A 42,913-nucleotide genomic window follows, 5' to 3' on the forward strand; every position below is an offset into this window, starting at 1 on the left:
CCCCATCTCCCCATCTCCTTGTCCCCTTCGATTCACGCAGTCTGCAACATACCTGGAAAATTCCAATCATGTTGCTCAAATCCTAAGAATTTATAAAATTGATGGTTACATTCTTTTTTTAAATTAGAAGACAACATTAATTTATAACATCCAGCTTCTTGACTCAGCTGCATTGCAGCTTTGATCATTTGCTGACCAATTCCGCGATCGCGAAGTTTGTGAGTCACACTCACGGCATCTAATACTGCATATTTATGATATTCTTGCTGCATCATTTTTGGTACGTGAAGCAGACTAAATGTACCTACAGGTTGATGATTTTCGTAAACAATATAAATGTGATAGTTAGGTATTTTGACAATCGCAGCGAAAATTTCTTCGGCTAAAACATTTGGTAAGGGAGACTCACCATCCATTCCTGCACATAATTCGATCAGCAGGGGTACGTCTTCAAGGTTCGCGGTTCTAATATTGAGAGTCATAGGTAGATTCCTGGTTTGGAAAAGGTTAAAAACATTTCTGAGCGAGCGCTGTCTTGCTTAATTCGTAATTACCAACCAAATGCACCATTATTAATAAGTCAAAAAAAACCGGGTTTGTTTACGAAAAATATAGTTAAAGATATAGTTAGAGATCAAAAGTAACCGTTCGCGGCAACCCCATAACCTGAGTCTCAGTAAATAAAAATACATCAATTCCTTGAGGATAAGCTTGATGATTTGCTTTCCAACAATCCCAAAAACGAGCGGGTAATTTCGGCGAAATTTGCTGATTTGCTAAAATTCCCGGTCCAATTAATTTTATAGATTGTCCTCCTTCCCAATTCTCAACTGGTATTAACAGCGTTGTTGAGGTTTCGGGGCGTTCTGCTGTACCCCAATTAAAATTTGATAGTTCCGGTATTGTTTCTACATCATTAATCAGCGCAAAATTAGCTAAATTCGGCTGACTGACAAAACTACAACCCGTATGAAACAGCAACCAAGCTTTAAATTCGTTGGTAAATCCCGGCTGTAACCACACCTGAGTTTCTAAATCTAATAACGTTAAACAAGTTGCTGCATAAGCTGCTTTAACTTGTAAAAAGGTATCTTTGAGAACTTCTAGATCAAAAACTTTACCGGGTTGCGCCATGGCTGCAAGTAAAGCTCGAAAAGTATCCTGGGCATCATGTACTGGATTTTTCAATCCTGGTAACTGCGTAATTCTCATTGACCTTCTCCTCTAACTAGAGTAAAAAAATCTACTTTTGTCGCCGATGTTTGACGCTGTTCTAGTTCATGAGTACGCTGTATTGCTGCATTCAGTGGCTGTATCACCTCAGTTTCAATTCGTTTATACCAGGAAGGACATTGCAACAGTCCATCGCATACCGCAGCTAGTTCTGCATGACGACGCGATCGCCCTTTTACATATCCAAATCCTGCAATGCACCCTTGATCGGCTTCTATCTGTATGACACAGCGAGTTATAGTAATTTCACCTAAGTTAAAATCACTACCACTTCCCTCAATAGGACTCCTGACCATTGCACTACCAATTTCTGGCGATCGCAAAAAGTTATATTCGGGTAACAACCCTAACTGGTCAACTAATTCCTCCAGTTGCTTTAACTCAGCTTTTGCTAAAGTAGCCATACAGGCTTGTCTTTGTGTCTGGGATACCATAAATCAAAATAATAGGTATCAAATCCTTATCATTATCATTAATGATTTAATCAGGATTTAATAATAATTTTATTCCCCGCATAAGAAACACAGGATAATTAGAGATAAAACAAAAAAACTAAACCTATGACAGATAATTCGTAATTAAATTTACTTAATTAGTTTGCTGAAATTTCATATATCGCAACCGCTGAAAATCAACAAAACTAATCTTAATTAGACTTGTTTTCAATTAACAGACATCACGAAAATACAAAAATTGAACCAACACTAATATTAATTACAAAATCTACTTCAACACCCTAATGTAATATATATTTTCAAAATTTCGGTCACTTGTCTAGACATCTAGACAATCACAGATATGTTAACTTAATTACGACGATTTGACAACAAGAATTTATGACTAAATTATGAAGCGCGAAACCTTGCCGATATATATTCAGATAGCAGCCCAAATCCGAGAAAGTATTAATGAGGGAATTTACAAAAAAGGTGAGAAACTGCCTTCAGAAGCTCAATTTTCTCAACAATTTGCCGTAAATCGCCATACTATTAGACAAGCAATTGCGTTATTAAAAATTGAAGGATTGTTAAGAGTTGATCGAGGAAGGGGTATGTTTGTAGCAGAGAAAACAATTCGCTACCCCATTGGTAAAAGAGTACGCTATAACCAAGCATTAAAAGCGCAAGGTCGTCAAGGTCGTTACGAACTAATACGCACGATAGAAGTGAATGCCGATTCTTCAGTTGCAGAAAATTTACAAATAAACCAAGGTGAACCAGTAGCGTTGATAGAACGTCTTGGTTTTGCAGACTCCGATCCAATTGTTGTTGCTACAAGTTATTTTCCCCTCAAGTTATTCCCAGACTTGTTAGCGACAAAAAACATTGAATTATTGCAAGAAATAAAATCAATATCCAAATTAATGCAGCATCTGTACAATTGTGACCATATCCGCCGCAGTACCAGCGTTTCCTCCCGTTTAATTCAGCCCCAAGATGCTAGATTACTGCAAGTAGCTCTTAACCAACCAATCCTATTAGTAGAATCCGTAAATCTCAACCAATCAGGAGATATAATCGAATACGGCGTAACCAGATTTCGCGGAGACAAAGTACAGTTAGATTTTGAAAATCCAGTTTGAAGAATTGGTAATGGGCAGAAAAGCACCAGAGATAGTTAGTAGTTAGTAGTTGGTAGTTGATAGTGGATGGTTGGTAGTGGATAGTTGACAGTTGGTAGTGGTTGGGAGTTTTTCACCTTAGACCTTTCACCTTAAACCTTTAACCTTTGACCTTAAACCTTTAACCTTTGACCTCTAATAGTTGTTCTTGTAAACTTAACGGTGCATAACCCAATTTAAAAGCTTTGGAACTGTCTAAAGAAACATCCTGTGGTCTGGGTGCTGCCATTTTAACATCTTGTTGTTTACTAGCTTTAATTTTGGCTGTGGAAATTTCAAATGTTTCTACTAATAAGCGACCAAAATCATAACGTGAAACTCTTTCTTTTCCTCCTAAATGAATAATTCCTTGAACTTTCTCTACCGCTAATAATAATCCTTTAGCGGCTGTTTTGCCATTTACCGGAGTGCGGAATTCATCTATAAATAACTTTAATTCTTTTCCTTCTTGAAGTATTTTAATAAATGATTGTAAAAAACTAGAAGCTGTAGGAGTTGCATTCCCAAACATTAAAGGCATTCTACAAATTGCAGCTTGAGGATAACGTTCTAATATCCCCATTTCCGCCATAACTTTGTGTTCGCCGTAAATATTTACCGGATTTACGCTGTCTGTTTCCTGATAAAAACCCTTCAAACCATCAAACACTAAATCTGTTGAAGTGAATACGTAAGGAATGGAATTATCTGCACATAACCCCGCAATATTCAAGGATGCTGTCACATTAATTAACAAGGATTCTTCGGGATGAATTTGACAATAATTCGGTTGAGATTGTGCAGCAGTATGAATAACCGCTGCTGGTTGTATTTCTTTAAATACTGTTTTGACTTCTGCAAAATTAGTTAAATCAGCTTTTACCAGTTTAATCCCCGGAATTTCTAAGCTATGAGAAAAATATGTCCCGTAAACATCCCATTCCATATTTGCTAATTGACATAAATGCCATCCCAGAAACCCGCTTGCACCAGTAATTAAAAGTTTTTTCATTGGTTGATTATTAATTATCTTGCCCAAATTCTACGTCTTCGTAAATTTCTGCCATTGTAATTTCAACATCAACCGATTGTAATTGTAAAATATTGTCTTGAGTGAAAATTTGCATCAACCAGTTATTTTGATAAATTTTTCGATAAAGTTCTACTTTCATCTCTGATTGATGAACTAAAATATATTCTTGTAAACTTGGTAATTGGCGGTAATTAAATAACTTTTCGTTACGATCTATACGTTCTGTAATTGGTGAAATAACTTCTACAATCAAACAAGGACGAGTTTTGAAATATAATTCTCTATCTTCAGAATCACGAACAACTGATACTTCTGGATAATAAAAAGCATTTATTGGTTCAATTCTTATTTTCATATCAGATGTAAAAACCTGACAATCACTACCGTACAACTGAGTACGCAATCTTGCAAATAGATTCTCAGCAATAATTTTGAGATTATGAGAATCCTTAAGCACCGGATAAACTTGTCCTGCAATATATTCGTGACGTACTATACTTTCTAAATCAAATTGCAAATATTCATCGATAGTTGAATCTATAAATTTTGCTTGAGAATACATAGTTATTTAAATTGCGGTATTTTAACTTATCATACCGAGTTTCACAAGTTATTTTCTATCCCTAATTTAAAGATTCAAAAAATATTTTATTTTTATTTTATACACAATTATTCAAAAAAGGACAAGGAGTTAGTACCACCGGAGTTAGTACCACCGGAGTTAGTACCACCGGAGTTAAGATTTATCTATACCGAAACTTCCCCATCCTCCAAACCCCAATTCCCTAATTAAGTAAATCTCGAAACTGCTCAGTGTTGCGTACTTTAGCAAAATCTGGGTCAGTTTTCGCTAGTTTTTCGTACTTACCTGGAAGCAGTTTCATCGCTTTTTGTAGATTACTAATTGCTGCTGTAGTGTTTTTTTGCAAAGCATAAGTACAAGCTTTGTTGTAATAGGCTTGATGCTTGTTCGGTTCGATCGCAATGGCTTTGTCGTAAGATGCTAAGGCTTGGGAATATTGCTGCAATTTTGTCAGAGCAATGCCTCGATTAATCCAAGCTTCGTATTTTTTGGGTTCGATGGCAATGGCTTTGTCATAAGATGTTATCGCTTCTTGATGTAGCTGCATCGCGGATAGAGTGTTCCCCCGGTTGTACCATGCTTCATGTTTTTGAGGCTGAATCGCGATCGCCCTATCATAAGAATCTAACGCTTGTCCATGTCGCTCTAAAGAGAATAAAGCATTTCCCCTGTTAATCCAAGCTTCTGCGTTATTGGGTGTAGTTGCAATCACCCGATTGTAAATTGCGATCGCGTCTTCGTAACGATTCGCTTCTAATAATTCCGATCCTTGAATAAATAAGTCTTCAGCTTCCTTTATTTCAGAGGCTTGTATCAGCAACTGGGCAACATTGGTTTCTTGCACTACTCTTTTGCTGCCTTGTCTTGTTAATTCTGCCTCATCACTACAACCAAAAATCAAAGAAGTAGTTAAAAAATAGGCAACAAAACGGCTCCAAAATGCCATATCGCATCCATAGAAATCATATTATTTAGAATACAGCTTTTTATTCTATTTAACAAGTATCCATCTTTTTCTTAATTAATTTATTAATTTATTGAATATATTTATATTTTTATCTATTTAGTAGTATAATACTTGCCATTCATTAAATGATTTTTGATTTTCTCTACGACATACTATACAAGCAAGCAGGAATATATCAGCTTTACATTTTTTATTTAATGAATTTATAATACGAGCTTACATTTAATCGGGCTGCTTTTAACAAGATATTAATCGATTGCTTATGGAGTTATATATAGGCGATACAAAGTAAAGTATCTCGATTTAAATATCTCGATTTAAATATCTCGATTTAAAATATGTAACTAACAAACTATTTGAGCGTATAATTTAAATCGTCAACAACAATGTCAATAGTAATTATATATACATCCACTTAAATTATTTAACTCATTAATTAAAGTAAGTTAAAGTTTGCCTAAATATAGTGTTAATAGCTAAAAATAATACATTTATCATTAAGCAAAAAAAAGCTGAACTTAGACGATACAATATGTAAAAAAATATTTTAACTAGTAACAAGTAAATTAAATTACCACCAAACACAAAAATATCCAAGTCTAAATATTCAAAAAAGAATTTGATATAAATGTAAAAAATAGTACCTTTGTGATTACGAATGAGCTCACCCTGGGAAAAATTATTCCCAATGTTCAACCTATAACTGCTGATGCCAAAATATAATCATGTCAATTGAATCTAACTCCCACTCATCGCAACCTCCGAACCTGCAACCCCCATCTGAAGACAAATGGCAACCGGATGACTTTGAAGATGCAGGTGATACAAGCCAGTTATCCAACGGGCTTAGCGTGCAACAACTTAACTCGGCGATAGCTTCAGTGCAGTCTCAAGAAAATATGACAGCTTTACAACAAGCTCGTTCCTCATTTTCAACCAGTACTTCTACCACACTGACGGTGAAGACACGAGCATTATTAATTACTTTATTGTCAATTATTCTGACACTTGTAGGAATAGCCATAAATCTTCCAATACTTGGCATTGCTGGAACCGCAGTCACTTTATCTTTATCCGTAATAATACTATTTCCGTGGCTAAAAACTGTAATTACCGACTTGCTAACACCCCAACAGCGAGCATTGATTATTGGTTTTTTGGGTATAATCGTCGCAGTTGCTGGCTTATTTAAATTCATTCCCGGCACAATTGACTGGAATGTTTCGGGAACTTTAGCAGAGTGGTTTGGCGCTTTAGGACAAATTCTCATCGCCGTCATCGCGGTTTATGTTGCTTGGCGACAATATGTTATCTCCAAAGATTTAACGATTCAGCAAAACCTGCTAACTATTCAGCAAAATAATATTACTCAACAGCAGACAATTGACACATATTTTCAAGGCATTTCCGATTTAGTATTAGATCAACAAGGATTTTTGGAAGATTGGCCCCAAGAAAGATTGCTTGCAGAAGGACGTACTGCTGCAATTTTGAGCAGCGTTGACGCAGTTGGTAAAGCCAAAATTCTCCGCTTTTTATCTCGTTCTAAATTGCTCACACCACTAAAACGAGACGGACATCTCGGTAGAGCAATTCTTGACGGTAGCGGAGGTTATGCAGAAGATTTAGTTTCGGGAGTGCGGGTTATAGACTTGGGTGTAATGCTTGCGGGTGCGAAACTTTCCGGCACAGATTTGCGCTGGACGGATTTGAGTGAAGCCAATTTAGTACGGGTTAATTTCAGTCATTGCGACTTAGTGAAAGCTAATCTTTGCCGCACCATTTTATATGAAGCTGACTTATCTAGTGCTGATTTAAACGGAACTCAATTGTTTTACGGTTCCGTAGAAACAGCATCACCCCGTAGTCGCTTACATCCACCTAATTATAAAACGGGGGAACGTACTGGTGCAGTAGTAGAAAACGCTAATTTTACCAACGTCAAACGAATGTCCCAAGCCAACCGTCATTATTGTTGCAATTGGTGCGGTGAAAAAACCCGAAACACCATTCCCGGTGGTTGTGAAGGGATTGAGAATAAATTAAGAAGGTAATTGGTAATTGGTAATTGGTAATTGGTAATGGGTAATGGAAAATTAATAATATTTTCCGATTATAATAACTAACTAATTAGCGGAACCTGATGTAATTAGTAATTCAAAAATCATTTACAGGTTGGATTGTATTGGACAGTTTATTACTCAATTAATTCATAAAATAAAGCGGCTCTTGTGTAATAGCTATATTTTTGTAATTTTTTCAACCTGTGAACCAGATAAGATGATTTTATTATCTTTAATTTTAGGACTAATATTAGGCTATCTATTTAGCGGCAAAGAAGGTAGCTTAATTAGTATCAAATTTTATATCAATGTCAATTTCAGTAATAATTTAAATCACAACGGTAATCATAATGGAAATAATAATGGAAATAATAACGGAAATAATAACGGAAATGATAATTTAAATAACAATCAAGATAACGGGAATGAGAATGAAGTTAAGAGTTAGGAAAACAGAAATATTGAATTATTCAAAATCAGAAACCACTATTCGATAAACCGCCGTAAAATTCGGCGAATATCACAATACCCTGACTCGGTGCTGAAAAGTTTACTTGATTAACTTTTTCTTTGTTGTACTAATAAAAATTACCACTAAAACCATCGAGTCACTTTTAGCCTTTAGTGGAACTCTATAAGGTCAGAGTTATGCTTGAAATACCTGAGTTTTAACAATCGATAAAAGAATACCACTTGTCGAATTATTTTATCAATAATTTTTCTCCAAATTGCAACTTTTGGGTATTCAATCTCTTTATGCATTTGGAAATAAATCTGTTTATCTGCTAGATTTGATTGTCCCATCTTGACTCTGATTTGCTCTATATTATCCTTGAAAAATGGAAATCTATCCTCAGAATCAAACCTGATGTTTAAACCTGCTTTTGCCGCAGCTAATCCCATAACATTACCTTCTCCCCCATAAATTCCTTGCATTTCAAAATATGTTGAAATGTTCTGCCAAAGTTTTAAAAAAACCTTTTCAGCACCAGCTTGTTTTGTCACAACAAACATGAACTCGTGAAACCATTTTGTTTCCTGAAGATTTATATCTAATCTCTGTGCCACCTGCTTTATTGTTGCGAACTGTACACGCAGCTTTGTGCCTGTATTATGTTTTATAATATTGCATCCAGTCCTTGCAGTAATTCCAGGAAGCCACTTGATATCCTCTGGTACGGGACCAATGATTCGCACGTCAGAGTCTAAAAAGATGCACGTGTCGAAGCTTTCAAATGACTTCTCAATTACAAAGCGTTTATCATGATAACCTTTTACACTTTGAAGTCGATAGTTCATCAATTAATTTGTGATAACATACTTTCATTACTTTTTACATCTCCATTATTATTTTTTTACTATTTTGAAAAGAGTAATCATCAGGATATATAGTAAATATTAAATAGTATCCTTTTAACCAATATAAATTTTACCTATATTTACCATAATTTAGATTATGTAAACTTAGATAAAGTCAGACGAATTGGTTCGATGAAACTTTTTGATTTTGAGGGTTATAAAACGTAAATTTTTTAGGATAGGATTAGATATTTTTTTAATTACCTTACGCCAAAAAGGTAACTTTGAAATTTGTCTTCTTTGGTTATCAAAGTTTAAGACTTGCTTACACAAAGCATCACTGAAATTATCAGTATCATTGTGCATAAGCAACTTGTAAAAAAGCTTATCTTTATAAACATCTTTTATATTATCATTAACCCCATCTTCAGGATACCCGGAATTGTAGTGGTATACTTCCAGAGATGTTTTATATGCAGCTAAACCCATTGCTACACCTTCTCCATCGAAAATTCTATTCGACTCAAAGTAATCCCGAATCTGCTTCCAAATTTTTAAAAATTCTTTTTCCTTGCCATTATCTTTACGAATAGTAAAAATTGCTTCATATACAAATTTACACTCTTGTACAGAAATTTGCAGATGTTTAGCAATCTCATAAACTAGTTCGCGTGTTAACTCCTTTTTTGGCAATAAAACACCCTTTGGACTAATATGTTTTTCTAAATTCCAATGCGTCTTTGCTGTTAAACCGGGTTTCCAATTTCTAGACATTGCCATATTTTCCAGCAATCGACAATCAGCATCAATGAAGATAGAACAATCATAGTTTTCAAAACATTTTTCTATACAACAAAGCTTGTCATGGAATATACCTACAGATTGAACATTATGTTTAATAGCAGTTACGTGTAAATCCTTAGAGAAAAGTTGTGGTCTATCTGTAAGAATCACTATCGGAATATTTGGAGATAGCTTCGCAACATCTTTTGCTAATAGTTGTGCATATTTATTGTATTCATATCCAATAGCTAAAGTCGTATAACAAAGACTTTTTTCATTACTAGTCTTGAGCATATAACATTTACCGAAGAATAAGCGATTGTTTGAATTAGATTTAATCTCAATACTAATCTTACAATAGACTTAAGTACTCCGTATATTCACCTTAATTACTACATGATTGCAGGCGATCGCTATAACACCAAGCACTTCACGAAGTTTTACCTGCTATTCAGCAGCATTGGGCAATTCTCAATTAACTTACAACCAACGAAGTCCTTGAAGAGCAAAATCTAAATCACTGATTGCATCCGGTAGCTTTGTAAACATACACTAAAGAATTCACTACAGCACGGGGGCTGACCTCAAGTTCGAGTTGTTTTACACCGCAAGAGTACCGTACCCGTTAAATTAGTAGACAAACACCACCACCCAATAAATTAAACGAACCTATCCCAACAACCAGACCAAAAGCCAAGGTACACTGATGAAATTGAACTGAAGGATATTCCCCCTTCATCTTTGATAATTCATACTTGACTATGTGCTATGGCTAATTTTTTATTGGAAGTCGGAACGGAAGAGTTACCTGCAAGCTTTTTGAGTGGTGCGATCGCCCAATGGAAACAACGAATTCCCTTATCTCTACAGGAAAATTTCCTTGACAATGATACGGTAGAAGTTTACGGTACTCCTCGTAGGTTGGCTGTGTTAATCAAGGGTTTACCCCAAAAACAAGCCGATAGGGAAGAAGAAATCAAGGGACCTCCTGCAAAAGCTGCTTTTAAGGATGGTACACTAACTAAGGCTGCTGAAGGTTTTGCGAATAGGCAAGGTGTAGATGTTTCGGCTTTGGAAGTTCGTTCTACCGATAAAGGTGATTTTGTTTTTGTGAAGAAAAGTATTGCAGGACGTACTACTGCTGATATTCTTACAGAAATAATTCCGGAGTGGATTTTTAAGTTAGAAGGTAAGCGGTTGATGCGTTGGAGCGACGGGGATTTAAGGTTTTCTCGTCCGATTCGTTGGTTAGTGGCTTTGTTGGATGAGAAAGTTTTACCGATAGAAATTGAGAATAATTCGCAAGTTGTCAAAAGCGGTAATACTTCTAGAGGACACCGCGTATTACATCCGAATGATGTAACTATAACTCAAGCTACTGATTATCTTAGTACTTTGAATTCTGCTTTTGTGGTTGCAGATGTGGAAACGCGAGTTAATATAATTACTCAACAGGTACAAAATGCAGCGCAAAAGTTAAATGGTTATGCTCAAATTTACCCCGATTTATTAGAAGAAGTTACCAATTTAGTAGAATATCCGACGGCAGTTGTGGGTAATTTTGAACCGGAATTTTTGGAGTTACCCCCGGAAGTAATTACTACGGTAATGGTTTCTCACCAAAAGTATTTTCCGGTGTTTAAAGCTGAAAATAGTCAGGAATTATTGCCTTATTTTGTTACGGTTTCTAATGGCGATCCAGAAAAATCAGATATGATTGCGAAAGGTAATGAAAGGGTAATTCGCGCTCGTTTATCTGACGGTAGATATTTCTACGATAAAGATATTAAACAGCCTTTGTACAGCTTTTTACCGCAGTTGGAAACGGTAACTTTTCAAGAAGATTTGGGTTCTTTACGACAAAAAGTTGATCGAATTTGTACTGTTGCTCAAAGAATTTATCAGCAATTAAATTTAGCATCTCCACAACAAGAATATATTCAAAGAGCAGCTTTATTATGTAAAGCAGATTTAGTCACTTCAATGGTCTATGAATTCCCCGAATTGCAAGGAATTATGGGTCAAAAATATGCTTTGAAAAGTCAAGAATCACCTGTTGTAGCCGATGCAATTTTTGAGCATTATTTACCCAGAGGTGCCGATGATATTTTACCCCAAAGTTTAACGGGTCGAGTTGTGGCTTTGGCTGATAGAATCGATACTTTGGTGAGTATTTTCAGTTTGGGAATGATACCCACAGGTTCCTCTGACCCTTTCGCTTTACGTCGAGCCGCAACTGCTATTGTTAATATTACTTGGGATGGCGATTTATCGATTAATTTACAGCAGCTAGTTGCAGAAACAGTAGGGGAATTCGCTAATACCCATCACAAAGATAAAGCCGAATTAATTGCTTGCTTAGAAGACTTCTTCTTACAACGCATCCGCACCTTATTACAAGAAGAGAAACATATCGACTACGACTTAGTTAATGCTGTATTGGGAGAAAACGACCCAGAATATACAGAACGAGCATTACAGGATTTGTTAGACGTTCGCGATCGCGCTTTATTCTTACAAGAAATTCGCAATAATGGCGATTTAGATAAAATTTACGAAACTGTTAACCGTTCGACTCGATTAGCAGCACAAGGTGATTTAGATACCCAACAACTCGATCCGAGCAACTTAGTCCAAAAAGAGTTATTTCAAAAATCATCCGAAGAATCATTTTATCATGCAGTGCTTAATCTAGTACCGCAAACCCAAGCCGCACAACTTACTCGTAACTACCAACAACTGATAGCAGGATTAACAGAAATAGCACCTACCGTCAGCAGCTTCTTCGACGGGGCAGAAAGCGTGTTAGTAATGGATGACAATCCTGATATTAAACGAAATCGCCTGTATCTACTAGGGTTACTTCGTAACCACGCTCGTGTGTTAGCTGATTTTGGTGCAATTGTAAAAAATCTGTAGTGAAAATCAACAAAATATGGTGTAAATTATGCCAATAAACGTTAGTATAAAGTTGCTTAACCAGGGATTTCTGCTTACAGTCTATGCCTAAAGCTCATGTCATAGGATTGGGAAAGTCCGGTGTTGCTGCGGCGAGATTGTTGAATCGAGAAGGTTGGGAGGTGGAAATTGGTGATACTAATACCTCCCCTAACCTCCTCCAACAACAACAAGAGCTTGCTGTCGAGGGAATTACAGTTAAATTAGGGTATTCCCTGGAACTGAACGATACCGAATTACCGAAATTAATCGTAGTTAGTCCCGGTGTACCTTGGGATATTCCAGTATTAATCAAAGCACGGGAAAAAGGAATTGACACTATCGGGGAAATGGAATTTGCATGGCGCAATTTACGTTCTATCCCCTGGGTAGCAGTTACCGGCACTAACGGTAAAACTACTGTTACATCTTTAATAGGAGCAATATTTCAAACTGCGGGTTTTCACGCTCCTACCTGCGGTAATATTGGTCATGCAGCTTGTGAAATTGCGCTTGAGGAAAAACAAGGAGACAAAGAAGAAACTTTCTCCCGTCGTCTAGATTGGATCATTGCCGAACTTAGCAGTTACCAAATTGAATCTTCCACCTCAATTTCTCCTAAAATCGGTATTTGGACGACTTTAACCCCAGACCATTTAGCACGTCATAAAACTGTACAAAACTACTACAATATCAAAGCCCAATTATTACGTAGTTCTCAAATGCAAATTTTCAACGGTGATGATCCATACTTAAGAAAGATGGGTGAAACCGATTGGCAAGATGCTTATTGGACGAGTATTAAGGGTAAAGATAAATTAATCACTGGTAAAGGTTTTTATATCCAAGATGGTTGGGTTGTAGAGACGCAACACATCGCATCTTTGCAAGAAGACCAAAAAATTATGCCAGTTTCCGCTTTACGAATGGTGGGAGAACACAATTTACAAAACCTGTTGTTGTCAATTGCAGCAGCGAGGTTAGCGGGAATTGACAAAGAAGCAATTCATCAAGCTATCAGTGAATTTGCTGGAGTACCCCATCGTTTAGAGCATATTCGTAGTTATGAAGGAATTGATTTTATTAATGATAGTAAAGCCACAAATTACGACGCTGCTGAAGTCGGTTTAGCGTCGGTAAAAAGTCCGGTAATTTTAATTGCTGGGGGTGCTGCAAAAGCGGGTGAAGATAAACCTTGGATAAATAAAATTAAAGAGAAAGCCGCAGCAGTATTATTAATAGGTGATGCAGCACCAATGTTTGCCAAACGTTTGGAAGAGGAAGGGTATTCCAACTACGAAGATGTAGGAACGATGCAAAAAGCTGTTACTCATGGGTTTAAATTAGCAAAGCACCATGATGCAACTGTAGTTTTACTGTCACCAGCTTGTGCCAGTTTTGATCAGTATGCTAATTTTGAAGTACGCGGTGATGATTTTCGTAAGTGGTGTTTGGAATTATAAACTAGGTAATTTTTGAGGATTTATAAGCCCGGTTTTTTTGTAAAAACTGGGTTTTTTGCTATATAAACAGATTCTATAATTGTTCGCGCAAACTTTTCAACATCCTCCGAGTTCCTTGAGTGAAAGCTAGCCCTACCAATTGCGGAATCATCCCAACTATATCTAAATCAGGAAATGTTGGACTAGTAGAAGATAAATCTAATCCTGGATAAATTGCATTGGTAATTTTCAAACAAACATTTAAACATTGATGACGTAATTTGAGTTCTAATTGCGAATATCGGGATATACCGTTTTGCTGATTTTTTGTGTATTGCGTTGATTCTTCTTGGGGTACCTCCATGATGATTAACTACACCTCTATCCTAATAGTTTTAATCCCTTTTTCTACAGAAACTTCAATTACCTGCGGAAGATTTTCTTTGGGTAAAATGCTAATCTCACCGCTACTTTCCAAACGTGCAATTTCAACTTGTGAAGCTTCGGTAATTTTAGCTTGAGAACGCAAAGAAGATTTCAAATCTTTTTCACTAATATGACTCTTTTGCATTGCTTGATAATTAATTTCACCATCTCGAATTAAAACGCGAGATGAACCTTTAATTAAATTTTCTAAAGCTGGGAAATGAAAAGAAATTCCACCAAATAACCAATGCATTCCTACTAATACAAAACCAGCCCCTAGAGTTGGGAAAAAAGGAGCAGAACCATTAATAGTACGACTTAAAGTAGAGCCAAAAATAATACTTAAGACAACATCAAAAGCAGCATATTTACCAATAAAACGCCGGTCTCCGACTATCCTAACCATCATCCATCCAGCAACATAAATCACGGCTGCTCTCAATCCCATTTGCCATAAATTGATTTTTTGAGTATTTAATCCTAAAGCATAATTAAGTCCATTTGCAATTAATTCCAACATAAATTCTCAATCTTTTAACCTCTAACCTTTCACCTAATTAATGTAACTTTACCTCATCAATCATTGTTTCATCATCTAAACTACTAGCTCTATTAGTAGTAATACTAGAAGCAATAGCATCCCAAGTCCAACCATCATTTTTTGCTAATGCTAAAAGCAATCTTCTACGTTTTGTAATAATTTTGATTCTTGCAAAAAATTCTTCATCGCTAACTGTAGGAATACCTTTATTTCGTAGTAATTCTAAAGAAGGTAATTGGGGATTATAGGTCGCTGGATCTAAATAAGCTGATTTCAAAGTTTTCAAAAAAGCTGCACTAGCTCTTCTTACAGGTCCCAAAGCCCCCGGTTCGGGTTTATATTTATCCGGAATTCCATATTCTAATAAGGTCAAAGCTTCATCTAATGCAATTACACTCAAAGCTAAAGACCTAGCTCGTTCTACACTGTGAAAATAATGTAGAATTGGGTATGCTAAATGTTTTTCTCCTTGCTGAGTTAAAGTAGGTGTAAGAGAACTCAAATGTTGAGATAAATCTCCAAAATTATTACCATTCCAAGCCCGAATTAAAATTTCATCGGCTGTTCCTCCTAGTGAAGCTACATAAATTGCAAAAGCGCGTTTTTCAGAAGCTGCTGAAACAATTGGTAACAAGTAAGCAATGCTCAAAGTTACTAAGAAGAAACCACTAGTTGATGCAATTGCCGTTGCTATTTGCCAAATTCTTCCTTGAGCTTGATAGTCTCCCATTCCCAAAGTAGATATTGTATAACCAACAAAATAAATCCGTTCCCAAGTATCTGCCGGTATTTTAGAAGATGCATTAACTACAGCCGAATTGTCAGCACAAAATATCAATGTCCAGCCAACCCAAGTTAAAATATACCAAAGTAAAGCTATTCCGCTTAATAATACTAAACCTGTAATTGATAATAATCGGTGGTTAGATTTTCTATGATGAATTTGTAAAACTATCCACCATATTCCACTAGAAATTCTCGTGGTAATTGGTCCTCCTCCTCCCACAGTTAAAGTAGTTATCAATACATCAAGAGCAACAAGGCTTAGTATTAATAATCCTAAAATAGTTAATAATATTGACATTTTTGCTTTTTAAATTATTTTAAATTCTATTAAATTATATGTTCATCAATAATTTATACCAATATTTTCACATACTACAACTCACAATAAACTACTTTTGAAAGAACTGTACTATACTTTAAATAGCAGTGTTTAAATTACTGATACATCTATCATTGGTGTATATTTTTAAATCTAAAAGTAAGAATTGCTCAAAATAAATAAGTGTTTACTTAAAGCGAATATGTATTTCAATAATTGATAATTAACCTGTTTCTAAAGGGTAAAGGATTGGAAAAAGAAACAATTTTTATTTTTCACCTTCAAAGCAGTCAACATAAAAAGTTTTTTTCATCGCCATAAATGTTAGCGTTTTTCTCACTAGTCACTACTCACTTACAAGTCAGGGTAAATAATTTAAATACAATTGGACGAGTAAGGATGCTCCATATTGGTTACAACCCGCTACTCTTCATCCCATAAGAATAAAAAATACAAATCCGTACTTGGGCGGAATTTTCACCATAATAACAAGAGTTAACATCCATCAGTTATCGGCTCGAAACAGCTACAATACCTAATGACTGTAAGATAAGTCCGAATTTTTAAATTTTATGACTGCTGCTACAACTGTAAAAACTGATTACGAAGCGATAATTGGTCTAGAAACCCATTGTCAACTTGCAACCTTAACTAAGATTTTCTCCGATAGCTCTACAAAATTCGGTGCAGACCCTAATACTAACATTGACCCGGTTTGTATGGGTTTACCTGGAGTTTTGCCGGTACTCAATGAAAAAGTATTAGAATACGCTGTAAAAGCAGGTTTGGCTCTTAATTGTCAAATCGCTAAATACAGCAAGTTTGACCGCAAACAGTATTTTTATCCCGATTTACCCAAAAATTACCAAATTTCTCAATACGATTTACCCATTGCCGAACATGGTTTTATCGAAATTGAGTTAGTCGATCAAGATGGTAATCCAATTCGCAAAAAAATTGGTATTACTCGGCTGCATATGGAAGAAGATGCTGGTAAATTAGTTCATGCGGGTAGCGATCGCCTTTCTGGATCGAGTTATTCTCTGGTAGACTATAATCGAGCCGGTATACCGTTAATTGAAATCGTTTCGGAACCAGATATCCGTTCTGGACAAGAAGCTGCCGAATACGCTCAAGAGTTACGCCGAATTATGCGCTATCTCGGTGTCAGCGACGGTAATATGCAAGAAGGTTCCCTACGTTGTGATGTCAATATTTCCGTGCGTCCAGTGGGACAAAAGGAATTTGGCACAAAAGTCGAAATTAAGAATATGAACTCGTTCAATGCGATTCAAAGAGCCATTGAGTACGAAATTGAACGTCAAATTGAAGCGGTTGAATCTGGTGAAAAAATCGTTCAAGAAACTCGTCTTTGGGAAGAAGGTTCTCAACGTACGATTAGTATGCGAGTTAAGGAAGGTTCTAGCGATTATCGTTATTTTCCTGAACCAGATTTAACTCCAATTGAGGTAACACAAGAGCAATTAAACAAGTGGGAAAGCGAATTACCAGAGTTACCCGCGAAAAAACGCCATTATTATGAAACCGAGTTGGGACTTTCTGCATACGATGCACGAGTTTTAACCGAAGAACGTGCGACAGCTGAGTATTTTGAAGCTACTGTGGAGAAGGGAGCAAATTCCAAATCTGCCGCAAATTGGATTATGGGTGATATTGCTGCTTATCTCAATAAACAAAAACTAAATATTTCTGATATCAAGTTGACACCAAGCAATTTAGCTGATGTGGTGAACCTAATTGACAAAGGTGAGATTAGTAATGCTAAAGCCAAAGAGAAATTACCGGAGTTACTTGAAGGTAGCTCTGCTAAAGATATTTTTGCTGGTGAAAAACTAATTACAGACTCAGCACTACTCGAATCTTTAATCGATGAAGCCATAGCTGGGAACCCCAAAGAAGTCGAAAAATATCGCAGCGGCAAAACCAATGTTAAAGGCTTCTTTGTTGGACAAGTTCTCAAAAAGACTGGAAAACGCGCAGATCCTAAATTAACTAATGAGTTGGTAGATAAAAAACTCCAAGCTTTGCTTGAATAAGCAATTGCTGTAGAGACGTTGCGCCCGGCAACGTCTCCATATTCTCCATATATCAAGTCGAAAGTTACTTTCCGCATTTTTACTTACGAAATAGCACAAATTATCCTATTCCTTATTTATACGCACATTTTATTTATAAAAATTTTATCTAAATTTGTATTGGGGGTATCACCCCTCATACGAAAAGTGCTATATTATGTTAAGTAGATGCACCCTGATGATCTGGAGAGCTACCAAGTGGCTCTCCGTTTTTTTTGGAAATTTATACTGCATCGGGATAATCGCGCCATAACTTCCGTTACACTACTTAAAAAAATATTTTAGATCAAACAATTTTGCAAAGGGGTACAATCCCTCATGTCATAAATGGTATTATGTGATAATCAGATGCACCCTGATGTTTAGAGAGCTATACAGATGGCTCTCTTTTTTATTTTTTCATATTTAATCCCCATTTCTTCGTAAAAATTTCACAAAAATTTAAATAAGGGGTATCGCCCCCTGGGCAATTGATGATATACTATGTTAAGTAGATGCACCCTGATGATCCGGAGAGCTACCTAAATGGCTCTCTTTTTTTTTGCCTTTTTCCTACTTCTAGATAATAATACTGAAACGCAAACAAATTATTTACGAAAACTTAATCAAAACTTAAACAAGGGGGTGTCACCCCCTGGGCAATTAATGATATAGTATGTTAAGTAGATGCACCCTGATGATCCGGAGAGCTACCAAGTGGCTCTCTCTTTTTTTTGGGCATTTATACGGAGTTAGGATGAAGGTTAGAGGTCAAAGGTGTAATAACCATCAACTGTCAAATAACTCCTAACCATTAATAACTAATAAGTTACCATTAAGTGTTGACTAATATATTGATATAATCCCCGTACTATTGCGGCGATCAAAATGTAGGGGAAGAGTAATGAGTGAGTGGCGAGAAATAAGTGGTGGTGTTACAGCACCGAAAGGATATAAAGCATCTGGAATCGCCGCAGGGCTGAAACCTTCAGGTGCGCCAGATTTAGCATTAATCGTCTCAGATGTAGAGGCGATCGCCGCAGGTGTGTTCACGATTTCCCAGGTGAGTGCGGCTTGTGTAGATTATTGTCGTCAGCGGTTGCTTGCAGCCCAAAGCGCTCGTGCGATTCTCTGTAATGCGGGACAAGCTAACGCTTCTACGGGTAATCAAGGTTGGTTGGATGCGCTGGAAAGTGCGATGATTTTGGGGCAAGTGCTGAATATTTCTTCAAAGTCGGTGTTGCTGGCTTCAACTGGGGTGATTGGACAAAGAATTAAGATGGATGCTTTGAAAACGGGTATACCCAAGTTAGTGGAAGCGCTTTCGGAAACTGGTTCCGATGCAGCCGCAAAGGGGATAATTACTACAGATTTAGTGACAAAATCGATTGCCTTAGAAACAACTATACATGATAGACCAGTGCGAGTCGGCGGAATTGCGAAAGGTTCGGGAATGATTCATCCAAATATGGCGACAATGTTGGCATTTGTCACTTGCGATGCTGCGGTTTCCCCTGGGTTGTGGCAAGAAATGTTGAGTCGTGCTGCTGACAAGAGTTTTAATGCAATTACCGTCGATGGCGATACTAGTACTAACGATAGTTTAATTGCTTTAGCTAACGGACAATCTCGTACCCCAGCAATTACTGAAATGGGTGCAGAAGCTGAGAAATTAGAAGCAATGTTAACCGCAGTTTGTCAGCATTTAGCAAAGGCGATCGCCCGCGACGGTGAAGGTGCAACTTGTTTGATAGAAGTGCAAGTCAGCGGTGCATTGGATGAAAAATCAGCGTTGAAAATAGCTAAAACCATTGCTGGTTCATCGTTAGTCAAGTCTGCAATCTTTGGACGCGATCCAAATTGGGGAAGAATTGCTGCTGCTGCTGGACGTGCTGGGGTACCATTTGAGCAAAGTGATTTAAGAATTCAAATGGGGGATTTTTTATTAATGGAAAAAGGACAACCGCTGCAATTTGATCGAAAAGCAGCGAGTGCATATTTAAAACAAACAGCAGCGGAATCTTCTTTACCTTCAGATTTTGTCGCGACTAATAATAGCAATGATTTAACCGTTGTTCGAGATACGTTAAATACGCAAAGGATAGATAATCCGGTAATAATTGACGTGAGTGTTGGGAATGGTTCGGGTGCAGGTAAAGCTTGGGGATGCGATTTGAGTTACGATTACGTGAAGATTAATGCGGAGTATACAACATAGTAGTTCATGCCATTACTTTTAAATCAGTGAACAGTAAACACTCCTAGTATGGTGTTCTATTTAAACCAATACAGAAGACGCGCTCCCACCTTCAAGGGTGGGGGACTTAAACTTTCCCAAATATAAACGTGACTGATAACTGATAACTGTTAAATGTTTGTAGTTGGGATACACACCCTTGGTTTGAGCGATAAAAGCTGCTAAGCAGCCGCTTCGCTAACGCAACTACGAACCCAGCAAAACTAATGACACGGACTAAATTACAAATGTTTAACAGGACATGAGTTTTGTATTTCCTCACAAGTTCCTCAAACTTAATTGTTACTCTAAAAATCATCAGCTTTCATCTGCTTCTGGAAAACTACTTTCACACTAAAACTCACTCAAATTCCATATCTAGCTGATAATTTTCACTTAAAAATCTTTTAGGAGCATCAAAATGAAAATACAACCGGAATATTCAGCAGCTGAACTATATAAATTACAAACAATTAAGAATGAAATTGAAAGTTTACGAAAACAACTAATAGAAATAGACCAAGAAGTTGGAGAAATTAAACAAAATTTTCCTTATTTAGAAAAAGAGCAAGCAAAAACTTATTCTCCAGAATTTTCTCATAAAAATAATTTTCACCCTGAATTATTAGAAGAAGAAAATGTCGAAAAACCTTGGGGAAATTATATACTGGTTGTTTTAATTGTGTTTTATTTTGTGGTAATGAGTTTTCTCTAATATTTCCTTATCTTCTTAATGATTTTTTTGGTAAAATTTTTTAATCAATAAAATGCGGTCATGAAAAATTCTTCGACCGATATCATAATTATCGGTGCGGGTATCTCCGGGTTAGCATCAGGTTGCTATGGTCAAATGAATGGTTACAGCACCAAAATATTTGAGATGCACAATTTACCTGGTGGTTTGTGTACTGCTTGGAACCGTAACGGATATGTTTTTGATGGTTGCATTCATTATTTGTTTGGTTCCGGGAAAGGACAACCATTTTATAGTATGTGGGAAGAACTGGGAGCAGTTCAAGGTAGACGATTTGTTAATCACGATGAATTAATACGTGTTAGCGAATCGGGAGGTAAAACCCTCATTGTCTACAGTAACCCCGACAAATTGGAATCACATCTCAAACAACTTTCACCTGTTGATAGTCAATTAATTAACACCTTTTGTCAAGGGATTCGGGTTTTGACAAGCTTCGATTTATCATTACTCCAACAAAAACCCAAAGCTTTGATGGGAATTGCAGATTTGTGGAATTTAGGTCGAAAAATGCTCCCGTTCATGGGAACCTTAGCTAAATGGGGTACAATCTCTGCGGAAGATTTTGCTAAACGTTTTCAAGACCCGTTTTTACGTAAAGCAATTCCCCAGATGTTTGCATGGAAAGATATTCCGGTGATGGTGGGGATGTCCTTATTAGCATATATGTACAATAAAAATGCTGGTTTTCCTCTAGGTGCATCCCTGGAGTTTGCTCGTGCCATCGAAAAGCGCTATTTGGAATTAGGTGGTCAAATTTACTATAATTCTCAAGTCGAACGGGTGTTAGTGGAGAACGATACAGCAATTGGTGTGCGACTGTATAATAACGAATCATATCAAAGCGATTCCTTCGGAAAGCTTCGCTTACGCGTTATTTCTGCTTGTGATGGACGCGGTACATTGTTTGACTTACTTCGGGGTGAATACGTAGACGAAGAAATGGAGATGCTTTATGACGGTTATTTCCCTGTACACTCGCAATTACAAGTATCTTTGGGTGTTAACCGCGATTTGTCAAAAGAACCCCACTGGGTAACTTATTTACTAAATCAACCAGTAGTAATTGCTGGTGAGGAGTGCAGGGAAATTAGTGTAAAACATTACTGCTTTGATCCTTCGTTAGCTCCACCGGGGAAGTCAGTTTTAATCGTAATGTTGAAAACATCATATGATTATTGGCAGCGAATTTACGGAAGAAAAATTTATGATGCCGAGCAAATCCAAGAATCGGGTATTTTAATTGATTTATTAGCAGAGTTTTATCCCGGTATTAAAGCTGATATTGAATATATTGATGTCGCTACACCAATGAGCTACGAACGCTATACGGGGAATTGGCAAGGTTCAAGTTGTGGTTGGTTGCTAACTAAACAGACAATGGGAATGATGATTTCTGGTATACCTAAAACTCTACCAAATTTAAGTAATTTTTACATGGTTGGGCAGTGGGTAGAACCGGGTGGAAGCTTGCCAGTAGTTGCCATGTCAGGACGTAATATTATTCAGCAGATTTGTCACGAAGATAACAAAGTGTTCCAAGTAAATATTCCTCAATCAGAAGGATTTAAGATATAAACATTGAGATTTAAAAAAATTCTGCTTGTTCAATATTTGCGCGGAAAAAATCAAAATATTTGTCTGTACCAAACCACCAACCTGCATTTATTTGAGAAGGAATTGTAAATCCTCCAAATGTCCGTTCTTCTAAGACTTCTCCACCAAAAGGAATATAAGTATAGCTACCATCTTCAGTTTTATCTCCCCAACGCGGTAAAGACATTTTTAACAGCTTACCGTTTGAGTCTATAACAAATGTTAGGGTAACAGATTCGTCATCAACTTTCATATTTGCTTCAATAGTATTATCATCAATTACCTGCCAACTTACACAATTTTGTGGTAATAAAGCTGAAGGTAGCCAGAAAGATTCTCCCACGAGTCTACCAATACTAGAACGAGTGATATCTTGATTATGAGCATTTACAACTGGGATAATTCCCCATATAGAAAACCGTATTCGACCAAAATTATTAAAATAATAATCACCGCCGATAAATTTAATTAAACCGCTACCAATATTGGCTTGCCAAACAAATCCTTTGAATGCGCGGATAATTTGTTCGGCTTCCATGGGTAGCCAAGATTTATCTGTTGATAACCTAAAACTACCATTCATTTTCAATTTTACAGATTTAGCTAAGAGAGTTCCTGGTTCAATTGCGTGGAGAAAGTAACGCTGTACGGGTTGCGGCAATTCTGCAACCATTTCCGTAGTAAAAATATTATTACTCGAACTTGTTTCTAAAGAATGCCAAATTTTATTTACTTGCTTACGCTCTGTTAAAAAATTAAGATAAAGAGCGATTAATGAGAAAGCAATTAATGCAGTAATAACTATTAAAATTTTCAAAATCATTTTGATTTTTCACAATATCCTAATGATTAAATTAAACCAAAAATGTGAATAAATCGTGATATTTTTATGGCTTATTGAGACTATTTATCAGATATTTATTAAAATGTAGGAATCAATTATCCAGCACTTTTCTATCACGACGATTATCTAATAAGTAAAACAGTAATACACCCAAACCAAAAATATTGGCTACTGACATGATTAATCCGCCTAATAATGGAATTAAACCGATTAAACCTAAAATTAGCATTCCGATCAGAAATTTTTGTACGGTCGATTTTTCTGTTTCTTTCATACTTTGTTCTCCCAGCCACAGCGCTACACCGAGAGTTCCGAGTATCACTGCAACGTAAATCATCAAACCAACTAAGGGTAATAACGGAATTCCAATTAAGGTAATTGTTAACAAAATTATTGATACAATTACGGCGAGCAAACCACCTAAACCCCATAAACCACTTTGTAGAGGATATCGATTCAGGATAGTTGCTAAACTAGGTAGAAAATTAGGTCGCCACTTAATAATTAAAACACCGAAAATAGCGCCTAAAATGATTTTAAAGATATGAAAAGCACTACCAAAAAAATATCGGACTACAAAGCTATTAATTCCTCTTCTTTTCGCACCATAAACTCCCCATCCGCTAAGTGTACCGGAGGAACCAGCAATATTAGCTCCTTCTTCAGCAATTACTTCACCTCCCACTGCATAAGCATCACCATCAACACGGGCATTTCTTTGTAAAATTACATCTCCATCAATGGCGATCGCCGTTTGTCTGACTCTTGCACCTTCTTCAATAGTTACATCTCCCCCGATAGCATGAGCATTTTCTACAACTGTATTCTTCGTAACCCTGACATCACCGCCTACTCGGATAATATTATCGTTGTTAATATTGATGTCAGCCTGTGCCAAAGCCATTGTTGAAAATAAAATAGCACTCAAAATTGAGATTAATACCAAATATAACCAGTTTTTTCTCAAATACTTCATGGCTGATTCCTGATTTATAGCTGTTTGAATTTCTATAAAGTCTCAAGGGAAGAAGAAGGAAGATGTAAAATTATTAACTCCTCAGCCCTAACTCCTAACCCCTCACCCCTCACCCCTAACTCCTAACCCCTAACTCCTCACCCCTAACTCCTAACCCCTAACTCCTAACCCCTAACTGATTAACCGCTGCACCAATCATCGTACATCTGTCCTTGCATTGCTTCTGGAAACTCTTCGCAATATTCTTCAAAAGCTGTTTTAGGAATTTTTTTGGCTTCTTGATGGGCTAACTCAGCTTGTAGTTCATCGACAATATCCCAAGCTGCGGCACATTCTTCGGAGCGAGGAGAAGTTTGACTACAAGCAAGGCGGGCTTTTCTAATTGCATCCTGGAGTTCTTGTTCTAATACCACTACCCTAGGTAACTCCAGAAATTTACTTTCATTAATGATATCGACTAGCGAAATTATACCCATCAATTCTCCTTGAATCACGGGTGCGCGGAGTAAGTGATACTGGGCAAACAACCGCGCTACATATTCCACACCCAAATCAGGATTGATTACTATACAGGGTTTACTCATTATTTCATACACCCGTACTTTGCTAGGGTCTTTACCAAAAGCAATTACTTTATAAACTATATCTGCTTCAGTAATAATGCCGTAGGCATCTTGGTCATGACGACGTTCTACAATTAATGCGTGCCATCCTCTTGATTGCATTAATTTAACTGCTTCTGCCACAGTTGCGGAACTGCGAATAGTGGCAACATCTGTAGTCATAATGTCTGCTGCTCTCAACATAATCCACCTCTGTGGTATTTTCTTTGTTTGGGGAAGGTGAGAAGTCGGGTTTTTATAAAAATTGTCTTGTGTTACAGATATTTAAGTAGTTGTGCAAAATTAATTAGACATTCCGAAACGTTGAAATCCTTGCGTTGGCTTTAGCTTCGCTATACTGCGTAAACGCCTAGCGTGTCGCTTGGGACTCAGCCTGCCCGGAGGGCTTATGCTTCGTTCCTCGCTTCGGACAATATATAATTAATTTTGCCTAAGCACTTAAGTCAAAAACCCGACTTCTTAATCGTTGTTTCATTAAAATTAAATCACCTCTGAACCCTCTGTTTTTGTTATATAAGAATAATTTGAGGAAGTTGTGAGTGTTCCGAAAGCAAATTAACAATTAATTGAGCTTTTTTTGGATACAGATAACCCGCATTTCTCACAAACAAGAAGGAAGTTGGAGTGAGTAGTGGGAACATCAATCCGCCACTCAAAGCTTACCACTTATTTGTGAGAAATCCAGGATAACTACATAGCTAAAAGCAACCGTGATTCTTCAGGAAAATCACGATTGCTTTTTGTAATCAAAAGTTTCATATGCTTGAATAACTAACGCCGCTTTTGTATATGAATCTGTATTATCCAAGCATTGACTTAGAACAGAACTAGACAGGATATTTCTAATGATATACTTTACTCAGAGCGTGCCAAGTCCGAGGACCTACGACTCCATCTTGAGGTAAAGCCATATCCAATTGGAATTTTCTCACTGCTACTTCTGTAATTGAACCAAAATCACCGTCTATATTAAAGCTATAGTAACCGTGTAGTGATAAGGTTCTTTGAACCATTCTCACGTACTTACCAGTACTACCACGACTGAGAACTGGGATAGGTGGAACAGGAGGAGCGCCGCTATAAAGTGCTTTCCAAGTTAATGAACCGACGATACCATCTTCTTCCAAGTAAACACGATGTTGATATGCTTTGACAGCCCATTCAACATATTCGCTGAAGATACCATCGATTACATCATAATAAAGTTCCCAGTATTTCAAGAGTTTTTGCAGTTCTTCAACTGCTTCTCCAGTATCTCCCTTTCTTAAAGTTGGTTTACTCAACCTCGTTGATGTTAGTTCCGCGATGGAAAATGTAGGAAGATTATTTACATCAATCAGGTGATTGTTTTCCTGTTCATTTCTTTCTTGAAGTTGCATAATTTTCTTTCCTCTCAATGTATTTATTAAGGTTTCTAATACAATGCAGTGGGGTTATAGACGAGTTAATTTCCTACATAAAAATAATTTAATTAACTCATCTTAGAGAAAACATTGAAACCCTTGAAATCATCTTCTCTATACTTTTAATCTAAACAAAGATTGTGAGGAATCCGTGAGTAAAAAAATATTTAATCACATACCAGTAAAAACTCTGCGTTTCTCTGCGTATACCTTAGCGTCTCTCTGCGTTAATAGGAATCCTCTAATTTCTAAGCTGCTTTTCTCCCATGACGTTATTGCTTTAATAATTTAACTCTAATTAATGGGGTCAAAACGATTTACCACCATAGTTACTAGAATCATTGGCAATCCAACAACCAAGCAAATTAACCATTGATTTAAATTCAGTGGTGCAGTAGAAAACAACAGATTCATTAAATTCCATTGACTAAAAATTATTTGCAAAACTATAGTTAAAGCAATTCCAATTCCAATTGCTGAGGCATCCCTAACTTGATGATTGATACCACGAAGTTTATTGAAAATACCAATTCCTAATTGACTAATACTTAAAAGATAAAAAATTCTTCCTGCTACTAAAGCTTGAATTGCCATTGTTCGAGCTAAATCTATATTTCCTGTGGTTTGTTGTATCCATTCAAATACGCCGAAAATTAAAATCCAGTTAAAAATAGAAATTGCCAGGATACGCTTAACTAAACTTGGGGAAAGTAACCGTTCACGTGGGTTCCGGGGTGGTTTTTGCATCACCCCAACAGACTTAGGCTCAAAAGCTAAAGGTACAGTCATGGCAATAGAATTAACCATATTTAACCACAAAACTTGTAAAGATAAAATCGGCAATTGTCTAGCAAGCAGTACACTAATCAAAATCGTCATCGATTCACCACCATTAACTGGGAGAATAAAGGCGATCGCTTTGAGCAAATTCTGATAAACAGTGCGCCCTTCCTCAACTGCTGCTTCGATGGAGGCAAAATTATCATCGGTTAAAATCATGTCAGAGGCTTCTTTTGCCACCTCTGTACCTGCACCGCCCATAGCAATCCCAATATCTGCTTGTTTCAGAGCAGGTGCATCATTGACACCATCCCCTGTCATGGCTACAACTTCGCCTTTGGATTGTAATGCTTCCACAAGACGCAGTTTCTGTTCTGGTGCCACACGGGCAAATACAGCCCCATCTTCTACCGCTGTGGCAAGTTCTGATTCTTCCATTTGAGCAAGTTGGTTTCCTGTGAAAGCCAGAACTTCACGATTGTTATTAAAGCCCATACTTTCAGCAATGGCTTGGGCAGTTACCGCATGGTCGCCTGTAATCATTTTTACTTGAATACCAGCTTCTTGACAGGCTTTCACAGCTTTGATGGCTTCTGCTCTTGGCGGATCGATCATCCCCTGCAATCCCAAGAAAATCAAATCATTTTCAATATCTGTATGTTCTAAAGATGTTCCATTTAAGGTTTCTCCATCTGAGAGGGATTTTTTGGCAAAGGCTAATACCCGTAAACCAAGATTCGCCATTGCATCAACTTTTTGATGTATTCTTTGTGCATCTACAGGAGCAACATTTCCCTGGGAATTCAACATTTGTTGACAACGTTTGAGAATTGCTTCAACGGAACCTTTAACGTAGATAGTTTTAAGTCTTGAGTTGCGATTGTGGGATGAATGCAAAGTCGCCATGTATTGGAACTCAGATTCAAAGGGGATAACATCCAATCTGGGCATTTCCTGTTCTAAACTATTGCGTTCATATCCAACTTTATTGGCAACTACTACCAATGCTCCCTCTGTTGGATCGCCAATCACCTGCCACTGCTGGTCTTTTTTTTCTAAGTGCGAATCATTACATAGCAATCCAGCTTTGATACATTCTGCAACAACAGATGAATCATCCAAGTTTACTGGTTTTTCATCAAGTAAAATTTCTCCTTGGGGGTCATAACCTACACCAGTAACAGTATAATCTTCACCTCCGGCATAGATTGCTTGTACTGTCATCTGATTTTCAGTTAGTGTACCAGTTTTATCAGAGCAAATGACTGTAGCACCACCGAGGGTTTCCACTGCTGGTAATTTGCGAACAATTGCATGACGACGCGCCATACGGGAAACACCGATAGCTAGTGTAACCGTAACTACTGCTGGTAATCCTTCCGGAATCGCACTCACAGCAAAGGCGATCGCAGCTTCAAACATTTCTGCCCAAGAGTAGCCATATCCCAGCCCCACAGCAAACATCAATGCTGCTATTCCTAAAATTATGTAGAGTAAAGTACGGCTAAATTTGTCAAATTTGCGGGTTAATGGAGTTTTTAGAGCGTTTCCTTGCTCCATTAACTGGGAAATGCGTCCTGTCTCCGTAGCATCTCCAATCGCAACAACAACACCCTTACCAGTGCCAAAAGTTACGAAGCTACCAGCATAAGCCATATTCGTGCGTTCTGCTAAAGCTGCATCTAGATTTAGCTGTTGCGGATTTTTTTCAACTGCAACTGATTCACCTGTGAGTGCTGATTCATTAGCTTGTAGATTCCGTGCTTGCACCAAACGCAAATCAGCGGGTACTTTATCTCCAGAAGCAAGTAGTACTATATCTCCTGGTACTAACTCCGTTGATGGAATCTGCATTTTTTGACCATCGCGAATGATGGTTGCATCGGTTTTTACTGAAGAAGCTAAAGCTGCGATCGCACTTTCAGCTTTGGATTCTTGCACAAAACCAATAATGGCGTTAATTAAAGTAACACCCCAGATTACCCCAGCGTTCACCCATTGTCCCAAAAATGCCTTGATTGCACCGGCAATTAATAAGATATATAACAAAGGTTGGTTAAATTGCAAAAGAAATCTTAACAATGGACCTTTTCCAGGTTTGCTTTTGAGTTCGTTTGCACCAAAATGTTCTCGTTTTTTTGCTGCAACAGAAGAAGTTAAACCAGTTTCTAAATGAGTATCTAAATGTTGAGTTACTTCTTCTACAGACAGATGATGCCATTGAGTTGATCTAATAATCTCTTGGGATGTTGCTGTCATCTTATTTGCTTTTATCTAATATTTAGCATTGGCAGTGTAAATTCAAGACTATTAGCTGTTGTTGTAGTTTTTAGCTAATCAGTGAGCCTTTGCATTTAATATTATAAACAAATGTGATTCAAAAGTGAATTAAAAGGGAATGGGTAATAGGTAATAGGGAATCTCAATGGAGAGTAATGCGGATTTGACACTCTGCCCTTTAAAAAGAGGCAGATTCTTTAAGACTTGCTTAAAAGGGATAGTCAAATATCCCACTACACGCTCAAAACAACTGTCATCCAGAAACCTTGTAGAGACGCGAAATTTCGCGTCTCTACATTCTTTTTCGGAGATGTCTACTGTTCCCCGTTGCCTGTTGACTATTCCCTATTCCCTAATCCCTACTCTTGGTGGGATCACCTTCGTAGGGTTGTACTCCCGATTTTGGATAGTCATCATCGCTGGGGCTAAAAATTCTAGTTACTCCATTGGTAGTCAAATTAATCAATTTTTGGGGAATTTCTACAATTGATTTAATCATTTGCCGAGTTTTAGATGTAATAGACATAATAAATTCTCCATTTTAATTAATCGAAAAATCTTTGACAAATTGTTGTCTTGTCAACGGTTCTGCTAAAATTATTCCTTCACCACCAAGGGGATTTTCTTCATTTAACAATTCACCTTCAACAGAAAGGTAAATATTAGCTTCGGAATCCAGACTTGAAGCAGTGTAAAGTACTTGAGCTACACGATAAATCATTGAACTTGAACCACCACCATAGCGAAATTCATCGGATAGGTTGACATGAATTCCTGTTTCGTTAATTTGTAACCCTAATAATTTAGTTCCTGGGGGAATTGTCGAACTAAATTGATTGTTTTGGTGATTACTCAAAAGGTGATTTAAAGTTTGCTGTAATGCGACTTCCTTTGATGTTCCTTTTCCAATAGTAACTGGTTGTGGAACTAAGTTTATTTCTTCACCTTCAACTTGTAAGAAATAGGCTTTTGGCTGTAACTCTACAACGAGTGGATTTTGTTTTGCAGTTAATTTTTCTGTTGGTTTGGGAATTGTAAATGGGATAGTTGGTTTTGGAACTGTATTGTTGTTTTTCGATATGGGTGATTTTTTGACTTGTTCAGATGTGGGAGTGGGAATTGTTTCTGTAGAAGTAGAATTTCCATTAGAATCTAACCCATTCAACCAAACCACACTCACAACTAAACTTAGTAATAATAGTATGTAAATGATGAAGATATTTTGTTGAACGGGACGGGTATTTTGGGTTTTCATAATTGTTCTCCTACACTTTTGATGAGTAAATTATTTGATTGAAAATTGACCCCAATACCTCATCAAAACAGAAAACACCCTGTATATTCTGGTATTTTTATTCAACTACTAGAAGAAGATGCATCAAGTTCCGATTCTGTGCGATAATGCATATTTTCTTCTAGTAGTTCATCATGCTGAAGTTGTTTTATCATTTCAACTCTTGCTTGTTCTGTAATTCCAGCATGATTAGGATTTTCTAACTCTGAAGCAGTACGAGAGTGCATTGTTTCTTGGATATGTTCTTGATGTTGAAGCTGTTGAGCCATTGCTTCTCTTGCTCTCTCTTCCATAGTCAAATCAATTTTGATGACATCATGTTTTTCTGTATGAGTTTTTGGTAGATTTAAAGTTAAAAGTCCATTGTGAATTTCGGCTTTTACCTGTTTGTGTTCAACACATATAGGTAAGGGTATTATGCGTTGAAAATGACCATAATTAAATTCAGAACGGTATATTCCTGTTTCATAATGAACTTTTTGTTCTTCATGCTCCCCAGCAATAGAAACCGCATCTTTACTTACATGAATCTCCAAATCTTTCGGTTCTATACCAGGTACTTGGACTTGTAAAATCAAACATGAATCTGTTTCTTTGATTTCGATCGCTGGTTGCCATGTTGCATTTTCTACTTGAGGAATAGAATTTAAAGCATGATTATTAGTCTTTTGTGTATTTCCATGAACCAACTCATCAAATAAATGATTCATCTGATGGCGTAGATGATTTATTTCTTTGGGTAGATGCCAGTTTTTTTCAGACATATATTTGCTCCCTGCGATCGCGATAACGACTTTGCTTAGCGAGCCAATATTATTGGCTCTATTTTTAAATTAGGAAAATAATTTGAGGAACTTGTGAGGACAAGCCAAACCCACAAAAAACTGCATCTTCACAAAATCTTCAAATTATTTCTCTATAAATAAAAATAGATAAATAAAAATTTTTGAGACTCACATCATAAATGGGGATTTCGGAGGGTAAAACAATGATTAGTAATGTTTTAAGCAATGTTCAAGAACAAATCGCCTCAATTGCAATCGGTGCTGTAAAATTGCAGGCTGAATTAGTAGTACCATCAAATGCTCGTTCCATTATTATATTTGCACATGGTAACGGTGTTGGACGTTACAGTACTCGCAATCGCTACCTTGCTCATGTGTTGCGTCAAACAGCAGGGGTTGGAACTGTATTAGTAGACTTACTAACTCGTGAAGAAGAAGCCATCGATTTACGCAGCAAGCATTGCAGTAGTAATGTGCAATTTTTAGCAAAAAGATTAATTGGTGTCACTGATTGGTTGCTTGATAACCCCAGTACCAGTAATCTCAAAATCGGCTATTTTGGCGATCGCACTGGTGGAGGAGCAGCATTAATTGCAGCAGCACAACGTCCAATGTCTGTAGGAGCAATAGTTTCCCGCAGTGGAGAAACCTGTTTAACATCAGATGTTCTCAATTATGTACAAGCTCCAACTTTACTGATTGTGGGTGAAAATGACTTACCATTAATTGCCATGAATCAAGATGCCTTCACTCATATTCAAGCATCGAAAAAACAGCTAGAAATTATCCCTGGCGCTTCTCAACAATTTAATGAACCAGGTGCTTTAGATGAAGTTGCTCGTTTAGCTTGTAGCTGGTTTAGTTATTATCTTTCATTACCTCAACAGCAAGAACTTTATGTTCATGCCGTACCCTGGTATCAAATGTCTTGAGAAGTCTGGTTTTTAAGAGGATTATCTGGTTTTGAGAGATTTATCCTAAAAACCCGACTTCTATGATTATCCTGATGGGGGGTAAGAAGTCGGGTTTTTACTGAGATTATCAGGGTGTTAGAAAGATTTATCTTAAAAAGCCGACTTCTATGATTAGTTTCCTCACAACTTCCTCAAATTTTTTTTCTACTCTTAAAGTGAAAGATTTCAAAACCTTGAAATAAGAAATCCGGAGGAGGCAAAGTTATGCCAATTACTCGTTGGGAACCTTTTCAAGAAATAGAAACTTGGCAACCTTTTTCTAGAGAGCCAATGTGGACTATAGATCAAATGCAACGGCAAATGAATCGCTTGATGGAACGGTTAATACCAAGTGGTAACGGAGGTTCTGCACTCAATTATATACCTTCGGCAGAAATGGAAGAAACTGCTGAGGACATTCGGCTCAAATTAGAAATTCCAGGAATGGAAGCTAAAGATTTGAGTGTTGAAGTCACAGACAGCTCTGTTTCTATTAGCGGAGAACGCAAATCGGAAACAAAGACAGAAGAAAAAGGTATGATACGCTCGGAATTCCACTACGGTAGATTTGAGCGAAATATTCCTTTACCATCTCACGTTCAAAATGACAAAGTGCAAGCAGAATACAAAAATGGTATTCTTAGCCTTAAGTTACCCAAACTTGAAGGTGAGAAACATAAAACCGTGAAAATCGATGTCAAATAAATAATTGTTAATTGTTAACACATCATAATAATGTAGAGACGTTGCACTGCAACGTCTTTTATATATTTAAATTCTTACCAAGAATTTGATTAAATATATTCAATCAGATAAATCAAAGTTTATATCCAATCTGACGTAAAAAATCTTTGCGTTCTATCATATCTTGAGAAGATTCTACACCTTTGGGAGAAAATCCATCAACAATGCCAATAAGACCTCTCCCTTGATCAGTTTCTACAACAATTACCTCTACCGGATTAGCAGTAGCACAGTAAATAGTACAAACTTCAGGAACTTGTCTAATAGTATTGAGAAAGTTCATCGGATAAGCATTTTTAAGTAAAATAATAAAGCAGTGTCCGCAAGCTACCGCTAAAGCATTTTTCTGAGCAACTGTTTGTAAAAATTTGTCATTTCCCGACAGCCGAACCAAGCAATCTCCTGATGCTTCACAAAAAGCTAATCCAAATTTAACTTGTGTTACTTGTTGAATCATCACCTCATGTAAATCTTCAACTGTTTTGATGAAATGACTTTGACCAATGATAATGTTACAATCTTCCGGAATTTCTACTGCAACTATTTGGATTTTCATAATCTATCTAAATCTCAATTAAGTAAAAAACATTGTTAAGTTTTTGATTTTCCGTTAACATAATCTTTCTTTATAGTAAAAAAACATTATGGGGAAATTGTGAAGGTGTTATCTCCGGTATCAAATGGAAACGAGAGTAGAAAAGGCACTTTGACTAGAATTGTGGATGTGTCATGGGTAATGCTTTAGAAAAAGTATTGAAATTACCAAACATCGTTCTTTAGAACGAAAAGCCCCACTAATTATCAACCGCGCTCCAGTCAAGGAACCTTTACAAACTGGTTTAAAGGATGCCCTAATTCCTATGGGTAAAGAACAGTGAGAGTTGATTGTGAGATACAAGTTAGCGGGGAAAACGGCGATTCCCACTAACTTTATTTCTATTACAGACGGTCAAATATATCTGTCTCCAGACTTATTTCAAAAAGCTATATTTACCGCTATAGATGTAGGTAAGTCAGCGGATAAAAGTATTGAGACGGGTAAAAAATTAACAGACGAAGAATATCAAGCAATCTTAAAAATAGCTAGACAAATAATTCAGGAGTACAATTTGCCATGAATCTTCCTCTTTTAAATAATCTTTCTTTTTTAAAGAATTTTGCTTTTTTCAATAATTCAAATACACCGTATTGGATCAAAATTCAAACGGATCAACCCAAATGTATTTATTACTTCGGTCCTTTTGATAATCCTCAAGAAGCTAAACTTAATCAAGATGGTTATGTGGAAGATTTGATTGAGGAAAAAGCTTTGGGAATCTCGGCTTCTGTTAAGAAGTGTAAACCAAAAACTTTGACTATCTACGAGGAAGAATGATTTAATAACGGTTAATAATGTAGAGACGTAGCAATACGCCCCGTCTCTTAAAGCTATTTATTGAAAAAATGATTTTTTGAATATTTTTAGTTTTCCTCACAAGTTTCTCACATTTTTGGGGTAATTTTTATAGGTAAGAGTAAAAAAAAATTCGGCTTGCTCTCTGGAAGCTGCTATCTCTTTTGGATAATACCTTAATGGTACTATTTTTAGAGATAATCCTTGCTTAAATCATACTTTAGAAAGAAACGATAATTTATCAGCCATCAGAGGAGGTGTAATAAAAAGAGCAATAAACAGTAATAAAATTGATGTCAATTTGTTGATTAAATCTGGTTTTTGAAGATGTTCCTCTTAGAAGTTCCTTTCTATTTCTATGAGTGCAAAAAATCTATCTGTGTGTTTTAGCTGGGGGCAGCTATCCTGAAGATAGATTTTTTGCACTTCTTTCTTTTATATAATTATGTTAACTTAAAACTCTTATGTGGTCTTGTTCCTAGCCTGGAGGCTAGAAACGCATTTTTGTGGGCTGTCGTCTTGAATCAAGTCTAAAGAAGTCAGAGCCTCCACAGATGAGTTTACAGGCATGAACCTGAAAAGCAGTCTGGCTAAGAGGATGTTTGAAAAGTATTGGGCGAATATAATTCGCTAGTACACAAGCGAAGTCCGCCGTGGCAGCAGACTAAAAAAAATCAGGATTTTAAACTCACGGAGGTGGGTTTTGTCTGTGTAGCCGCGTTTGCTCCGCTTGTCCGCAGAACATATTGCATTCGCCAACACTATTAATAATTTAGAGTTTTCAAACATCCTCTAAAAGGTATAACTTCACAAGCGTGACATTCAGCTAGAAACAACAATTCTAATCTAATTAGAGATAAATCAAATGACTTCTACTAATGTATTTTCAGACATCCAACAGTATATTCCCATTATGGGAGATATGTCTCTCAAAACTCCAATTGCCTACAAAGCAACGCGAGGAATAGCCAGAGTTTTTAATACGACTCAAATGGCATTAGCATTCGCCTATATTAATGGTTTAGAAATACCGGATTCAATGTTTCAAAGGCTGTTGCACACGTCGATGCCTATTTTATTTCAACATTGTCCCGGTTTGTTGGCTCCCTACGAATGGGTATTAAAGGAATCAGATTCTCTGGCTGAATCTTCGCAAGAACTGATGAAGATACAGTATGACTTACCCCAAGAGATGCTAAATCTAATGTTGGGGGATTGGCAAGTTATTTATCCGAAATACAGTATGGGATTATGGGAAGATGGAGCTACCGATTTACAACAATCCCAAATGCACATGATTGATCAGGTGATTGAGCGACTAGAGATAGTTGACGGCGACCATATTTTAGATTTAGGCTGTGGTTGGGGTTGTGTGGCTAATTACATTATGTCGAAGTTCCCCAATGTACGGTTTACAGGGCTGAACTTAAGTCATCGACAATGCGAGTATATACGTCACAAAATGCAAAACCCTCAAAGTTACCTGAGTTCAGATCGATTCACTCTTTACGAAGGTGATTTTAACGAAGTAAAATTTATTGAAAAATTTGACAAAATTCTTTCAATCGGAGTTTTTGAGCATATTGGAAATCTGACAAATGCTCTTGAGAAATTAGCCTCTTTTCTCAAAAGTGATGGCAAAGTATTTATTCATATTATCACTGTCCGTATTCCCAATCATATGTCATCGGGTTTTACACACAAGTACATTTTCCCTCACGGTCGTTACTGGAATTATGATGCGATTCCGAGCCATAATCGCGATTTAAAAACAGTCGATCGGTGGTATATAAATGGGATGAATTATCATAAAACTTTGACAATGTGGTTACAAAGATTTGACCATTATCAAGAGACTATCAAATCCCTAGATTATGGTATGGACTATGAGAAATTCCGTAGGATATGGCGTTTTTATTTACTTATGCTAGGAACGATTTTTGCGACTTGCCAGGGAGAATACAATGGTAATGGTCAGTATCTAATGGTTCGTCATTAGTAAAAACCCGACTTCTGTGATTTTTAACTGCTCACTTTGTCAGTACAATTAATCACATTAAAAACCTAAAAATAAGTATATACACTAAAGTATCACCGCTAAAATATCAAATTTATCTTTTGCAACTGTATCGAAAATAACTGAAAAAATATTTTGATTGAATGATAAAGGCTTCGAGAGACAATTCAAAATCTAAAATTCAATCCATAACTCCTGACTAGTAGTTCTTTTCATTAGTTCTGATGGGTTCGTAGTTGCGATTTATCGCTCAAATTAAGGGCTGAAGCCCAACTACAAACATTTAAATTTAATGAAATAGACTACTAGTACCGCTGCGCGTTCGTCAAAAGTCAAAAATATTATAGGATAAGGGTTTCAAGCATTTTAAATGGTTGCTTGATTTACGCCGTGCTGTACTAGTCACTATTTAACACCCCATTGATAGTATTCAACAAATCCGACTTCGTAAATGGTTTAGCTAAAAACCCTTGAATTCCAGTACCTGCGGCTTGGATTAAGGCTTCAGTAGAAGCTAATCCACTCATGGCAATAATTTGAACTTGCGGGTTCAGCTGTTGTAAAGTCATTATGGCTGTTGCTCCGTCCATTTCTTGCATCATCATATCTATTAATACAAGGTGAATTTTCTTTTGATTTTGAACATATGTTGAAATCGCTTCAATCCCATCAACCGCTGTAAACACATTAAAATTATGACTTTCCAAGGTAGTTTTAATAATTTCACAAATTGCTGGTTCGTCATCTACTACTAAAATCAGTTCTGAGTTGCCGATTTGCACTGCATTTTCTTCTGTTGCTTCGATTGTGGTTTCCTGGGTGCTAGGTAAATATACTTTGAATTGACTACCTTTTCCCAACTTACTGCTTACTTCTATAAAACCACCGTGGTTTTTAACAATGCCGATCGCAGTTGATAAACCCAATCCTGTCCCTTTTCCTGGTTCTTTGGTGGTAAAAAACGGTTCAAAAACGCGCTCGATAATTTTTGCAGGAATACCTGTTCCGGTATCGGTAATTATGACTGCAACGTAGTTACCAACTTTTGCCTCGATGTTCATTCTGGTGTAGCTTTCATCAATATACTGGTTTTGCGCGGCAATAGTTATTGTTCCACCATTCGGCATCGCATCGCGAGCATTGACAACCAAATTCATCAATACTTGATATATTTGAGTTGGGTCTGCGGAAATTGTCAATAGGTCTTGCGGTAGATTTCTTTGAATTGCAATTGATTTGGCAAATGTTCCTTTGGCAAACTGTTCGATATCTTTCAACAGATGTTTGACTTGTAATACCGTGCGCTTGCCTTCATTACCGCGAGCGAATGTGAGGATTTGCTTAACTAAATCGGCACCACGTTTAGCACTGTTTTCTAACATCACCAGCATTTCGCTGCAATCTGGATTTTGGCTGCTCAATTTTAACGGTAGCAGTTGCGCGATCGCCAAAATCGGTGTGAGTATATTATTCAAATCGTGAGCGACACCGCTTGCTAAAGTTCCCAGACTTTCTAAGCGCTGGGTGCGGAGAAATTGATTTTCCAGTTGCTTTTTATCGGTAATATCGGTATCTACAGTCAGGATTGATTCGGGGTTTCCGGCTTCGTCACGGACTAATGTCCAACGGCTAGCAACGATAATATTTTTACCTGTTTTAGTAACTTTGTGCAATTCTCCTTGCCACGAACCAGTTTCAACAACTTTGTGAAGTGCTTCTTCTAATTCTAATGAAATTTCTGCATATAAAAGCTCGTTGGCTGTCTTGCCGATGATTTCTTGTTTTTTCCAGCCATATATTAGCTCGGCGCTGCGGTTGCAATATGAAATATATCCGTCTAAATCTCTAACTAAAATTGCATCTGTAGTTATATCGAGTAATTGCGCTTGTTCGGCAATTTTTTCTTCGGCTTGTTTGCGTCGGGTAATATCAGAAAACGAAGTAACTGCACCACTAGGAATAGTTTCTCCGGGTAAAAATAGCGGTTCGGAATTAATCAAAATCCAGGTGAGTTCTCCATTTGGTTTGTGAACTCCCATCACCGTATCCGAACAAGGTTTACCCGTATGCAACGCAATCATTGCTGGATGATTTTCACCGGGAAAGGGAGAACCGTCTTCATGGATTGTCTTCCAGCGGGGATCTACAGAAGTACGTCCCTTTATTTGCTCGGTTGATAACCCTAAAATTCTTTCTGCACTGGCATTACAGGAAATTATACTACCATCAGCTTGCTGAATTACTATACCTTCATGCATCGATTTGACAACAGAACAATAGCGTTCTTTATTTTCACGCAGTTCTAATTCTATTTGCTTATATTCGCTAATATCTTGAGTAATGCCATAGTAACGACGTAAGTTTCCTTGAGAATCCCGTTCTACCCTGCCACACATAAATACATAACCGATGTTATCATCGGCACGTAAAAAGCGAACTTCAGTTTCGTAAGGGATACCCTGCTCAATGCAAGCCATTACCATCTGATAAATGCGATCGCGGTCTTCCGGATGTACGATTGTATTTATCAGAGTTTCGACATCAGGCATTACATCACCGGGATTCAAGTTAATGATTCGGTAGTATTGCTCAGACCACCATTTTTCATTTGTAGTCAAATCACTAGACCAACTGCCCATTTTGGCGATTCTTTGCGCTTCTTGCAGCAGCATTTCGGTGCGTCGTAGTTGTTCTTCTACCTGCTTGCGTTGGGTGATATCGGTAAGAGTTCCTAAATATCCCCTAATCTCTCCCATTTGATTATAAATCGCCACAGCATTTCCAAATACCCAAGTTACTTTACCAGACGGCGTGCAGAAACGATATTCCATTGCAAACTCTCGTCCTTGGGCTGCTGCATCATACCATTGGCAAAAAACTTCTTCTTTGTCTTCAGGATGTAAAGTCTTAGCCCAACCTTCTCCCATCGCTTCTTCTGAAGAAATTCCGGTAATTTCTAACCAGCGCGGGTTGACAAATAAACATTTTCCTTGATTATCAGTTTGAAATATTCCTACAGGTACGTGATTGATCAACAATCGAAAACAGTCTTCTGCTGGAGTTGTATTGATTACTTTACTTAAAGCAAGCAAATCAACATTTTCGGCATTAAAATGCATAGCTTAAATGCCTCAGAACAAATTTAGGGGAAAATTAATACAGGGATTATACTGGAAAGCTTTAATCTAATCATAACTTATATTATTTGTAAATATTTTTAGTAACAAATTTAGTAACAAATTTAGTAAGACAAAAAATATATCTCAGATACTTCAAGTTTCATCGCGCGCGATCGCCAATATCATCTTAATAATAAAGGCTGCTGATCTTATAGTACTCGTGGGGTCAGGGAGTAGTGAGTGTAAAATTGCATAAACCCCAGGCAAAGTTCCCTTGGTGGACTGCTAGAGACTAGTTTCTTATAGGTGGTATTTTTTTGTTAATTCTTGTAAAGAAGAGTTGACTTGTAAAGCTGAGATTTATTTGATGAATATAGCAAATTTCAGTTGAGTTCAATACACTAAAACCTCACCCCCTTCTCCTCTCCGATGCCTTGGAGAGGGGAGGCTTTGGGGGGGGTGAGGTAAATTTGTATTACACCCAAGTGAAAACCGCTATATTTTTTGTTGGTACTATAAATAATCAGGAATTAATCAAGAATTAGGTTATTTTTAACAGATTTGATTTTTTCCTCATTTGTACCATTTGTGGGAAAATTCCTGTCTTTAATGTTCCAAATATTTGATAGTTTAGACATAATGATTTTCAGTTCAAAATTTACAATTTAAAATTCAACTATTAACTATTAACTATTAACTGATTTGACGCAGAATTAGATGGAAATAATACCCAACACACCCAATATTGCGATGATAAAGCCAACTATTCCTAAGAGTCCCAGATACTTGAATTCTTCTCTGAGATAGCGAAAAGCACTAAAAAAAGAAAAGAATGTAAAATAGAACAGCAGCCAAGGGGAATCCTGAGTAAAACCTAGAAATCCTAGAAATCCTAGAAACCCCAAAAAACCAAGCCAAAACTGATTTTTGTTTACTCTACCCATTTTTATTAATCTCCAATTTGGAATTTTCAACTACTAATTTTTAATTAGAAACTTCCACCTCTTAATTTTGAGATGTTTCGGTATTGGAAAAAGCAGGTGCTTGGATTGTCATCACAGAACAAGGTGCATGATGCAGTACATAATTGCTGACACTACCCAAAAAGAATTCACTCAAACCGCGACGACCGCGACGACCGATTACAATCAGGTCAGCATCCCAACTACGAGCCATATCACAAATCATTCGACTTGGTTCACCTGTATTGAGAATAAATTCAGTTTTGGCACCAGAAGAATTTGCTGAATCACACAAAGAACGCAACCAATTTTCTCTACTTTGCTTGAGTTCTGCCCAATTTTTCAAATTTTTATGGTAAGGGTAAGTTTCAGTTTGCAATTCTGCAATAAATAAAGGTTCAATATAATCTTCATCTACTTCATCTGATGGAAATAGAACGTGTAGCAACATTAAGCTTGCACCTGAACATTTTGCTAAAAACACAGCTCGTTCAAAAACCTGTGTACTCATTTGAGAATTGTCAATAGAAACCAAAATTTTACTAAACATAATCAGGAGTTAGGAGTTAGGAGTTAGGAGTTAGGAGTTAGGAGTTAGGAGTTAGGAGTTAGGAGTTAGGAGTTAGGAGTTAGGAGTTAGGAGTTAGGAGTTAGGAGTTAGGAGTTAGGAGTTGGGAGTTGGGAGTTGGGAGTTAGGAGTTAGGAGTTAGGAGTTAGGAGTTGGTGGTTGATAACTGTCAACTGTCAACTCAAGTAAGTGAAGCAATTTCCAAAAGCGTCTTCAATACCGAATCTGGGTTGAGACTGATAGAATCAATACCTTGCTCTACTAAAAAGCGAGCAAATTCGGGATAATCGCTGGGTGCTTGTCCACAGATACCGATTTTTCGTCCGTGTTGCTTGACGGTGGTTATGGCTTGGGCTATCATCTGTTTGACTGCTTCGTTACGTTCATCAAATAAATGGGCTACTAATTGGGAATCTCGGTCTAAACCCAGAGTTAACTGTGTTAAATCATTAGAACCGATGGAAAAACCGTCAAAGACTTGGCAAAATTCCGAGGCTAACTGAACATTAGAAGGTAATTCGCACATTACGTAAACCTGTAAGCCGTTTTCACCTTGGATTAAACCGTTTTTAGCCATCTCTGCTAAAACACGACGACCTTCTTCGGGAGTACGGCAAAATGGAACCATTAAAATCACGTTGGTTAAACCCATTTCGTCACGTACCCGTTTCATTGCCAGACATTCTAAAGCAAAACCTTCGCGGTAACGTGCATCGTAATAACGAGAAGCACCCCGCCATCCTAACATGGGGTTTTCTTCGTGGGGTTCAAATTGTTTTCCGCCTAAAAGATTGCAATATTCATTAGTTTTGAAGTCACTCAAGCGGACAATTACAGGTTTGGGATAAAATGCTGCGGCTATTGTTCCGATTCCTCGTGCTAATTTATCTACAAAGAATTGGGTTTTATCTTCGTAATTACGAGTTAATTCAAAGATTTTTGATTTTTCAAATTTGTCTTCTAACTCATGAAATTTAATTAATGCTAATGGGTGCGTTTTGATATGGTTAGCGATGATAAATTCCATTCTTGCTAGTCCTACACCATCATTAGGTATAGCACTTAAGCCAAAAGCTTCTTCCGGATTACCCACATTCATCATGATTTTTGTGGGGATATGGGGTAATTTTTCCAAATGTATTTCTTCTACTTCATAAGGTATTAAACCTTGGTAAACTTTACCTGTTTCACCTTCAGCACAAGAAACGGTGATATCTTGTCCAGTTGTTAAAGTTGTAGTGGCATCTCCACAACCAACTACTGCTGGAATCCCTAATTCTCTAGCAATAATCGCGCTATGACAAGTGCGACCACCAGAATTGGTTACTATAGCGGCAGCCTTTTTCATTATTGGCTCCCAATCTGGGTCAGTACGGTTTGTTATCAGTACATCTCCTTCTTTAAACAGATGCAAATTATTGACGTTAGTAATTACTTTAGCTTTACCTTGTCCTATGGCTGAGCCTACACTGCGTCCGGTGAGAAGAGGTATTAATGGA

38 protein-coding genes are annotated in these 42,913 nt (G+C 37.1%); 14 read left to right on the plus strand and 24 right to left on the minus strand.

Translation table 11 applies throughout. The features are described from left to right. Positions 1–32: 32 nt before the first annotated feature. From IQ247_RS15930 to phnG, 3 genes are all read right to left on the minus strand, one after another. Positions 33–482, minus strand: a complete 450-nt coding sequence (locus IQ247_RS15930; protein ID WP_193921594.1) for a GNAT family N-acetyltransferase — start codon at positions 480–482, stop codon at positions 33–35. 145 nt (positions 483–627) lie between these two features. Continuing rightward, the gene (gene phnH, locus IQ247_RS15935) at positions 628–1,212 is read right to left on the minus strand and encodes a phosphonate C-P lyase system protein PhnH (RefSeq protein ID WP_193921596.1); all 585 of its coding nucleotides are present in this window, start codon (positions 1,210–1,212) and stop codon (positions 628–630) included. Next, complete coding sequence (gene phnG, locus IQ247_RS15940; RefSeq protein WP_193921598.1) at positions 1,209–1,667, minus strand: phosphonate C-P lyase system protein PhnG; 459 nt, start codon at positions 1,665–1,667, stop codon at positions 1,209–1,211. The genes phnH and phnG overlap by 4 nt, the downstream gene beginning before the upstream one ends. Before the next feature lie 413 nt (positions 1,668–2,080). On the opposite strand from phnG, the gene phnF reads away from it, so the two are divergent. Continuing rightward, entirely contained in the window at positions 2,081–2,815 is a 735-nt protein-coding gene (gene phnF, locus IQ247_RS15945; RefSeq protein WP_193921601.1) for a phosphonate metabolism transcriptional regulator PhnF, read from the plus strand. 160 nt (positions 2,816–2,975) lie between these two features. Here phnF and IQ247_RS15950 read toward each other — a convergent pair whose 3' ends face one another. The 3 genes from IQ247_RS15950 to IQ247_RS15960 all read right to left on the minus strand — a co-directional run bounded on the left by IQ247_RS15950 (position 2,976) and on the right by IQ247_RS15960 (position 5,395). Next, positions 2,976–3,845, minus strand: a complete 870-nt coding sequence (locus tag IQ247_RS15950; RefSeq protein WP_193921603.1) for an SDR family oxidoreductase — start codon at positions 3,843–3,845, stop codon at positions 2,976–2,978. A 10-nt stretch (positions 3,846–3,855) separates the two neighbouring features. Continuing rightward, positions 3,856–4,428: a Uma2 family endonuclease gene (locus IQ247_RS15955; protein WP_193921604.1), complete on the minus strand. Its 573-nt coding sequence runs from the start codon at positions 4,426–4,428 to the stop codon at positions 3,856–3,858. A 223-nt stretch (positions 4,429–4,651) separates the two neighbouring features. Further along, a complete protein-coding gene (locus tag IQ247_RS15960; protein ID WP_193921605.1) occupies positions 4,652–5,395 on the minus strand; it encodes a tetratricopeptide repeat protein in 744 nt (247 codons plus the stop codon). A 746-nt stretch (positions 5,396–6,141) separates the two neighbouring features. Between IQ247_RS15960 and IQ247_RS15965 the strand changes: the two genes are divergently transcribed. Both IQ247_RS15965 and IQ247_RS15970 read left to right on the plus strand, forming a co-directional pair. Beyond that, a complete protein-coding gene (locus IQ247_RS15965) occupies positions 6,142–7,470 on the plus strand; it encodes a pentapeptide repeat-containing protein (protein WP_193921606.1) in 1,329 nt (442 codons plus the stop codon). 226 nt (positions 7,471–7,696) lie between these two features. Continuing rightward, a complete protein-coding gene (locus tag IQ247_RS15970) occupies positions 7,697–7,927 on the plus strand; it encodes a hypothetical protein (protein ID WP_193921607.1) in 231 nt (76 codons plus the stop codon). A 173-nt stretch (positions 7,928–8,100) separates the two neighbouring features. On the opposite strand, the gene IQ247_RS15975 is transcribed toward IQ247_RS15970, so the two are convergent. After that, positions 8,101–8,778 (minus strand): hypothetical protein, encoded by a 678-nt coding sequence (locus IQ247_RS15975; RefSeq protein WP_193921608.1) that lies wholly within the window; start codon positions 8,776–8,778, stop codon positions 8,101–8,103. 165 nt (positions 8,779–8,943) lie between these two features. Continuing rightward, positions 8,944–9,855 (minus strand): hypothetical protein, encoded by a 912-nt coding sequence (locus IQ247_RS15980; protein WP_193921609.1) that lies wholly within the window; start codon positions 9,853–9,855, stop codon positions 8,944–8,946. Between the two features lie 474 nt (positions 9,856–10,329). Between IQ247_RS15980 and glyS the strand changes: the two genes are divergently transcribed. Together glyS and murD are read left to right on the plus strand one after the other, a co-directional pair. After that, on the plus strand, positions 10,330–12,480 hold the full coding sequence (glyS, locus tag IQ247_RS15985) for a glycine--tRNA ligase subunit beta (protein WP_193921611.1): 2,151 nt from the start codon (positions 10,330–10,332) through the stop codon (positions 12,478–12,480). Positions 12,481–12,563: 83 nt separating this feature from the next. Next, positions 12,564–13,961 (plus strand): UDP-N-acetylmuramoyl-L-alanine--D-glutamate ligase, encoded by a 1,398-nt coding sequence (gene murD / locus IQ247_RS15990; RefSeq protein ID WP_193921613.1) that lies wholly within the window; start codon positions 12,564–12,566, stop codon positions 13,959–13,961. Positions 13,962–14,034: 73 nt separating this feature from the next. Here murD and IQ247_RS15995 read toward each other — a convergent pair whose 3' ends face one another. The 3 genes from IQ247_RS15995 to IQ247_RS16005 are packed head-to-tail and all read right to left on the minus strand — an operon-like array spanning position 14,035 to position 15,991. Further along, the gene (locus IQ247_RS15995; RefSeq protein WP_193921615.1) at positions 14,035–14,304 is read right to left on the minus strand and encodes a hypothetical protein; all 270 of its coding nucleotides are present in this window, start codon (positions 14,302–14,304) and stop codon (positions 14,035–14,037) included. 9 nt (positions 14,305–14,313) lie between these two features. Next, the gene (locus IQ247_RS16000; protein ID WP_193921617.1) at positions 14,314–14,886 is read right to left on the minus strand and encodes a DUF421 domain-containing protein; all 573 of its coding nucleotides are present in this window, start codon (positions 14,884–14,886) and stop codon (positions 14,314–14,316) included. A gap of 37 nt (positions 14,887–14,923) precedes the next feature. Continuing rightward, the gene (locus IQ247_RS16005) at positions 14,924–15,991 is read right to left on the minus strand and encodes an ion channel (protein WP_193921619.1); all 1,068 of its coding nucleotides are present in this window, start codon (positions 15,989–15,991) and stop codon (positions 14,924–14,926) included. Positions 15,992–16,584: 593 nt separating this feature from the next. On the opposite strand from IQ247_RS16005, the gene gatB reads away from it, so the two are divergent. The 4 genes from gatB to IQ247_RS16025 all read left to right on the plus strand — a co-directional run bounded on the left by gatB (position 16,585) and on the right by IQ247_RS16025 (position 22,655). Then, positions 16,585–18,069: an Asp-tRNA(Asn)/Glu-tRNA(Gln) amidotransferase subunit GatB gene (gene gatB / locus IQ247_RS16010; RefSeq protein WP_193921620.1), complete on the plus strand. Its 1,485-nt coding sequence runs from the start codon at positions 16,585–16,587 to the stop codon at positions 18,067–18,069. 922 nt (positions 18,070–18,991) lie between these two features. Beyond that, positions 18,992–20,305 carry a bifunctional ornithine acetyltransferase/N-acetylglutamate synthase gene (gene argJ, locus IQ247_RS16015; RefSeq protein WP_193921622.1) on the plus strand — a complete coding sequence of 438 codons (1,314 nt, stop codon included), beginning with the start codon at positions 18,992–18,994 and terminating at the stop codon, positions 20,303–20,305. 439 nt (positions 20,306–20,744) lie between these two features. Beyond that, the gene (locus IQ247_RS16020; RefSeq protein WP_193921624.1) at positions 20,745–21,038 is read left to right on the plus strand and encodes a hypothetical protein; all 294 of its coding nucleotides are present in this window, start codon (positions 20,745–20,747) and stop codon (positions 21,036–21,038) included. A gap of 60 nt (positions 21,039–21,098) precedes the next feature. Further along, entirely contained in the window at positions 21,099–22,655 is a 1,557-nt protein-coding gene (locus tag IQ247_RS16025) for a phytoene desaturase family protein (RefSeq protein WP_193921626.1), read from the plus strand. Positions 22,656–22,665: 10 nt separating this feature from the next. On the opposite strand, the gene IQ247_RS16030 is transcribed toward IQ247_RS16025, so the two are convergent. From IQ247_RS16030 to IQ247_RS16065, 8 genes are all read right to left on the minus strand, one after another. After that, complete coding sequence (locus IQ247_RS16030; protein WP_193921628.1) at positions 22,666–23,496, minus strand: DUF6920 family protein; 831 nt, start codon at positions 23,494–23,496, stop codon at positions 22,666–22,668. Between the two features lie 112 nt (positions 23,497–23,608). Next, positions 23,609–24,493, minus strand: a complete 885-nt coding sequence (locus tag IQ247_RS16035) for a DUF8173 domain-containing protein (protein WP_193921630.1) — start codon at positions 24,491–24,493, stop codon at positions 23,609–23,611. Between the two features lie 179 nt (positions 24,494–24,672). After that, the gene (locus tag IQ247_RS16040; RefSeq protein ID WP_193921631.1) at positions 24,673–25,299 is read right to left on the minus strand and encodes a CP12 domain-containing protein; all 627 of its coding nucleotides are present in this window, start codon (positions 25,297–25,299) and stop codon (positions 24,673–24,675) included. Positions 25,300–25,958: 659 nt separating this feature from the next. Continuing rightward, positions 25,959–26,495, minus strand: coding sequence for a peptidoglycan-binding domain-containing protein (locus IQ247_RS16045; protein WP_193921633.1), 537 nt, complete (start codon positions 26,493–26,495; stop codon positions 25,959–25,961). Between the two features lie 318 nt (positions 26,496–26,813). After that, on the minus strand, positions 26,814–29,558 hold the full coding sequence (locus IQ247_RS16050) for a cation-translocating P-type ATPase (RefSeq protein WP_193921634.1): 2,745 nt from the start codon (positions 29,556–29,558) through the stop codon (positions 26,814–26,816). 373 nt (positions 29,559–29,931) lie between these two features. Next, the gene (locus tag IQ247_RS16055) at positions 29,932–30,105 is read right to left on the minus strand and encodes a hypothetical protein (RefSeq protein WP_193921636.1); all 174 of its coding nucleotides are present in this window, start codon (positions 30,103–30,105) and stop codon (positions 29,932–29,934) included. Between the two features lie 15 nt (positions 30,106–30,120). Continuing rightward, positions 30,121–30,834, minus strand: coding sequence for a GerMN domain-containing protein (locus tag IQ247_RS16060; RefSeq protein WP_193921639.1), 714 nt, complete (start codon positions 30,832–30,834; stop codon positions 30,121–30,123). Positions 30,835–30,935: 101 nt separating this feature from the next. Continuing rightward, on the minus strand, positions 30,936–31,637 hold the full coding sequence (locus tag IQ247_RS16065) for an Hsp20/alpha crystallin family protein (protein WP_193921641.1): 702 nt from the start codon (positions 31,635–31,637) through the stop codon (positions 30,936–30,938). 224 nt (positions 31,638–31,861) lie between these two features. Here IQ247_RS16065 and IQ247_RS16070 point away from each other — a divergent pair, with 224 nt between their 5' ends. Both IQ247_RS16070 and IQ247_RS16075 read left to right on the plus strand, forming a co-directional pair. Beyond that, positions 31,862–32,590, plus strand: a complete 729-nt coding sequence (locus IQ247_RS16070; RefSeq protein WP_193921643.1) for a dienelactone hydrolase family protein — start codon at positions 31,862–31,864, stop codon at positions 32,588–32,590. Positions 32,591–32,836: 246 nt separating this feature from the next. Further along, positions 32,837–33,316 (plus strand): Hsp20/alpha crystallin family protein, encoded by a 480-nt coding sequence (locus IQ247_RS16075; protein WP_193921645.1) that lies wholly within the window; start codon positions 32,837–32,839, stop codon positions 33,314–33,316. Positions 33,317–33,428: 112 nt separating this feature from the next. On the opposite strand, the gene IQ247_RS16080 is transcribed toward IQ247_RS16075, so the two are convergent. Then, positions 33,429–33,911, minus strand: a complete 483-nt coding sequence (locus tag IQ247_RS16080) for an adenosine-specific kinase (protein WP_193921647.1) — start codon at positions 33,909–33,911, stop codon at positions 33,429–33,431. 331 nt (positions 33,912–34,242) lie between these two features. Here IQ247_RS16080 and IQ247_RS16085 point away from each other — a divergent pair, with 331 nt between their 5' ends. From IQ247_RS16085 to IQ247_RS16095, 3 genes are all read left to right on the plus strand, one after another. After that, positions 34,243–34,473, plus strand: a complete 231-nt coding sequence (locus IQ247_RS16085; RefSeq protein ID WP_193921662.1) for a hypothetical protein — start codon at positions 34,243–34,245, stop codon at positions 34,471–34,473. Further along, a complete protein-coding gene (locus tag IQ247_RS16090) occupies positions 34,470–34,730 on the plus strand; it encodes a DUF1816 domain-containing protein (RefSeq protein WP_193921650.1) in 261 nt (86 codons plus the stop codon). Before IQ247_RS16085 ends, IQ247_RS16090 begins: the two co-directional genes overlap by 4 nt. An 883-nt stretch (positions 34,731–35,613) precedes the next feature. After that, positions 35,614–36,747, plus strand: a complete 1,134-nt coding sequence (locus IQ247_RS16095) for an SAM-dependent methyltransferase (protein ID WP_193921652.1) — start codon at positions 35,614–35,616, stop codon at positions 36,745–36,747. Between the two features lie 416 nt (positions 36,748–37,163). Here the strand turns inward: IQ247_RS16095 and IQ247_RS16100 are convergent, their stop codons facing one another. From IQ247_RS16100 to ppsA, 4 genes are all read right to left on the minus strand, one after another. Then, positions 37,164–39,884 (minus strand): PAS domain S-box protein, encoded by a 2,721-nt coding sequence (locus IQ247_RS16100; RefSeq protein ID WP_193921654.1) that lies wholly within the window; start codon positions 39,882–39,884, stop codon positions 37,164–37,166. Between the two features lie 713 nt (positions 39,885–40,597). Then, positions 40,598–40,828 carry a DUF3796 domain-containing protein gene (locus tag IQ247_RS16105; RefSeq protein WP_193921656.1) on the minus strand — a complete coding sequence of 77 codons (231 nt, stop codon included), beginning with the start codon at positions 40,826–40,828 and terminating at the stop codon, positions 40,598–40,600. 61 nt (positions 40,829–40,889) lie between these two features. After that, entirely contained in the window at positions 40,890–41,396 is a 507-nt protein-coding gene (locus tag IQ247_RS16110; protein WP_193921658.1) for a universal stress protein, read from the minus strand. 199 nt (positions 41,397–41,595) lie between these two features. After that, positions 41,596–42,913 (minus strand): phosphoenolpyruvate synthase (gene ppsA, locus IQ247_RS16115; protein ID WP_193921660.1); only part of this gene is annotated, 1,318 nt, incomplete at its 5' end.

The organism is Plectonema cf. radiosum LEGE 06105 (genome assembly GCF_015207665.1).
GTDB lineage: Bacteria > Cyanobacteriota > Cyanobacteriia > Cyanobacteriales > Nostocaceae > Rivularia > Rivularia radiosa_A.

What these genes read in the sequence shown, in the direction of transcription:
- IQ247_RS16005 (WP_193921619.1), bottom strand. Translation starts at nt 15,991, where the DNA reads ATGTCAATATTATTAACTATTTTAGGATTATTAATACTAAGCCTTGTT.
- IQ247_RS16110 (WP_193921658.1), bottom strand. Translation starts at nt 41,396, where the DNA reads ATGTTTAGTAAAATTTTGGTTTCTATTGACAATTCTCAAATGAGTACA.
- IQ247_RS16095 (WP_193921652.1), top strand. Translation starts at nt 35,614, where the DNA reads ATGACTTCTACTAATGTATTTTCAGACATCCAACAGTATATTCCCATT.
- phnG (WP_193921598.1), bottom strand. Translation starts at nt 1,667, where the DNA reads ATGGTATCCCAGACACAAAGACAAGCCTGTATGGCTACTTTAGCAAAA.
- IQ247_RS16020 (WP_193921624.1), top strand. Translation starts at nt 20,745, where the DNA reads ATGAAAATACAACCGGAATATTCAGCAGCTGAACTATATAAATTACAA.
- IQ247_RS16050 (WP_193921634.1), bottom strand. Translation starts at nt 29,558, where the DNA reads ATGACAGCAACATCCCAAGAGATTATTAGATCAACTCAATGGCATCAT.
- phnF (WP_193921601.1), top strand. Translation starts at nt 2,081, where the DNA reads ATGAAGCGCGAAACCTTGCCGATATATATTCAGATAGCAGCCCAAATC.
- IQ247_RS16090 (WP_193921650.1), top strand. Translation starts at nt 34,470, where the DNA reads ATGAATCTTCCTCTTTTAAATAATCTTTCTTTTTTAAAGAATTTTGCT.
- IQ247_RS15955 (WP_193921604.1), bottom strand. Translation starts at nt 4,428, where the DNA reads ATGTATTCTCAAGCAAAATTTATAGATTCAACTATCGATGAATATTTG.
- phnH (WP_193921596.1), bottom strand. Translation starts at nt 1,212, where the DNA reads ATGAGAATTACGCAGTTACCAGGATTGAAAAATCCAGTACATGATGCC.
- IQ247_RS15970 (WP_193921607.1), top strand. Translation starts at nt 7,697, where the DNA reads ATGATTTTATTATCTTTAATTTTAGGACTAATATTAGGCTATCTATTT.
- IQ247_RS16070 (WP_193921643.1), top strand. Translation starts at nt 31,862, where the DNA reads ATGATTAGTAATGTTTTAAGCAATGTTCAAGAACAAATCGCCTCAATT.
- IQ247_RS16040 (WP_193921631.1), bottom strand. Translation starts at nt 25,299, where the DNA reads ATGTTGAGAGCAGCAGACATTATGACTACAGATGTTGCCACTATTCGC.
- IQ247_RS16100 (WP_193921654.1), bottom strand. Translation starts at nt 39,884, where the DNA reads ATGCATTTTAATGCCGAAAATGTTGATTTGCTTGCTTTAAGTAAAGTA.
- IQ247_RS15950 (WP_193921603.1), bottom strand. Translation starts at nt 3,845, where the DNA reads ATGAAAAAACTTTTAATTACTGGTGCAAGCGGGTTTCTGGGATGGCAT.
- IQ247_RS15965 (WP_193921606.1), top strand. Translation starts at nt 6,142, where the DNA reads ATGTCAATTGAATCTAACTCCCACTCATCGCAACCTCCGAACCTGCAA.
- glyS (WP_193921611.1), top strand. Translation starts at nt 10,330, where the DNA reads ATGGCTAATTTTTTATTGGAAGTCGGAACGGAAGAGTTACCTGCAAGC.
- IQ247_RS16105 (WP_193921656.1), bottom strand. Translation starts at nt 40,828, where the DNA reads ATGGGTAGAGTAAACAAAAATCAGTTTTGGCTTGGTTTTTTGGGGTTT.
- IQ247_RS15960 (WP_193921605.1), bottom strand. Translation starts at nt 5,395, where the DNA reads ATGGCATTTTGGAGCCGTTTTGTTGCCTATTTTTTAACTACTTCTTTG.
- gatB (WP_193921620.1), top strand. Translation starts at nt 16,585, where the DNA reads ATGACTGCTGCTACAACTGTAAAAACTGATTACGAAGCGATAATTGGT.
- IQ247_RS16065 (WP_193921641.1), bottom strand. Translation starts at nt 31,637, where the DNA reads ATGTCTGAAAAAAACTGGCATCTACCCAAAGAAATAAATCATCTACGC.
- IQ247_RS16000 (WP_193921617.1), bottom strand. Translation starts at nt 14,886, where the DNA reads ATGTTGGAATTAATTGCAAATGGACTTAATTATGCTTTAGGATTAAAT.
- IQ247_RS16045 (WP_193921633.1), bottom strand. Translation starts at nt 26,495, where the DNA reads ATGCAACTTCAAGAAAGAAATGAACAGGAAAACAATCACCTGATTGAT.
- IQ247_RS16035 (WP_193921630.1), bottom strand. Translation starts at nt 24,493, where the DNA reads ATGAAGTATTTGAGAAAAAACTGGTTATATTTGGTATTAATCTCAATT.
- murD (WP_193921613.1), top strand. Translation starts at nt 12,564, where the DNA reads ATGCCTAAAGCTCATGTCATAGGATTGGGAAAGTCCGGTGTTGCTGCG.
- IQ247_RS16055 (WP_193921636.1), bottom strand. Translation starts at nt 30,105, where the DNA reads ATGTCTATTACATCTAAAACTCGGCAAATGATTAAATCAATTGTAGAA.
- IQ247_RS15930 (WP_193921594.1), bottom strand. Translation starts at nt 482, where the DNA reads ATGACTCTCAATATTAGAACCGCGAACCTTGAAGACGTACCCCTGCTG.
- IQ247_RS15980 (WP_193921609.1), bottom strand. Translation starts at nt 9,855, where the DNA reads ATGCTCAAGACTAGTAATGAAAAAAGTCTTTGTTATACGACTTTAGCT.
- IQ247_RS16030 (WP_193921628.1), bottom strand. Translation starts at nt 23,496, where the DNA reads ATGATTTTGAAAATTTTAATAGTTATTACTGCATTAATTGCTTTCTCA.
- IQ247_RS16075 (WP_193921645.1), top strand. Translation starts at nt 32,837, where the DNA reads ATGCCAATTACTCGTTGGGAACCTTTTCAAGAAATAGAAACTTGGCAA.
- IQ247_RS16060 (WP_193921639.1), bottom strand. Translation starts at nt 30,834, where the DNA reads ATGAAAACCCAAAATACCCGTCCCGTTCAACAAAATATCTTCATCATT.
- IQ247_RS16025 (WP_193921626.1), top strand. Translation starts at nt 21,099, where the DNA reads ATGAAAAATTCTTCGACCGATATCATAATTATCGGTGCGGGTATCTCC.
- argJ (WP_193921622.1), top strand. Translation starts at nt 18,992, where the DNA reads ATGAGTGAGTGGCGAGAAATAAGTGGTGGTGTTACAGCACCGAAAGGA.
- IQ247_RS16080 (WP_193921647.1), bottom strand. Translation starts at nt 33,911, where the DNA reads ATGAAAATCCAAATAGTTGCAGTAGAAATTCCGGAAGATTGTAACATT.
- IQ247_RS15975 (WP_193921608.1), bottom strand. Translation starts at nt 8,778, where the DNA reads ATGAACTATCGACTTCAAAGTGTAAAAGGTTATCATGATAAACGCTTT.
- IQ247_RS15995 (WP_193921615.1), bottom strand. Translation starts at nt 14,304, where the DNA reads ATGGAGGTACCCCAAGAAGAATCAACGCAATACACAAAAAATCAGCAA.